52 protein-coding genes (2 of these 52 running past the window's edge) are annotated in these 57,671 nt (G+C 68.9%); 34 read left to right on the top strand and 18 right to left on the bottom strand.

What is annotated here, in order from left to right; translation table 11 throughout:
* A protein-coding gene (locus GV790_RS00560; protein WP_163809311.1) for a DEAD/DEAH box helicase crosses the window boundary here: on the top strand, positions 1 to 97 show its final stretch. The gene continues 1,706 nt to the left of window position 1, outside the view; 97 of the gene's 1,803 nt are visible here — the last part of the coding sequence; its start codon lies beyond the left edge, outside the window; the stop codon is at positions 95 to 97.
* Positions 98 to 218: 121 nt separating this feature from the next.
* Positions 219 to 3,977: an AAA domain-containing protein gene (locus GV790_RS00555; protein ID WP_280212704.1), complete on the top strand. Its 3,759-nt coding sequence runs from the start codon at positions 219 to 221 to the stop codon at positions 3,975 to 3,977.
* A 219-nt stretch (positions 3,978 to 4,196) separates the two neighbouring features.
* On the opposite strand, the gene GV790_RS00550 is transcribed toward GV790_RS00555, so the two are convergent.
* Entirely contained in the window at positions 4,197 to 5,384 is a 1,188-nt protein-coding gene (locus tag GV790_RS00550) for an alanine racemase (RefSeq protein WP_163809309.1), read from the bottom strand.
* Between the two features lie 45 nt (positions 5,385 to 5,429).
* A complete protein-coding gene (locus tag GV790_RS00545; RefSeq protein ID WP_228806688.1) occupies positions 5,430 to 5,906 on the bottom strand; it encodes a TetR family transcriptional regulator in 477 nt (158 codons plus the stop codon).
* A 384-nt stretch (positions 5,907 to 6,290) separates the two neighbouring features.
* On the opposite strand from GV790_RS00545, the gene GV790_RS00540 reads away from it, so the two are divergent.
* Positions 6,291 to 7,037, top strand: a complete 747-nt coding sequence (locus GV790_RS00540) for a tyrosine-protein phosphatase (RefSeq protein ID WP_163809307.1) — start codon at positions 6,291 to 6,293, stop codon at positions 7,035 to 7,037.
* Positions 7,038 to 7,046: 9 nt separating this feature from the next.
* Here the strand turns inward: GV790_RS00540 and GV790_RS00535 are convergent, their stop codons facing one another.
* Positions 7,047 to 8,351, bottom strand: coding sequence for a class I adenylate-forming enzyme family protein (locus tag GV790_RS00535; protein WP_228806687.1), 1,305 nt, complete (start codon positions 8,349 to 8,351; stop codon positions 7,047 to 7,049).
* Positions 8,352 to 8,473: 122 nt separating this feature from the next.
* Positions 8,474 to 9,268, bottom strand: a complete 795-nt coding sequence (locus GV790_RS00530; protein WP_163809305.1) for an enoyl-CoA hydratase/isomerase family protein — start codon at positions 9,266 to 9,268, stop codon at positions 8,474 to 8,476.
* A gap of 50 nt (positions 9,269 to 9,318) precedes the next feature.
* On the opposite strand from GV790_RS00530, the gene GV790_RS00525 reads away from it, so the two are divergent.
* The 7 genes from GV790_RS00525 (at position 9,319) to GV790_RS00495 (ending at position 22,212) form a co-directional block, all read left to right on the top strand.
* Positions 9,319 to 10,344 carry a glutathione S-transferase family protein gene (locus GV790_RS00525; RefSeq protein WP_163809303.1) on the top strand — a complete coding sequence of 342 codons (1,026 nt, stop codon included), beginning with the start codon at positions 9,319 to 9,321 and terminating at the stop codon, positions 10,342 to 10,344.
* A 161-nt stretch (positions 10,345 to 10,505) separates the two neighbouring features.
* Positions 10,506 to 11,252 (top strand): hypothetical protein, encoded by a 747-nt coding sequence (locus GV790_RS00520; RefSeq protein ID WP_163809301.1) that lies wholly within the window; start codon positions 10,506 to 10,508, stop codon positions 11,250 to 11,252.
* Positions 11,249 to 12,244, top strand: a complete 996-nt coding sequence (locus tag GV790_RS00515) for an ATP-binding cassette domain-containing protein (protein ID WP_163809299.1) — start codon at positions 11,249 to 11,251, stop codon at positions 12,242 to 12,244. Before GV790_RS00520 ends, GV790_RS00515 begins: the two co-directional genes overlap by 4 nt.
* The gene (locus tag GV790_RS00510) at positions 12,241 to 13,023 is read left to right on the top strand and encodes an ABC transporter permease (protein ID WP_163809297.1); all 783 of its coding nucleotides are present in this window, start codon (positions 12,241 to 12,243) and stop codon (positions 13,021 to 13,023) included. Before GV790_RS00515 ends, GV790_RS00510 begins: the two co-directional genes overlap by 4 nt.
* A 226-nt stretch (positions 13,024 to 13,249) precedes the next feature.
* Positions 13,250 to 17,089, top strand: a complete 3,840-nt coding sequence (locus GV790_RS00505; RefSeq protein WP_309138968.1) for an ABC transporter ATP-binding protein — start codon at positions 13,250 to 13,252, stop codon at positions 17,087 to 17,089.
* Between the two features lie 106 nt (positions 17,090 to 17,195).
* On the top strand, positions 17,196 to 21,020 hold the full coding sequence (locus tag GV790_RS00500) for a multifunctional oxoglutarate decarboxylase/oxoglutarate dehydrogenase thiamine pyrophosphate-binding subunit/dihydrolipoyllysine-residue succinyltransferase subunit (protein WP_175585757.1): 3,825 nt from the start codon (positions 17,196 to 17,198) through the stop codon (positions 21,018 to 21,020).
* A 154-nt stretch (positions 21,021 to 21,174) separates the two neighbouring features.
* On the top strand, positions 21,175 to 22,212 hold the full coding sequence (locus GV790_RS00495; protein WP_163809293.1) for a TIGR03617 family F420-dependent LLM class oxidoreductase: 1,038 nt from the start codon (positions 21,175 to 21,177) through the stop codon (positions 22,210 to 22,212).
* A 12-nt stretch (positions 22,213 to 22,224) separates the two neighbouring features.
* Here GV790_RS00495 and GV790_RS00490 read toward each other — a convergent pair whose 3' ends face one another.
* A complete protein-coding gene (locus tag GV790_RS00490) occupies positions 22,225 to 22,461 on the bottom strand; it encodes a hypothetical protein (protein ID WP_163809291.1) in 237 nt (78 codons plus the stop codon).
* A gap of 173 nt (positions 22,462 to 22,634) precedes the next feature.
* Positions 22,635 to 23,267: a TetR/AcrR family transcriptional regulator gene (locus tag GV790_RS00485; protein ID WP_163809289.1), complete on the bottom strand. Its 633-nt coding sequence runs from the start codon at positions 23,265 to 23,267 to the stop codon at positions 22,635 to 22,637.
* A 90-nt stretch (positions 23,268 to 23,357) separates the two neighbouring features.
* Here GV790_RS00485 and GV790_RS00480 point away from each other — a divergent pair, with 90 nt between their 5' ends.
* From GV790_RS00480 to GV790_RS00465, 4 genes are all read left to right on the top strand, one after another.
* Entirely contained in the window at positions 23,358 to 24,902 is a 1,545-nt protein-coding gene (locus GV790_RS00480; protein ID WP_163809287.1) for a flavin-containing monooxygenase, read from the top strand.
* Entirely contained in the window at positions 24,899 to 25,729 is an 831-nt protein-coding gene (locus GV790_RS00475) for an SDR family NAD(P)-dependent oxidoreductase (protein ID WP_163809284.1), read from the top strand. Before GV790_RS00480 ends, GV790_RS00475 begins: the two co-directional genes overlap by 4 nt.
* A 14-nt stretch (positions 25,730 to 25,743) precedes the next feature.
* Positions 25,744 to 26,658, top strand: a complete 915-nt coding sequence (locus GV790_RS00470; RefSeq protein WP_163809282.1) for an alpha/beta hydrolase — start codon at positions 25,744 to 25,746, stop codon at positions 26,656 to 26,658.
* Between the two features lie 124 nt (positions 26,659 to 26,782).
* Positions 26,783 to 28,576: an AMP-dependent synthetase/ligase gene (locus GV790_RS00465; RefSeq protein WP_163809904.1), complete on the top strand. Its 1,794-nt coding sequence runs from the start codon at positions 26,783 to 26,785 to the stop codon at positions 28,574 to 28,576.
* 73 nt (positions 28,577 to 28,649) lie between these two features.
* Here the strand turns inward: GV790_RS00465 and GV790_RS00460 are convergent, their stop codons facing one another.
* The 3 genes from GV790_RS00460 to GV790_RS00450 form a co-directional block, all read right to left on the bottom strand.
* Positions 28,650 to 30,125, bottom strand: a complete 1,476-nt coding sequence (locus tag GV790_RS00460) for a DHA2 family efflux MFS transporter permease subunit (protein ID WP_163809280.1) — start codon at positions 30,123 to 30,125, stop codon at positions 28,650 to 28,652.
* Between the two features lie 63 nt (positions 30,126 to 30,188).
* On the bottom strand, positions 30,189 to 30,857 hold the full coding sequence (locus GV790_RS00455; protein ID WP_163809278.1) for a helix-turn-helix transcriptional regulator: 669 nt from the start codon (positions 30,855 to 30,857) through the stop codon (positions 30,189 to 30,191).
* Between the two features lie 388 nt (positions 30,858 to 31,245).
* Positions 31,246 to 32,127: a glycine betaine ABC transporter substrate-binding protein gene (locus GV790_RS00450; RefSeq protein ID WP_163809276.1), complete on the bottom strand. Its 882-nt coding sequence runs from the start codon at positions 32,125 to 32,127 to the stop codon at positions 31,246 to 31,248.
* Between the two features lie 244 nt (positions 32,128 to 32,371).
* On the opposite strand from GV790_RS00450, the gene GV790_RS00445 reads away from it, so the two are divergent.
* Genes GV790_RS00445 through GV790_RS00430 form a run of 4 tightly spaced genes read left to right on the top strand, consistent with a single transcriptional unit; the run spans position 32,372 to position 35,780 of the window.
* Positions 32,372 to 33,256 (top strand): ABC transporter substrate-binding protein, encoded by an 885-nt coding sequence (locus GV790_RS00445; RefSeq protein ID WP_175585772.1) that lies wholly within the window; start codon positions 32,372 to 32,374, stop codon positions 33,254 to 33,256.
* 4 nt (positions 33,257 to 33,260) lie between these two features.
* Positions 33,261 to 34,412: an ABC transporter ATP-binding protein gene (locus GV790_RS00440; protein WP_163809274.1), complete on the top strand. Its 1,152-nt coding sequence runs from the start codon at positions 33,261 to 33,263 to the stop codon at positions 34,410 to 34,412.
* Between the two features lie 13 nt (positions 34,413 to 34,425).
* Positions 34,426 to 35,094, top strand: a complete 669-nt coding sequence (locus GV790_RS00435) for an ABC transporter permease (protein WP_163809272.1) — start codon at positions 34,426 to 34,428, stop codon at positions 35,092 to 35,094.
* Positions 35,091 to 35,780, top strand: coding sequence for an ABC transporter permease (locus GV790_RS00430; protein WP_163809270.1), 690 nt, complete (start codon positions 35,091 to 35,093; stop codon positions 35,778 to 35,780). Before GV790_RS00435 ends, GV790_RS00430 begins: the two co-directional genes overlap by 4 nt.
* Before the next feature lie 12 nt (positions 35,781 to 35,792).
* On the opposite strand, the gene GV790_RS00425 is transcribed toward GV790_RS00430, so the two are convergent.
* Positions 35,793 to 36,869: a magnesium and cobalt transport protein CorA gene (locus tag GV790_RS00425; protein WP_163809268.1), complete on the bottom strand. Its 1,077-nt coding sequence runs from the start codon at positions 36,867 to 36,869 to the stop codon at positions 35,793 to 35,795.
* 91 nt (positions 36,870 to 36,960) lie between these two features.
* Between GV790_RS00425 and GV790_RS00420 the strand changes: the two genes are divergently transcribed.
* The 6 genes from GV790_RS00420 to GV790_RS00395 all read left to right on the top strand — a co-directional run bounded on the left by GV790_RS00420 (position 36,961) and on the right by GV790_RS00395 (position 42,108).
* Positions 36,961 to 37,815 carry a PHP domain-containing protein gene (locus GV790_RS00420; protein WP_163809266.1) on the top strand — a complete coding sequence of 285 codons (855 nt, stop codon included), beginning with the start codon at positions 36,961 to 36,963 and terminating at the stop codon, positions 37,813 to 37,815.
* Entirely contained in the window at positions 37,812 to 38,078 is a 267-nt protein-coding gene (locus GV790_RS00415) for a hypothetical protein (RefSeq protein WP_163809264.1), read from the top strand. Before GV790_RS00420 ends, GV790_RS00415 begins: the two co-directional genes overlap by 4 nt.
* A 51-nt stretch (positions 38,079 to 38,129) precedes the next feature.
* Complete coding sequence (locus tag GV790_RS00410) at positions 38,130 to 39,734, top strand: FAD-binding protein (protein WP_280213651.1); 1,605 nt, start codon at positions 38,130 to 38,132, stop codon at positions 39,732 to 39,734.
* Between the two features lie 488 nt (positions 39,735 to 40,222).
* Positions 40,223 to 41,437, top strand: a complete 1,215-nt coding sequence (locus GV790_RS00405) for an NAD(P)-dependent malic enzyme (protein ID WP_375139354.1) — start codon at positions 40,223 to 40,225, stop codon at positions 41,435 to 41,437.
* Between the two features lie 105 nt (positions 41,438 to 41,542).
* Positions 41,543 to 41,752, top strand: a complete 210-nt coding sequence (locus GV790_RS00400; RefSeq protein WP_163809258.1) for a toxin-antitoxin system HicB family antitoxin — start codon at positions 41,543 to 41,545, stop codon at positions 41,750 to 41,752.
* A complete protein-coding gene (locus GV790_RS00395) occupies positions 41,749 to 42,108 on the top strand; it encodes a type II toxin-antitoxin system death-on-curing family toxin (protein ID WP_339384790.1) in 360 nt (119 codons plus the stop codon). Before GV790_RS00400 ends, GV790_RS00395 begins: the two co-directional genes overlap by 4 nt.
* Positions 42,109 to 42,254: 146 nt before the next feature.
* On the opposite strand, the gene GV790_RS00390 is transcribed toward GV790_RS00395, so the two are convergent.
* From GV790_RS00390 to GV790_RS00370, 5 genes are all read right to left on the bottom strand, one after another.
* On the bottom strand, positions 42,255 to 42,479 hold the full coding sequence (locus GV790_RS00390) for a hypothetical protein (RefSeq protein ID WP_280213648.1): 225 nt from the start codon (positions 42,477 to 42,479) through the stop codon (positions 42,255 to 42,257).
* Entirely contained in the window at positions 42,476 to 42,835 is a 360-nt protein-coding gene (locus GV790_RS00385; protein ID WP_163809253.1) for a hypothetical protein, read from the bottom strand. The genes GV790_RS00390 and GV790_RS00385 overlap by 4 nt, the downstream gene beginning before the upstream one ends.
* A gap of 326 nt (positions 42,836 to 43,161) precedes the next feature.
* On the bottom strand, positions 43,162 to 43,746 hold the full coding sequence (locus tag GV790_RS00380; protein WP_175585756.1) for a suppressor of fused domain protein: 585 nt from the start codon (positions 43,744 to 43,746) through the stop codon (positions 43,162 to 43,164).
* Positions 43,747 to 43,750: 4 nt separating this feature from the next.
* The gene (locus tag GV790_RS00375; RefSeq protein ID WP_014352664.1) at positions 43,751 to 44,242 is read right to left on the bottom strand and encodes a general stress protein; all 492 of its coding nucleotides are present in this window, start codon (positions 44,240 to 44,242) and stop codon (positions 43,751 to 43,753) included.
* A gap of 51 nt (positions 44,243 to 44,293) precedes the next feature.
* A complete protein-coding gene (locus GV790_RS00370; protein WP_163809250.1) occupies positions 44,294 to 45,241 on the bottom strand; it encodes an HpcH/HpaI aldolase/citrate lyase family protein in 948 nt (315 codons plus the stop codon).
* 54 nt (positions 45,242 to 45,295) lie between these two features.
* Between GV790_RS00370 and GV790_RS00365 the strand changes: the two genes are divergently transcribed.
* The 9 genes from GV790_RS00365 (at position 45,296) to GV790_RS00325 (ending at position 53,139) form a co-directional block, all read left to right on the top strand.
* Positions 45,296 to 46,582 carry a magnesium transporter MgtE N-terminal domain-containing protein gene (locus tag GV790_RS00365; protein ID WP_163809248.1) on the top strand — a complete coding sequence of 429 codons (1,287 nt, stop codon included), beginning with the start codon at positions 45,296 to 45,298 and terminating at the stop codon, positions 46,580 to 46,582.
* Entirely contained in the window at positions 46,575 to 47,186 is a 612-nt protein-coding gene (locus GV790_RS00360; RefSeq protein WP_175585755.1) for a DUF1003 domain-containing protein, read from the top strand. Before GV790_RS00365 ends, GV790_RS00360 begins: the two co-directional genes overlap by 8 nt.
* 118 nt (positions 47,187 to 47,304) lie before the next feature.
* Entirely contained in the window at positions 47,305 to 48,642 is a 1,338-nt protein-coding gene (locus GV790_RS00355) for a lytic transglycosylase domain-containing protein (RefSeq protein WP_163809245.1), read from the top strand.
* Positions 48,643 to 48,807: 165 nt separating this feature from the next.
* Positions 48,808 to 49,677, top strand: coding sequence for a lytic transglycosylase domain-containing protein (locus GV790_RS00350; RefSeq protein ID WP_163809892.1), 870 nt, complete (start codon positions 48,808 to 48,810; stop codon positions 49,675 to 49,677).
* Between the two features lie 19 nt (positions 49,678 to 49,696).
* Positions 49,697 to 50,833 carry an Mrp/NBP35 family ATP-binding protein gene (locus GV790_RS00345; RefSeq protein WP_163809243.1) on the top strand — a complete coding sequence of 379 codons (1,137 nt, stop codon included), beginning with the start codon at positions 49,697 to 49,699 and terminating at the stop codon, positions 50,831 to 50,833.
* 191 nt (positions 50,834 to 51,024) lie between these two features.
* A complete protein-coding gene (locus tag GV790_RS00340; protein WP_163809241.1) occupies positions 51,025 to 51,381 on the top strand; it encodes a DivIVA domain-containing protein in 357 nt (118 codons plus the stop codon).
* Positions 51,378 to 51,938 carry a DNA-3-methyladenine glycosylase I gene (locus tag GV790_RS00335; RefSeq protein ID WP_163809239.1) on the top strand — a complete coding sequence of 187 codons (561 nt, stop codon included), beginning with the start codon at positions 51,378 to 51,380 and terminating at the stop codon, positions 51,936 to 51,938. Before GV790_RS00340 ends, GV790_RS00335 begins: the two co-directional genes overlap by 4 nt.
* Before the next feature lie 165 nt (positions 51,939 to 52,103).
* A complete protein-coding gene (locus tag GV790_RS00330; protein ID WP_011211259.1) occupies positions 52,104 to 52,271 on the top strand; it encodes a DUF3117 domain-containing protein in 168 nt (55 codons plus the stop codon).
* A 31-nt stretch (positions 52,272 to 52,302) separates the two neighbouring features.
* A complete protein-coding gene (locus tag GV790_RS00325; protein ID WP_163809236.1) occupies positions 52,303 to 53,139 on the top strand; it encodes a putative RNA methyltransferase in 837 nt (278 codons plus the stop codon).
* A 4-nt stretch (positions 53,140 to 53,143) separates the two neighbouring features.
* Here GV790_RS00325 and glgA read toward each other — a convergent pair whose 3' ends face one another.
* Entirely contained in the window at positions 53,144 to 54,313 is a 1,170-nt protein-coding gene (glgA, locus tag GV790_RS00320) for a glycogen synthase (protein ID WP_163809890.1), read from the bottom strand.
* A gap of 128 nt (positions 54,314 to 54,441) precedes the next feature.
* Between glgA and glgC the strand changes: the two genes are divergently transcribed.
* Entirely contained in the window at positions 54,442 to 55,656 is a 1,215-nt protein-coding gene (gene glgC, locus GV790_RS00315) for a glucose-1-phosphate adenylyltransferase (RefSeq protein WP_163809229.1), read from the top strand.
* Positions 55,657 to 55,707: 51 nt separating this feature from the next.
* Here the strand turns inward: glgC and GV790_RS00310 are convergent, their stop codons facing one another.
* Both GV790_RS00310 and GV790_RS00305 read right to left on the bottom strand, forming a co-directional pair.
* Complete coding sequence (locus GV790_RS00310; RefSeq protein ID WP_163809227.1) at positions 55,708 to 57,369, bottom strand: ABC transporter permease; 1,662 nt, start codon at positions 57,367 to 57,369, stop codon at positions 55,708 to 55,710.
* On the bottom strand, positions 57,366 to 57,671 hold the final stretch of the coding sequence (locus GV790_RS00305) for an ABC transporter ATP-binding protein (protein WP_163809226.1). 648 nt of this gene lie beyond the right edge of the window; only the last 306 of its 954 coding nucleotides appear in the window; its start codon lies off the right edge, out of view; it ends in the stop codon at positions 57,366 to 57,368. The genes GV790_RS00310 and GV790_RS00305 overlap by 4 nt, the downstream gene beginning before the upstream one ends.

The following is a 57,671-nucleotide window of genomic DNA, read 5'->3' as shown; positions in this document are numbered from 1 at the left end:
CGATCAGGGCCCGCCGGGGCAGCGTTCGTTCACCCGTGGCCCGCGCCGGGAGCGCGATTCCGGTAAGCGCTACGAGCGGCGCAAGCCCCGGTCCTGACGCCACGCCGGGCCGGGCAGGCTGCGGCGCGACCGGATCCGCTGGCTAAGGTGTTGCCGTCCGGTGCGCAAGGAAGCGCTGACCGGTGTCCCGTCCGGGCACAGGAGGGCCGCGTTTGTTCGTGTTCGGTGATCGTGTCGTCAGCACCGCCGCAGACCTCGCCCGCGCCGCGCGGTGCGAATTCGCGATGCTGCACGCCCTCGACGCCGATCTGGGCACCGCGAGTGCCGCGCCTGCCGCAACCCCATCGCCGAACTCGACCGAGGAGAACCGGCGGGCCGAACGGGCCGTACTGCTGGCGGAGCTGCGGCGACGGCACGGCGCCGATCTCGTCGAGATCGGCGGCTTCGCCGAGCAGACCGAGCTGGATCGCGCGGACGGCGATGTCGCGGCCGCATTGACCGCCGCCAACGCCGACACCCTCGCCGCACTACGGGCCAAGGCACCGGTGATCGCGGGCGCGATCTTCTTCGACGGCGAATTCGCCTGCCGCGCCGATTTTCTGGTGCGCGCCGCGCATCGCGTCCGGTATCGCGTGCACGGCGTCGGCGAGGACGACGTCGACATCACCTCGGCGCTGGAACTGGCCGGTTGCGCGGCGGCGATCGAGGCGGCCGGGATTCCCGTCGACCCGCTGATCGCGCAGTCCCACCGCGGCCGGACGCATACATTGCCCGTGGCGGAACTGCTTCCGGTGTTTCGCGCGCGCCGCGCACGGGTCCGTCACATCGTGGACGAGAAGCTGGGCGAACTGCTGCCCGCCCAATGGGGCGACCCGCGCTATCTGGCCTGCGGACGATGCGCGGTGTGCGTCGACGCGCTCACCAGCGCCCGCGATCTGCTGCTGGTGGCCGGGATGAACGGCACCGCGCGGGCCCGGCTGCGCGAGTCCGGGATCGGCACCATCGACCGGCTGGGCACGACGGCCGAGCCGCTGCCGCCCGTGCCCGAGCTGGGTCCGCGCACCTTGCTGCGGCTGCGCAGACAAGCCGAGATCCAGCTGCGCCGTGACGATTCCGGCCGTCCCGCCCACACCACGATCGATCCCACCGCGCTCGGCGCACTGCCGGCCCGCACCCCGGGCGATCTCGCCCTCACCATCGACCCGGCACCGGCGGATCAGCTGCGCGTCGAGCTCGCCGACGCCGCCGGTGTGCACGTGTCACTACTGGTTCCGGCGGCACTCGACAATGCCGGCGCCGAGACCCGGACACGGCAGCGCGCGGCGTTCGACCAGGTGCTCGACATCATCGCCCGGCGCAGGCGGATCCACCCAGGACTGCACGTGTTCCATTACACCGCGGCGGTCCGCTCGGCCCTGCTGTGCGCGGGTGGCCGCTTCGGCACCGGCGAGGATCTGATCGACGAATTGCTGCGCGGCGGCGTTTTCGTCGACCTGTATCCGATCGTGCGTAGCGCGCTGCTGATCGGCGTCGACTCGTACGAGCCGGCCCGGCTGCGCGCGCTGTTGCCCGCGCCCGAACCCCGCGCGGATGCCGACCGCGACTGTGTGACGGTGCTGCGGCTGCGCGACTGGCTGCTCGACCGCGCCGCTGAACTACACATCGCACCGGCCGCGCCCGCCGCCGAGCGCCGCGCCGCGAGGCTGGAACCGCTAGGTCGGCCGACTCCACTGGAAGCCGCCCTCGCCGAATTCGCCGAGCGCGTACCGCAGGACGAGCACATAGCCGCGAGCGCGGTGGCAACACCTGCTGTGCCGGCCGCACCGGGCGAGCCCTTCCCCGCGGCGGCTACCACCGCACCCTCACCGACGCGTGCGACGCGGAGAACTCCGCACGAGCCCGATCCGGCCGCGCCGATCGGCGACACCGGTGCGGCAGCGGCCCGGTCCCTCGGCTCCACGCCGGTCGAGAACCCCGATTCCGCATTGGACACGGTGATCGAGCTGCGGTGCGGATCAACCGAATACGAGGCAGTTGCTCCAGGCACGGCCGAATACGAGGCAGCGGCTCCGAGCTCGGCCGGGCACGAGGCGGCGGTTCCGGGCTCGACCGAGTACGGGCCAGCAGCTTCGGGCTCGGCCGAGTATCGACCAGACGCCGAATCCAGTGCCCGCCAGGTTGCTTCGCTGATGTCGGCGGCACTGGGATTCCGGCGCCGGGAACGGCAGCCGCTGTGGTGGGCGCATGCCGATCGGCTCACCCATCCGGTGGACGAATGGCCGGAGGCGCCCGGTGTGCTCGTCGCCGATTGGGGCACCGTCGACACCAAATGGCACATCGGCCCGCGCGGGGATACCGTGCGCCGATTCATCACGCTGACCGGGCGAATGGGCGCGGGCAGCGGGCTGGCGCCGGGCACGTCGGTGCATACCTTCTACGACCGTCCGGTGGCCGAGGGCATGGTCGCGGCGGCCGGGCAGCGTGCGACGGCGACCGCCACGGTGCTCGGATGCTCGGTGGACGCGGAGTTCGACGACACCGTCCGGCTCGAGGAGCGCCTGCCCGCGGGCTGCGCCCCGTTCGACGATCTGCCCACCGCGATCGCACCCGGGCTGCCAGCTCCCGATGACCACGTGCACACCGCGATCGAATACCAGGCCCAGCAGCTGCTGATGACGTTGCCGCAGATCCCGGCCGGCGCGATCTTCGACATCCTCGCCCGCCGCCCACCCCGGCTGCGCGGCGGTGGACCGCTGCCCCGGGTGCACGGTGACCACGCCGCCGCCATCACCGAGGCGGTGCGCTCACTCGACGATTCCTATGTGGCGGTACAGGGCCCGCCCGGCACCGGCAAGACGGCGACCGCGGCGCGGGTGATCGAGCGCATGGTCACCCGCTATCGATGGCGGGTCGGCGTGGTGGCGCCGACGCCGGCGATCGTGGAGAACCTGCTGGACGCCGTGGTCGAGGTCGGCGTGCTGCCGCAGCTGGTGGCCAAGAAGGACGTCACGATCCCGGCGCCCGAATGGGCCGTCATCGAGGCGGGCCGGTATCGGCGCTTCCTGGACAACGCGATCAACGGCTGCGTGATCGGCGGCGCCCCGGCCGATTTCGCCGACCCGGAGCTGGTGCCGTATCGGGATCTGGATCTGCTGGTGATCGCCGACGCCGGGCGATTCCCCCTGGCCGACGCGGTCGCGGCCGCGGTGAGCGCGCGCAACCTGCTGGTCATCGGCGATCCGGTACCCGCACCAGCACTCACCCCGAGCGTCCCGTTCGCGCCCGTCCAGCGCCTCGGCGCCGCCCATCCGGAACCGGTCGGCGCATCAGTGCTCGGCCGGCTCATCGACGACCGTGACACGCTGCCCGCCGAGCGCGGCTATTTCCTGGACCGCACCTGGCGAATGCATCCGCGGGTGGCCGAACCCATTTCGCGGCTCTACTACAGCGGCCGATTGCGCGCCAGCGACACCGTCACCCGGGCCCGCCGCCTCGCCGATACCGAACCCGGCATCGACACCGTGCTGGTGGACCACCACGGCAATGCGAGCGAATCGGTGGCCGAGGCCCGCGAGGTGGTGCGCCGGGTGCGCGCGCTGCTCGGCCTGACGTGGACGATCGGCGCGACGACGCGGCGGCTGCATCCGCACGACATCTTCGTCGTCACCCCGTATCGCGCTCAGGTGGCGCGGATCTCGACGCTGCTGGCCCGCGCCAAGATCGACGATGTGCTGGTGGGCACGCCGGAGTTGTTCCGCGGGCGGGAGGCGGCCGTGGTCATCGTGTCCCTGGCGACGTCGAGCCCGGCCGATGCGCCGCACGGGCTGTCGACGCTGATCTCGCGCACGCTCGTGCAGGGCGCGCTGTGCCGAGCGCTGTGGAAGGCGATCATCATTCGCTCTCCCCTGCTAACCGAGTACCTGCCCAGCACACCGGCGGAACTGACCGAGTTGTCGCGCTTTCTGCGTCTGGGCTGAACCGAGCGCGCGGCCGCCGAATTCGCCGCCGCACATACCGGTTGGGAGTACCCGTATAACGGGCCGACGATTGCGTTCGGCCCGCTCGGTTACGACTCAGCGAAATGGCGGCATGGGGCCCGCAATTATTCAAACCAGTCGGTTTCGTATTTCGGCGTTCTTATTTCCGACTACTACAGCCGGTAATTTTCGACCCCTATTCCGCGGTATACGCCCCGCTCAGCCGAAGCATTTTCCTTCGCCGCGATAGGTCAGCACGGCGGTGCGCTCGCCGTCGCCGTCGACCAGGTGCACACGGTCGAACCGCTCGCACAGCTCCCCGGCCTTGGCGTGGCGCATCCATACCCGATCGCCGATCCGCAGGTGGGCGGCGCCGGTCACCGGGGTCTGCACTTCTCCCGCGCCCTCGGTGCCGATCAGTCGTAAACCGGTGGGCCACACCGGCTTCGGCACCCGCGACGCACCGGCCGGGCCGGAAGCGATATAGCCGCCGCCGAAGAGGGTGGCGATCTTGTCGGCGGGTTTGCGCACCACCGGCAGCGCGAAGAACAGCGACGGCGTGACGCTGAACGCGCGGTAGTCATCGAACAGCGTGGGCGCGTAGAGGCCGGATCCCGCGGTGACCTCCGTGACGACGGCATCGGCCGTGCTGACCTCGATCGATCCAGTTCCGCCGCTGTTGACGATCTGCAACGGCCCGGCCACCGACCGCACCGCATCGACCACCGCACCGCGACGGCGGCCGATCTCGGCGGCCGAGGCCTTCTTCACCAGCCGCACCGCGATATTGCTGTCGGGCAGGCCCGCGATCTGGGCCTCGTAGGTCATCACACCGACTACGTCGAAGCCACGGCGAAGCGCCGCTTCGGCCAAGACGGCGGCCTGTTCGGGACTGCGAATCGGTGAGCGCCGCACCCCCAGATGCAGCGGCCCGATACGCAGCGAGGCATCCACATCCAGGCAGACCCGTGGCCGCACGTTCTCGCTGCCGACCGCCGCCCGGATGAGGTCGAGCTGATCGACATGGTCGATCATCAAGGTGATGGCGTCGCGCAGCACCGGGTCGGCGCCGAGTTCGGCCAGCGCGGCACGGTCGGTGACGGGGTAGCCGAGCAGCACATCACGCGCGCCGAGCCGGACCAGCCAGATGGCCTCGGCCAGCGAATACGACATGATTCCGGCGAATCCGCCGTCGGCGGTCAGCCCGGCACCGAGGACCTCTTCGAGCACGGCGCGGCAGCGCACGGATTTGCTGGCGACGCGAATGGGAACGCCACCGGCGCGGCGCACCAGGTCGGCGGCATTGGCGCGCAGGGCAGCCAGGTCGAGGGCGGCGAGGGGCGGCTCGAGATCGGCGGTGGCGGCGTGCAGCCGCGCGATCGGCGACGTTTCGGTCACCCCACCCACTCAACCATGCAACTGGTCAGGCGTCCAGTACTGCGCGGAGACCGGTTACGCGTCCGCGGCGCGGGTGGCCAGGCTCGATACCAGATCGTCGAGCACCACCAGGATCGTCTCGTCGTCGCGGTCGGCCAGCCAGCGCAGCACCGCGCCCTGCAAGACCGATACGACGTAGGCGGCGATGGCTTCCACCGGCTCGAGCCACTGCGCGCCCGCATGCCGGGCGCACAACTCCAGGAAGACGACGGCCTCGGCATCCATGTCCTGGAACAGGCCCGTCCCGGCGGCAGAATCGGCCTCGGTCTCGCCGTCCCAATGCTCACGCAAGCGCTGGACGGCCTCCTCGTAGGCCTCCAACTGCTTGGCCGGAGTGGCCTTCACCAACGGCCAGTAGGCGCTGAAACCGGCGTGGAGCAGCACTCGCAGCGCGCGCACACCGTGCATATCGAGCGAAGCAGCCGCATTCTCGACTGCCTCGCAGACGGTCGGCCGCAATCGGGCCTCCACCAATTCTCCACGTGCGATCAACGACGACTCCCTCGGCGAACAGATCTCGCGTACCTCGTCGGCCGCGATTCACTACCTGGCGGGCACTTGTCGGGAAAGTGCAGCCCATCCAGGCAGCGTTCATCAATGGTAGAAGGTTTTCAGGGTTTAAGAACTAGTTCCATGGGCAAATTCAGACTAAAAGATTGTTTTGTTACCTAAACGGAACGCTGTCGAACTCTTCCGCACTGCGCTGGAATCGCTTCCGCGAACATCACTCTCGCCCCTCCCCGTGTACGGCACAAAGCATCGATCAGCGTACGACATGATCGACTCCACGGCCCGGGCGCTGTGTCCGATCACACAATTGGACCTCGCAAAACGGACATCTGGCCGTGCCCGTCCGGTGAACGTTAGCCTGAGCAAGTGACTCTCTCGCCCCTGGCCGGCCACCTGCGGATCCCCGGCACCTTCAACTTCCGCGACCTCGGCGGCCTGCCCACCGCGAGCGGCGGCACCATCCGGCCCGGCGTCCTGCTGCGATCGGCACAGCTCAGCAGCCTGGACGAGACCGGCCACGCGGTGCTGCGCGAACTCGGCGTGCGCGCCGTGCACGACCTGCGCGGCCAGCCGGAGATCGCCAAACACGGCGCCGACCGATTGCCCGACGGCATCCGGCTCATGGTCACCCCGTTCGACTCCGATATGGGCGAAGCGCCGCCGCACGATCCGGCGACGGGCGCGGCCAAGGCGCACATGATCGAGGTCTACCGGATGTTCCCGGCACGTCCGGAGGCACACGCGGCCATCCTCGCCCTGGCCGAATCGGTCGTGCGCGGCGACGGCGCGGTGCTCGTGCATTGCGCGGCGGGCAAGGATCGCACCGGCTGGGCCATCGCGACGCTGCTGCGCGCGGTGGGCGTCGACGAGCCGGACGTGCTGGCCGACTACCTGCTCAGCAACTCCGCGGTCCCGGTGCTGAAGGCGATGCTGATCGAGAACCTCGGCCCGGATCACGTCTTCTCCGACGACCTGCTGGGCGTGCGGGAGGAGTACCTGCGCAGCGGGCTGGACTCGGTGCGCGAGCTGCACGGCGATATCGACCGGTACCTGGATGCCGTCGGCCTGACCGCCGAGTTGCGCGCACGCCTGCGTGAACGCCTGGTCGGCTGAGCGGCCCGGTTACGCGCTGCGCCGAACCAGACCGTCGGCGCCGATGGTGACCTGATCGCCGGTATGGAACCAGGTGCCGGTGAAACGAGCCGCGGTGGCCTTCGGGTCGTTCCAATAGCGGCGGGTGACGTTCGGGCCCCGGCACAGCAGTTCGCCGTGACCGTGCCCGGCGCGCGGACCCCACAGCGCCAATTCGGTGCCGCCGAACGGCAATCCGAGCACCGTCGGATCGGCGGGCGAATCATCGACGGCGAGCCCGATGCCGCTGGTCTCGGTGGCACCCCAGACCGCCCACTGGCGCGCGTCGGGGAACACCGCGCGCACTTCGTCCGCGTCGAGTCCGGCCGTCTGGCGCTCGGCGCGATGGCCAGCGGTGCTGATGCGCGCCACACTCTCGGTACGCAGGCCGTCGGCGCGCTCGGCGGCCAGCTCCGGCAGCAGGGCGCCGAGGACGCGCGGGGTCGCGGCGATCATGTCGATGCGTTCGGCGGCAAGGGTTTCGGCGAGCCGTCCGGTATCGGGCGCGAGCACAACGGTGCCGCCGACGGCGAAGGTGGGCAGCAACTGGTCGACGCAGCCGCTGGCGTGCGCCAATGGCAGCAGCACCAAGTTGCGTAATCCGTCGGTGGGCAGATCGAGGGCGCCGACCACCGAACGGATGGCCGAGAGCAGGTTCTCGTTGGTGAGCTCGACGCCCTTGGGGAGCAGCGGGCCCGGGGCGGTGCCGCTGGTGTAACAGAGCAGGGCGAGATCGTCGAGGGCGGCGCCGTCGTCGATGAAGGCAGCACCGTCGGGCAATTCCGCCTCGGCGACGCCACCGGCCCTGGTGGAGCCGCAGCCGCGGCCACCGGAACCGAGGACGAAATCGGCGCCGCTGTCGGCGATCACGCGCTCGGCGACCGCGGCCGGTAGCCCGTCGTGCACCAGCACCGGCACGGCGCCGCTGAGCAAAGCGCCGAGGAACGCCTGCACCCAGCGCGCACCGACCGGCAGGTGCACCGCGACCCGATCGCCGTAGCCGATGCCGTGCTCCTGCAGGCCGCCCGCGATGCGCGAGGCCGAATGCCACAGCTCCCGGTAGGTGAGCCGGGGCCCGCCCACCTCGACCACGGCCTCCCGGTTGGTGAAGGCATGCACCTGGAGGTCGAGCAGTTCGGTGAGCGCGGGGGTGAGATTGCCGTAGCGCAGCACGCCGTCGGCGCCGCGGGCCAGCGGATCGCCTGCCCGCTCCCCGGCCGGGTATTCGACCAGCAGACCGTCCTGAGCATCCTCGTTCGCGCTCGGCCCGATGAGCCTCGTCGTACCGTCTCTCATCGGACCTCCGCGTGCTTCGAACCGTCGGGCACTGTGACTATATGACGCAGATCACAAATTCGCGGTCGGAGTCGGCGAATGTTTCCGTGTCGTCATCCACGGATGCCCGGGAGCAAGGCCGATCAGCGTCCGGTATAGGTCGCCTTACCCGGACCGAGCTCCAGGAAGCTGCGGACCGCGCCACGCAGATCCTCGGTGGCGAACAGCTCGCCGGACACCTCGGGCGTCACCGAATCGGCATGCGCCACACCGCCCGAACGCCAGGCCTCGACGATCTTCTTGGTCGCGGCGTGCGCGCGGGTCGGGCCCTGCGCCAGCCGGTGCACCAGGGCGGTGGCGGCGGCGTCGAGGTCCTCGTGCACCCCGTTCACCACACCCCATTCGGCCATGGTCGCCGCGTCGTAGAGGTCGCCGGTCATGACCAGCTCGCGGGCCCGGCCCGACCCCGCGCGCTCGGCCAGCCGCTGCGGGCCGCCCATCGACGGCGTCAGCCCGACCACGATCTCCACCAGCCCGAACTTCGCCTTGGGCGCGGCCAGGATCAGATCGCAGGCCAGCGCGATCTCGAAGGCCGCGGTGAGGGTGAGGCCGTGCGCCGCGAACACCACCGGGCACGGCAGGGCCTCGAGCGGATGGCAGATCCTGGCGAACAGATCGCGCCAGAGCTCGGCGCCCTGCTCGGCGGTCAGGCCGTCGAAGGTGTGCACATCGACCCCACCGGAGACGACCTTGCCTTCGGCGCGCAACAGCAGCGCGCGCGGCGGACGCGCGGTCAACTCGGCGATATCGGCGACGAGGGCATCGAACATGGCCTGGTCGAACAGATTCAGCGGCGGATTCGCCAGAGTCAATGTCGCGATCTCGGCACCGTCGCCGACGATCTCGCGTTCCAGTCTGGTGGGTTTGGTGTCACTCATTCGGTCAGAGTAAAGCCCTCGCCTCGCCCCGGATCTGCGAGACTGTCGGTGTGACCAAGGCGGAATCGGAGGCAGGCAGCTACGTCGAGCCAGGCGAGTTCAAGCGTGACACCAACTACATCACTACCAGGATCACCGCGGACGGCCGAGACGGCTATCCGGTGGCGCCGGATCGGTACCGGCTGGTCGCCGCCCGCGCCTGCCCCTGGGCCAACCGCACCCTCATCGTGCGTCGCCTGCTCGGGCTCGAACAGGTGATCTCGCTCGGACTGTGCGGACCAACCCACGACAAGCTCAGCTGGACCTTCGATCTCGACCCCGGCGAGGTCGATCCGGTGCTCGGCATCCACCACCTGCGCGATGCCTACCTGGCCCGCTTCCCGGATTACCCGCGCGGTATCACCGTGCCCGCGATGGTCGATGTGCCGACCGGCCAGGTGGTGACCAACGACTACGCCCAGATCACCCTCGATTTCTCCACCGAATGGACCGAGTTCCATCGGCCGGGCGCGCCGCAGCTGTATCCGCCGCCGCTGCGCGCGGAGATCGACGAGGTGAACCGCCGGGTCTTCACCGAGGTCAACAACGGGGTCTACCGCTGCGGCTTCGCCGGCGCTCAGGACGCCTACGACGACGCCTACGACCGGCTCTTCACCGCCCTGGATTGGCTCAGCGACCGGCTGGCCGGGCAGCGCTATCTGGTCGGCGACACCATCACCGAGGCCGACGTGCGGCTGTTCACCACACTGGCCCGGTTCGACGCCGTCTACCACGGGCATTTCAAATGCAACCGCAACAAGCTCGCCGAAATGCCGGTGCTGTGGGCCTACGCGCGCGACCTCTACCAGACGCCCGGATTCGGTGACACCGTCGATTTCGGACAGATCAAGACCCACTACTACGTGGTGCACACCGATATCAACCCCACTCGCATCGTGCCCAAGGGCCCCGATCTGTCGAATTGGCTGACCCCGCACGGGCGCGAGGCGCTGGGTGGCAGGCCCTTCGGCGATGGCACCCCGCCGCCTCCGCCGCCGCTGAGCGAGCGAGTGCCCGCGCTGCGCGAGCCGCGGTAGGCAGCCGTTCTCCCGGCCGCCGGGCCGTGACCCGAACCACCGTGCCGATCGGCGCGCGGTGGGGTCGGAACCTATTGCAGCGGGTAATCCGTTGTCAGAACGAGCTGATGGCGCAGGTGCCCTACAGTTGCGCAGCAGAGGCCGAAGAGGAGGATGAGGCCGTGTTCACCAAGGCGTTCGAGAAAGCGGTGGTCGAGCTACTCGATACCGGATCCCGCCTGCAAGCCCCCGCGGTCGCCAAGTACGTGGCGCGGCTGCGGCGCGCGCATCCGGACGAGAGCCCGGCGCAGATCATCGAGCGGCTGGAAAAGCAGTACCTGCTCGCGGTCACCGGCAGCGGTAGCGCGGTCGGCGCCACGGCCGCGGTGCCTGGCGTGGGCACGGTCGCGGCGCTGGCCGCGGTCAGCGCCGAAACCACCTTCTTCATGGAGGCCTCCGCGGTGTTCACGCTCGCGGTCGCCTCGGTACACGGTGTGCGGCCACAGGACAAGGAGCAGCGGCGAGCGCTGGTGCTCGCGGTCGTGCTCGGCGATACCGGCATGGAGATCGTGCAGAAGAGCATCGGCCATTCCGCCAAGAACTGGGGCACGGCGTTCGCGACCCGCATTCCCGGCGTGGCAGGTATGAACGAGTCGCTGCTCAAACGGTTCATCGTCCGATTCATCACCAAACGCGCCGGCCTGATGGCGGGCAAGGTGCTGCCAGCGGGCATCGGCGCGGTGATCGGCGGGGCCGGCAACCGCGCCCTCGGCAAGGCCACGATCAACAACGCGCGCAAGGCCTTCGGTCCCGCGCCTGCCCACTTCCCGGCCGATCAGCCGCAGATCATCGACGCCGATCCGCTGCCGGCGCTGGAAGCGTCTGCGGTGCCCTCCGCCTACCCGCCGCCCCCGGCCGTCTCGCGGTGAGCGCCGCACGACCGCAGGCCTTCGCCGTCCGCGGACTGACCAAGCGCTACGACCTGACCGAGGCCGTGCGCGACGCGAGTTTCACGGTCGCACCCGGCACCGTCGCGGCGCTGGTCGGCCCGGAGGACGCGGGCAAGACGACGGTGGCCGGTGTGCTGCTCGGGCTGCTCGAACCCACCGCCGGTGCGGTGCAGGCGGGCGGTTTCGATGTCGCTAACCGGCCCGACTACGCACCCGTGGTCGGCGGCGTGCTCGACCCGCGCGGGCTGCACCCCGGCCGCACCATCCGCGACCACCTGCGGATCTACGCCGCCGCAGCTGGACTGCCGGACCGGCGGGTGCGCGAGGTCTTGGAGCTGACCGGACTGACCGACTTCGCCGGCACCAAGCCCGACGGGCTCAGCCCGGGACGTCAGCTGCGCGCCGCGATAGCGACCGCCCTGCTGCCGAACCCGCAATTGCTGGTGCTCGACGACCCCACTCTCGAACTCGACAGCGTCGAACACGCCTGGCTCACCGATTTCCTGCGCGGACACGCGGGCCGCGGCGGGAGCGCGCTGATCACCGGGCGCAGCCTGGCCGCGGTGTTGCCGTTCACCGACACCATCATCGTGCTCAGCGAGGGCTCGGTGGTGTACCAGGGCAGCCCGTCGCGGCTGCGGCGCAATAATCCCGACCGGCTCGTTGTGGCGACATCCTCGGCGATCGCGCTGGCCACGGCGCTGGCAGTGGCCGGATACACCGATGCCGTCATCCGCCAGGACGGCAGGCTCGCCGTCGCCGAGGCGAGCCAGGAGCAGATCCTGGCGGTCGCCGGTACGGCAGGCGTCCGCATCGACAGCATCGTCGCCGACCCCATCCACCCGGACCGCGTGCTGGCCTCGCTCACCGCCGCGGCCCGTCACCTGCCGGTGGTCACCGGCACCGCCGCTCCGCCACACCCCGCTCGACCTCCGCAACCGTCTCCGATGCCGTACGGGATTCCACGATGATCGACGTCCTGCCCGCGGACCTGCTGCCGGCGATCAACTCCGAACTCCGCAAGACCGCGACGCTGCGCTGGCCGCGATTGCTCGCGGCGCTGGTGGTCGCCTGTGCCGTGGTGACCAGTTCGGTCACCGCGATCCTGTCCGGACCCGCCGACCCCGAGGGCGAGCCGGCCACCGGCGCCGCCACCATCGGCCTGTATCTGGCATTGATCGCGGTCGTGCTGGCGGCCGGCGGGTACGGCGCGGCCGCTGCCGGTGCCGAATTCCGGCACGACACGATGGCCATCACGGCCATGTTCACTCCGGACCGCGATCGGCTGGTCGGCGCAAAAATGCTGGTCACGGCGGCTGTTGCGCTGGGTGCGGCGGTGGCGGTCGAGCTCGTCGCGCTCGGCTGCCTTTTCGCCTTCGGCAACGGGAAGTTCGAGATCACCGCGCAGCTGTTCGCCGCGCTCGGCGGCGGGCTGGTCGCGGCGGTGTGCTGGGCGGTCATCGGCTCCGGCGTGGGGCTGTGGCTGCGCTCGCCCGGGACCGGCGTCGCGCTGGTGCTCGGCTGGCTGCTGGTGATCGAGCCGCTGATCTGGCTGGTGACCACCGGCCTCGGCATCGCCGGAGTGGCGACCCTGCTGCCCGGGTCGTCGACGGTGAGCGCCCTGATGCCCGGCTCCTTCGCCACCGCCGACCTGCTGGCGCCGACACCGGCGGCGATCGTGGTGCTGCTGCTGTGGACCATCGGCATCGGTGGCCTGGGCTGGTGGTCGGTGCGCGCCCGCGACCTGTGAGCTGATACCGGGTCGACTCACTCATGTCGATCGTCCGGCGGGAACAACCGTCTGTCGGTGGGTGTCGTTATGGTCGATGCCACCGGAACATCTGATCTCGGATGGGCCGGGTAACTCGTCGGGTACGTCCACAACAGGCCCAGAGACGCACAAACCGCCGGCCGCCGACGCTACCGGTTCGGTACCCGAGTCCGGCCAAGAAACTCGGGGAGGCGGAGGAGCGCGGGTGAGTACAGAAGTCGTCGGGGGGTCGGACAGCGTGGGGCGGGCGCCCGGTTGGATTCGGCGGCTGTGGCTGGAGAGCACGCGCCATCGGCGCACCGTGCTCGGGATCGCTGCCGCGGTGCTGGCGGGAGCGGCTGCCGAGATCGTCGCGCCGCTGCTGACCAAACGGGCCGTCGATGCGGCGGGCATCGGCGATACCGGAGTGATCGGGACCGTCGCCGGGCTGCTCGTGCTGCTCGCCCTCGGCCGGTTCCTCGCTTCCTTCGGGCGGCGGCTACTGGCCGGACGACTGTCGCTGGATGTCCAGCACGCGCTGCGGGTGAAGCTGCTCGGCTCACTGCAACGGCTCGATGGCGCCGGGCAGGACGCCATCCGCACCGGGCAGGTGGTGTCGCGTTCGATCACCGACCTGCAACTGGTGCAGGGGCTGCTGGCGATGGCCCCGCTGTCGGGAATGTCGCTGCTGCAATTCGTGCTCGCCGCGGCGGTGATGATGTGGCTGTCGCCGCTGCTGGCCACGGTCGCGCTGTTGGTGGTACCCGCCGTCGCGGTGGTGGTGTACCGCATCCGGCCCAAGCTGTACGCGGCCACCTGGTCGGCGCAGCAACGCGCGGCCGACCTCGCCCAGCACGTCGAGGAAACGGTCACCGGCGTCCGGGTGGTCAAGGGGTTCGGCCAGGAAGCGCGGATGGTCGACCTGCTCGAACGGCACGGCCGCACGCTGTTCGCCGAGCGCATGCGGGCCGCGACCATCAACTCCCGCTTCGCGCCGACGCTGGCCGCCATCCCCCAGGTGGGCCTGGTCGGTGTGGTCGCCCTCGGCGGGGTGCTGGCCATGGGCGGCAGCATCGGCCTCGGCACGTTTCTCGCCTTCACCGCCTACGTCGCCACCATGACCACCACCGCGCGCACCATGGCCTCGGTGGTGATCATGGCCCAGCTCACCCGGGCTGCCGCCGAACGGGTGTTCCAGGTGATCGACGCCGCGCCCACCGTCGCCGATCCGGAGCATCCACTGGACCTGCCCGATGGACCGCTCGGTGTCGACATCGACGCGCTGACCTTCGGTTTCGATCCGGACCGGCCGGTGCTGCGCGATCTCGACCTCACCGTGCGGCCGGGGGAAACGGTGGCGATCATCGGGCCAGCGGGGTCGGGCAAGACCACCCTGTCCCTGCTGCTTCCCCGGTTCTACGCACCCGACTCCGGCGCGATCCGGCTGTTCACCGCCGCGCCGGACGCGGCGGCGAAGCCCGAAGTCCTGATCGACGCTGCGATCCCGGGGCCGTCGGCGAAGGGCAGTCACGCAGCTCCCACGCCGCCCGCCACCGGCGATCCCGGGCGAGCGGAAACCGGCCGTGACGAGCCCGCTGGCGGCTCACCGTCCCGCGGCGATGGACGAGCGGCCGACCACATCGACATCGCCCAGCTCAGGGCGAGTGACCTGCGCGCCGCCATCGGTGTGGTCTTCGACGACCCGTTCCTGTTCTCCGACACGATCGCCGCGAATATCGCCCTCGGCAGTCCAGAGGCGACCGACGCCGAGATCCGGCAGGCGGCGAAAATGGCCGCGGCCGACGAATTCATCAGCGACCTGCCCGACGGCTACGACACCGTGGTGGGTGAACGCGGACTCACCCTGTCCGGTGGGCAGCGCCAGCGCATCGCCCTGGCGCGGGCGCTGCTGGCCCGGCCGCGCATCCTGGTCCTCGACGACGCCACCTCCGCCGTCGACGCCGTCACCGAGGCCGCCATCTTCGAGGCGCTGCCCGACCGCGGCGAGCGCACCACGATCATCCTGGCCCACCGCGAATCGACGCTCGCGCACGCCGACCGAGTGGTCCGCCTGCCCGCACCCGCCCATGCCCAGCCGGTCACGGCTCCCGTGCTCCCCGAGCCGGCCCGCCGGACACCGCGCGGGGCCGGCCGCGCCGCCGCCGCGGATCTGAGCGAGACGCCGGAACTGCGCCGCACCATCGAGCGGCTGCCCCCGGCCACCGAAGAGCCCCGGCTGGATGCCGCGCGACTACGGCAACCCGATCCCGGCTTCCGGCTGATCCGCTTGCTGTGGCCGGTGCGCGCGCTGGTGCTGACGGTCATGATCTTGCTGGCGGTGGAGGCGTTGATCGGGATCGGGTTCCCGCCGATCGTGCGCTACGCCATCGATGCCGGCGTCGGCGGAGACGATCTGAGCGCACTGGTGCGGGCGGCCGTCCTCGGCGCGGTGCTGGTGCTCGCGGGCTGGATCGTGGCCGCGGCCACCACCACGCTGACCGCCCGCACCGGCGAGCGGGTGCTCTACGGGTTACGCGTGCGCAGCTATGCCCATCTGCAACGACTCGGCCTCGACTACTACGAGCGCGAACTGTCCGGCCGGATCATGACGCGGATGACCACCGACGTGGACGCGTTGTCGACCTTCTTGCAGACCGGCGTCTCGACCGCACTGGTCAGCGCGCTGTCGCTGGTAGCGATCGCGGTGGCACTGCTGGTCATCGACACCCCGCTGGCACTGGTGGTGCTGCTCGGCGTGCTGCCGCCGCTGGTGATCGCGACCGTGATCTTCCGGCGGGTGTCCTCGGCGGCCTACACGATCTCGCGGGAACACGTCTCCACCGTCAACGCGGACTTCCAGGAGAACATCAGCGGCCTGCGCGCGGTGCAGGCCTACCGGCACGAACCGCTCGCGGCCCGCCGTTTCGCCGAATACTCCGAGCGCTACCGGCACAGCCGGATGCGGGCGCAGCGGGCCATCGCGCTGTACTTCGCGTTCATCTCGGCCTGGTCGGACCTGGCACTGGCCATGGTGGTGTTCGTCGGCGCCCGCGAGATCGCCGGCGGCACCACCAGCGCGGGCACCCTCGTCGCCTTCGTGCTCTACCTGGAACTGCTGTTCGGGCCGGTGCAGCACCTGTCCCAGGTCTTCGACGGATATCAGCAGGCCAAGGTGGGTCTGCGCCGGATCGGGGCGCTGCTGCGCACGGAATCCTCGATCGCGCCCGACGCCCCCGACGCCGTCGCCATCACCGACCGGCTCGACGGCGCCGTCCGCCTGGATCAGGTGCGCTTCGGCTATCCGGGCACCGAGAACCTCGCCCTCGACGACGTCTGCCTCGACATCCCGGCCGGCACCACGCTGGCGTTGGTCGGCGCGACCGGCGCGGGTAAATCGACCATCGTCAAGCTGCTGGCCCGCCTCTACGACCTACCGGCCGACGGCGCTGGGTCGGTCCGCGTCGACGACGTCGACCTGCGCGACTACCGGCTCGCCGACTACCGGGCCCGCCTCGGCATCGTCCCGCAAGAACCTCACCTGTTCACCGGCGACGTCGCCAGCAACATTGCATTCGGGAAACCATCGGCGACCGGACAAGAGATCGCGGCGGCCGCCGCGGCGGTGGGCGCGACCGCGATGATCGAGGCTCTCCCGCTCGGCATGGCCCAACCGGTGGGTGAGCGCGGCCGCGGCCTGTCGGCCGGACAGCGCCAGCTGATCGCGCTGGCCAGGGCCGAACTGGTCGACCCCGATCTGCTGCTGCTGGACGAGGCGACGGCCACCCTCGATCCAGATACCGAGCGATCGGTGCTGGTCGCGACGAAATCGCTGGCAAGGAACCGGACCACGGTGGTGGTGGCGCACCGGCTGGCGACGGCCGCGCGCGCCGACCGGATCGCGGTCGTCGACCACGGCCGGATCGTGGAAATCGGCGCACACGACGAACTGCTGGCCGCCCGCGGCGCCTATGCCCGACTCTGGGCAGCGGCCGGAGAACGGGAGGGAATATTCTCAGCGGAAGACAGGTCGTCACCATGGAGGAGCGGCCTGTCCGCCGGTCGGTAGCACCGCCGATTCGGGGCTGGGCCTATCCTCGACAGAGGGCGCATCGGCGCGTATCCGCCGATCCCCGTGCCGGGCACGTCACAAACGTCGCAGCGCGAAGAACGAAATGAGGCGAACACCTGCTGTGAGCAGCTCAACTTCCCAGTTCGGACAGAACCAGTGGCTAGTCGACGAGATGTATCAGAAGTTCAAGAACGATCCGTCATCGGTCGACGAAAGTTGGCACGAGTTCCTCGCCGATTACACCCCCGACGCGTCCGGTGAGTCTCAGGCCGGTCAGCCGACGCCAGCGCAGGCCCCCGCCCCGGCACCCGCGCAGGCAGCGACGACCGCGCCGGTGAACTCGGCTCCGGCGCCCGCGCCCACGGCCGCCGCGCCAAAGGCTGCCGCCGCACCGAAGGCCCCCGCCCCGGCTCCGAAGCCTGCGGCGGCCACGGCTCCGGCCGCCGCGGCCCCCGCGCCCGCTCCGCAGCAGGCGCGCGCCCCCAAGACCACCCCGGCGCCGACGTCCAACGCCGCGCCGACCGGCGGGCCCAAGGCTGCCGCCCCGGCAGCCGACCAGACGAAGGTGCTGCGTGGTGCGGCAGCCGCGGTCGCCAAGAACATGTCCGCCTCGCTCAGCATCCCCACCGCGACCAGCGTCCGGGCCATCCCGGCCAAGCTGATGATCGACAACCGGCTGGTCATCAACAACCACCTGGCCCGCACCCGCGGTGGCAAGATCTCCTTCACCCACCTGCTCGGCTACGCCATCGTGCAGGCGGTCAAGGCCTTCCCGAACATGAATCGGCACTTCGCCGAGATCGACGGGAAGCCCAACTCGGTCACTCCGGCGCACACCAACCTCGGCCTCGCCATCGACCTGCCCGGCAAGGACGGCAACCGTTCGCTGGTCGTTGCCGCGATCAAGGGCTGCGAGGAGATGACCTTCGGGCAGTTCCACACCGCCTACGAAGACATCGTGCGCCGCGCCCGCGAGGGCAAGCTGACCGCCGAGGACTTCAGCGGCGTCACCATCTCGCTCACCAACCCCGGCACCATCGGCACCGTGCACTCGGTGCCGCGGCTGATGTCGGGCCAGGGCGCGATCATCGGTGCGGGTGCCATGGAGTACCCGGCCGAATTCCAGGGCATGAGCGATGAGCGCATCGCCGAGATCGGTGTCGGCAAGCTGATGACGCTGACCTCGACCTACGACCACCGCATCATCCAGGGCGCGGAGTCCGGCGACTTCCTGCGCACCATCCACCAGCTGCTGATCTCCGACGAGTTCTACGACGAGATCTTCCACGGCCTCGGAGTGCCGTACGAGCCGGTGCGCTGGCGCAAGGACGTCAAGGAACGCGGGGTCGACAAGAGCACCCGCGTGCTCGAGATGATCGCCGCCTACCGCAACCGCGGCCACCTGATGGCCGACACCGACCCGCTGCGCCTGGTCAAGGACAAGTTCCGCAGCCACCCCGACCTCGACGTCACCCAGCACGGGCTGACCCTGTGGGACCTCGACCGCGAGTTCAACGTCGGCGGCTTCCACGGCCAGGAGCGGATGAAGCTGCGCGATGTGCTGTCGGTGCTGCGCGACTCCTACTGCCGCCACGTCGGTGTCGAGTACACCCACATCCTGGAAACCGACCAGCTCGAGTGGATCCAGGAACGGGTCGAGCAGAAGCACGTCAAGCCGACCGTCGCCCAGCAGAAGTACATCCTGAACCGGCTGAACGCGGCCGAGGCGTTCGAGACGTTCCTGCAGACCAAGTACGTCGGCCAGAAGCGCTTCTCGCTGGAGGGCGCGGAATCGGTCATCCCGATGATGGACGCGGTGATCGACCAGTGCGCCGAGCACAGCCTCGACGAGGTCGTCATCGGTATGCCGCACCGCGGCCGGCTCAACGTGCTGGCCAATATCGTCGGCAAGCCGTACTCGAAGATCTTCACCGAGTTCGAGGGCAACATGAACCCGGCGGCCACCCACGGCTCCGGCGACGTGAAGTACCACCTCGGTGCGCGCGGCACCTACCTGCAGATGTTCGGCGACAACGAGATCGAGGTCTCGCTCACCGCCAACCCCTCGCACCTCGAGGCGGTCGACCCGGTGCTCGAGGGCCTGGTCCGTGCCAAGCAGGACCTGCTGGACAAGGGCGACGGCCCCGAAGGCTTCTCGGTCATGCCGCTGATGCTGCACGGTGACGCCGCGTTCGCCGGCCAGGGCGTGGTCGCCGAGACGCTGAACCTGTCGGGTCTGCGTGGTTACCGCGTCGGCGGCACCATCCACATCGTGGTGAACAACCAGATCGGCTTCACCACCGCGCCGGAGAACAGCCGCTCCACCGAGTACTCCACCGACATCGCGAAGTTCATCGGCGCGCCGATCTTCCACGTCAACGGCGACGACCCGGAGGCCTGCGACTGGGTCGCGCGCCTGGCGGTCGACTTCCGGCAGAAGTTCCGCAAGGACGTGGTCATCGACCTGATCTGCTACCGCCGTCGCGGCCACAACGAGGGCGACGACCCGTCGATGACCCAGCCGTACATGTACGACGTCATCGACACCAAGCGCTCGGTGCGCAAGAGCTACACCGAGAGCCTGATCGGCCGTGGCGACATCTCCATGAAAGAGGCCGAGGACGCGCTGCGCGATTACCAGGGCCAGCTGGAGCGCGTGTTCAACGAGGTCCGCGAGCTGGAGAAATACTCGCCGGAACCCAGCGAATCGGTCGAGGACGATCAGAAGGTGCCCGCGACGGTGCAGACCGCCGTGGACAAGTCGGTGCTGCAGCGCATCGGCGACGCGTTCCTCAATGTGCCCGAAGGCTTCAACGTGCACCCGCGCGTCAAGCCGGTGCTGGAGAAGCGGCGCGAGATGGCCTACGAGGGCAAGGTCGACTGGGCCTTCGCCGAGCTGCTGGCCTTCGGCACGCTGATCGACGAGGGTCGCGCGGTGCGGTTGACCGGTCAGGACTCCCGCCGTGGCACGTTCACCCAGCGTCACGCGGTGATCATCGACCGCAAGACCGCCGACGAGTACACCCCGCTGCACAACATCGGCTCCACCAACCCGGGCTGGTTCGCCGTGCACGACTCGGCGCTGAGCGAATTCGCGGCCGTCGGCTTCGAATACGGCTACTCGCTGGGCAACCCGGACGCGCTGGTGCTGTGGGAGGCGCAGTTCGGTGACTTCGTCAACGGCGCGCAGTCCATCATCGACGAGTTCATCTCCTCCGGTGAGGCGAAGTGGGGCCAGCTGTCGGAGGTCGTGCTGCTGCTGCCGCACGGTCACGAGGGTCAGGGCCCGGACCACACCTCCGGCCGCATCGAGCGCTTCCTGCAGTTGTGCGCGGAGGGTTCGATGACGGTGGCGGTGCCGTCCACTCCGGCGAACTACTTCCACCTGCTGCGCCGCCACGCCCTCGACGGCATCCGCCGTCCGCTGATCGTCTTCACCCCGAAGTCGATGCTGCGCAACAAGGCCGTGGTCAGCGATCTGAAGGACTTCACCGAGAGCAAGTTCCACTCGGTGTTCGACGAGCCGACCTACGAGCAGGGCATCGGCGATCGCGGCAAGGTCAAGCGGGTGCTGCTGACCAGCGGCAAGCTCTACTACGAGCTGGCCGCCGCCAAGGCCAAGCAGAAGCGCGAAGATGTCGCCATCGTGCGCATCGAGCAGCTCTACCCGATGCCGAAGTTCCGCCTGAACGAGGCGCTGGCCGGTTACCCGAACGCCACCGACATCGCGTGGGTGCAGGAGGAGCCGGCCAACCAGGGTGCCTGGCCGTTCTTCGGCCTGAACCTGCCCGAGCTGCTGCCGGAGCGTTTCGGCAAGCTGCGCCGGATCTCGCGGCGCGCCATGTCGGCGCCGTCCTCGGGTTCGAGCAAGGTGCACGCCGTCGAGCAGGCCGAGATCATCGCCGAGGCCTTCGAGCCGATCGCCTGATCACCCGTTCGACCGACGCCGGGCCCGAATCCACTCTCCCGCAGAGTGTTTCGGGCCCGGCGTCCGGCGTTTGTGGGCGAGTTCGTTGTGCACTTTTACCGACCGGGCTCCGCATTCGCCGGTCCGAACCGCGACCGTACGGTTGGATGAGCTGGTGCTGCTGGATCTTCAATTGGATGCGCGTCCGGACCGCTCGGTCGAACGCGCCCGTGCCCTCGTCGACGCCGGTGCCGCCGGCTTGTTCACCTTCGAGGGTCCGCACGATGTCATGCTTCCGCTGGCCGCGGTGGCCGGGCAGGTCGAGACGGATCTGATGACCAATGTCGCGATCGCCATGCCGCGCAGCCCGATGCATCTGGCGCATGCGGCGTGGGATCTGCAACTGATGTCGGGCGGGCGTTTCCGGCTCGGGCTCGGCTCGCAGATCCGGCCGCATATCGAAAAGCGCTACGGCGCGACCTGGTCGGCTCCGGCGGCGCGGATGCGGGAGATCGTGCTCGCCGTCCGCGCGATCCTGACCTCCTGGCAGGACGGCACGCCACTGGATTTCCGTGGCACATACACTCGGCACACTCTCATGCCGAAAACCTTTGTGCCCGGCCCCAACCCGTACGGACGGCCGCCGGTTCTGCTCGGCGCTCTCGGCCCGCTGATGACCCGCACCGCCGCCGAGGTCGCCGACGGCCTGCTGGTCATGCCGTTCCACACCCACCGTCACTTCCGCGAACGCACCCTCCCGGCGGTGGCCGAAGGCATGGAACGCGCGGGCCGCACCGAATTCCCGATCTACCCGCAGGCCATCGTCGCCATGGGCAGGACGGACGAGGAACTGGCCGCGGCCTCCATCGGAGTCCGCGGCCTGCTGGCCTTCTACGGCTCGACCCCCGCCTACCGGCCCGTCCTCGACATCGAAGGCTGGGGTGAGCGCCAACCCGAGCTCAACGCCCTCTCCAAGTCCGGCGACATCATGCGCATGTTCGACCGCATCTCCGACGACATGCTCGACACCATCGCCGTGCGCGGCACCCCCGAAACCTGCGCCACCGAGATCATCCGCCGCTTCGGCGATGTCGCCGACCGCGTGTGCTGCTACTTCCCGGGCTACGACCCACCCGTCGACCAGATCAGGGCTCTCGCCGAGGCACTGGATCGGGCGGATACGGGGACCGGGAAGCGCGCCGCTCGGCGGTGAGCCGGCCTCGCGTCAGGCCGTCGGCAGATAGCAGGTGGGCGGCGAGGTCTCGTGTGAGCCGGTGACGCCACCTTGGAGCGCACACAGCAGCGCCTTCAGCAGCGGGCCCGCCGAACCCGAGCTCGACCCGGTCGACTCCGACACCGGGCCGGGCCGGTGCGGCGTCTCGGCCGCCGCCTGGCCGGCTGCTCCCATCAGCACGCCCACCGAAACCGCCGCCAGTACAGCCGAGTTCGTAATGCTTCGCATTCGTCAACAGATCCTTTCACCGGAAGCCTCCACTGCCGGCGCCACCCGCCGGACGCCAGTGCTCCCTGCGGAGTACGAGGTCCGACCCAAGCTAATCGCGACCGGGCTGCCGCGAATGCCACAGCTTCTGGTGCCATGGCTTCTGTCGGCCCGGCTTCCCGGGTAGAGACATCTCAGGCGCGCAGTGCCGCCGCCAGCGCCGGATTGACGGCCATCGACAGCGCCAGCAGCGACTCCACCAGGAGGTCGATCAGTTCGTCGCGGGGGATGGTCTCGTTGCGCAACCACGACAGGGTCGATTCCTCGGTGAAGGCGATCCAGCCACGGACGGCCAGCACCAGGCGGGGGTGGTCGCGTTCCTCGGGCGGCATGGGGACCTGGGTGAGGATGATGTCGACGATCGCGTTGCGGGTTTGGTCGACCAGGGCGACGAGGTCTGGGCTGGAGCTGGCAGGGCCGCGCAGCAGCGCCAGGTAGGAGGTGCGGTTCTCGCTGACGTAGTCGATATAGCGGCTGACCGAATCGCGCAGCATGTCGAACAGGCCGAGGCCCGCATCCGGCGCGACCCGCATCAGCAGTTCGGCGTTGGCGTGGCGCACGACCTCGAGCTGGAAGTCCTGCTTGGTGGGGAAATAGTGGAACAGCAGGCCACGCGAAATGCCTGCTGTGGCGGCGATTTCGCTGATCGAGATGTCCTCGATGGCGCGCTCGCCCAGCATCTTGACGCCGAGCTCGATCAATTGTGCGCGCCGCTGGTCCGGGCTCAGCCGGACACGCTTGGCGGTTTCTCCCGGACTCGTGCTCACGCGACCATCCTACTGAACGAGGGTCAATACTATTGACTACGATTCAACAGAGCTGTTGACTGCTACTCAATAGGGCTCTAGTCTGAGTATATGAGTCGCAAGGTTACAGACAAAGCTGTCGCTAACCAGCCCACCCGCCACCTGCGGACGATCATCATCGGCAGCGGTTTCGCCGGCCTCGGCCTGGCCATCCGGCTGAGCCAGCAGGGTCGCCAGGATTTCCTGGTCCTGGAACGCGGCGCCGACGTGGGTGGCACCTGGCGTGACAACACCTATCCGGGCGCTGCGTGCGACGTGCCGTCGCACCTGTACTCGTACTCCTTCGCGCTCAACCCGAACTGGTCGCGCTCGTTCTCCCGGCAGGGCGAGATCCAGGCCTACATCCAGGGCGTGGCCAAGAAGTACGACGTGCTCGACAAGCACATCTTCAACTGCGATGTCACCGGTGCACGCTGGAACAACGACACCGCACGCTGGGAGATCACCTCCTCGCAGGGCAACTTCACCGCCGACACCGTGGTCTCCGCGGTGGGCGCGCTGTGCGAACCGAATCTGCCCGACATCAAGGGCATCAACAGCTTCGAGGGTGAGATCTTCCACTCCGCCCGCTGGAACCACGACGCCGACCTCACCGGCAAGCGCGTCGCCGTGATCGGCACCGGCGCCTCCGCGATCCAGATCGTGCCGGCCATCGCACCGAAGGTCGGCCACCTCGACGTCTACCAGCGCACCGCGCCGTGGCTGCTGCCCCGGCTGGACCGGCCCTACCTGAAGGCCGAACAGCTGGCGTTCAAGTACATCCCCGGCGTACAGCGGCTGTCCCGCGCCGCGATCTACGCCGCGCGTGAGACGCAGGTCGTCGGCCTGGCCAAGTTCCCGGCACTGATGCAGGGCTTCGAGCTGCTGGCCAAGGCCAAGCTGCGCTACGAGATCCGCGATCCCGAGTTGCGCGCCAAGGTCACCCCGAACTTCCGGATCGGCTGCAAGCGCATGCTGATCTCCAACGACTACTACCCGGCGCTGGATCGCGACAACGTCGATGTGGTCACCGACGGCATCGCCGAGGTGCGGCCGAACTCGATCGTCACCAAGGACGGCACCGAACGCGAGATCGATGCGCTGATCGTGGCCACCGGCTTCCACGTGACCGATTCGCCGACCTACGAGACCATCACCGGCAAGGACGGCCGCACCCTCACCGAGGTCTTCGACGAGATCGGCCAGCAGGGCTACAAGGGTTCCTCGATCGCGAACTTCCCGAATATGTTCTTCCTGCTCGGGCCCAATGTCGGCCTCGGCCACACCTCGATGGTGTACATGATCGAATCGCAGATCAACTACATCGCCGACGCGCTGGCCACCATCGACAAGCAGGATCTGCGTACCGTGGAGGTACGCCGCGATGTGCAGGACCGGTACAACGCCGAGTTGCAGAAGAAGCTGGCCAAGAGCGTCTGGCTCAATGGCGGCTGCTCCAGCTGGTACTTGGACAAGCACGGCAACAACACCACGTTGTGGCCCGACTTCACCTTCGAATTCCGTAGGCTGACCAAGCATTTCGATGTCGAGGCCTACGAGACGACCACCGACGACAACTCCACTCGCCCCGAACTGAAAGTGGTGGCAGCCCAGTGAGCAAGGACGCTTACTTCCGTAACAAGGTATGTGTGATCACCGGTGCCGGTTCCGGTATCGGCCGGGCGCTGGCCATTGATCTGGCCCGGCGCGGCGCCAAGCTGGCGCTGTCGGATATCGACACCGACGGCCTTGCCGAGACCGTGCGCCAGTGCGAACAGCTGGGCGCGCAGGTGAAGTCCGACCGGCTCAATGTGGCCGAGCGTGAAGCGGTGCTGCTCTACGCCGACGCGGTCAAGGAGCACTTCGGCGTCGTGCACCAGATCTACAACAACGCCGGTATCGCCCACCATGGTGATGTGGTCAAGACCGAGTTCAAGGACTTCGACCGGGTCATGGACGTCGACTTCTGGGGCGTCGTCAACGGCACCAAGGCGTTCCTGCCGTACCTGATCGAGTCCGGTGAGGGTCACGTGGTGAACGTGTCCAGCCTCTTCGGCCTCATTTCGGTGCCCGGCCAGAGCGCGTACAACTCGGCCAAGTTCGCCGTGCGCGGTTTCACCGAGGCGCTGCGCCAGGAGATGATCGTGGCCAAGACGCCGGTCGAGGTGACCTGCGTGCACCCCGGCGGCATCAAGACCGCGGTGGCCCGCAATGCCACCTACGCCGAGGGCATCGACGGCAAGAACGCCAGCACGATGTTCGACAAGTACCTGGCCATCCACTCCCCGGAGATGGCGGCCAAGACCATCACCGAGGGTGTGCGCCGCAAGCACGGCCGGGTACTGATCGGCTGGGAGGCCAAGTTCCTCGACCTGTACGTGCGGGTTCTGGCCTCCGGCTACCAGCGCATCTCGGCCACGGTCGAGCGCCGGTTCCTGCCCTGAGCCCGGTACGACCGATGCGTGATATCGCCATTCCCCTGCCACTGGCGCGCACGATCCTGAGCCCGGTGTACCGGGCCACGCTCAACGATCGGCTGCCGTGGAAGATGCAGCGCCTCCTGCTGGACGCCGGCTCGCGCTTGCAGCCGGCGCCGCCGGGGACCCGGATCGAACGGATTCGGCTGGCCGGCCGGCCCGCGGACCGATTCACCGCGGCCACCCCCGGCGACGGCGCCGTGCTCTACCTGCACGGCGGCGGCTACGCGGTCGGCTCGCTGGCCACCCACCGGTCGTTGACGGCCCGGCTGGCACACGAAACCGATTGCGCGGTCTACTCGCTGGACTACCGGCTCGCGCCGGAGCATCCGTTCCCCGCCGGACTCGACGACGCCGAGGCCGCGTTCCTGGAACTCGTCGATGCGCACGGCTACTCCCCCGACCAGATCGCCATTTCCGGCGATTCGGCCGGCGGCGGCCTTGCCATGGCCACCGCGCAGCGGCTGATCGCCCGGCACGGCTACACCCCGGCCGCGCTCGGCCTGATCGCACCGTGGACCGATCCGAACGAAATCCCGGACCGGCACCGCGATCTGGTGATCAGCAAGCCGTGGTCGCGCGCATGCGCCGCGGCCTACCTGGGCGGCGGCGACAACAACGATCCGGGTTACGCACCGCTGCTCGGTGAGCTGCGCGGGCTGCCGCCGACCTACGTCCAGGTCGACGTCAGCGAGCTGCTGCATACCCAGTGCGTGCGGTTGGCGGCGGCGCTGCGGGAAGCCGGGGTCGCCGTCACCTTCACCGAGAGCCGCGGCCTCTGGCATGTGGCGCAGTTGCAGGCCGCGTTGGTCGGTCCCGCCTCGGCGGTGCTGCGCGAGATGGCGGAGTTCTTGGCCGAAGCCATACGCCCGGCGCATATCCGCGATCTAGGATGATCCCGCTCAGGTCCGTATCCGCTCGTCAATGAGCGGGTACGGACCTATTTGCGGTGGTCGACGTCACGGCCGCGGTGCAGGTGCCGTAAATTACTGATGAGTTAACCCACGTGGAAGGGCCATGATGCGAGAGTTCGAAGCCCCGGCTTCCTACACCATCCCGGAAGACGCCAATAATTCCGACAACGTGTTCCGCCATGCCGAACAGTCGCCGAACGCCGTGCTGTTCCAGGTGCCGAACGGCAGCGGCGGCCTGCGGGATGTGACCGCGACGGAATTCGCGAAGACGGTGACCGGGGTGGCCAAGGGCATCATCGCCTCCGGCATCGGGCTCGGTGACCGCGTCGCCATCATGTCGGCCACCCGCTACGAGTGGGCCGTGCTCGACTTCGCCATCTGGGCGGCCGGTGGCTGCACCGTGGCGATCTACGACAGCTCGGCCGCCGAGCAGGCCAAGTGGATCCTGCAGGATTCGGCCACCAAGCTGCTGGTCGTCGAGAACGACAAGCACCGCGCCACCATCGACGAGATCGAGTCCGGTTCGCTGCCGGAGCTGAAGGAGATCTCCCAGATCGACAAGGGCGCCATCGACGAGCTGATCAGCCGCGGCGCCGAGCTGGACGATCAGGTTGTGCACGAGCGTCGCGCGCAGGTCGGCGCGTCCTCGCCGGCCACCCTGATCTACACCTCGGGCACCACCGGCCGCCCCAAGGGCGTCATGCTCACCCACGCGAACCTGTGGGCGGAATCGAAGTCCGACCGCATCGCGCTCGGCAAGTTCATCGTCGCGGGCAAGAAGACCCTGCTCTTCCTGCCGCTGGCGCACGTCTTCGCCCGCGCCGTGGCGCTGGCCGCCTTCGACGCCAAGGTGATCGTCGCGCACACCTCGGACTGGACCACCCTGGTCGACCAGTTCGCCGCCTTCAAGCCGCACTTCATCCTCTCGGTGCCGCGCGTGTTCGAGAAGGTGTTCAACAGCGCCAAGCAGAAGGCGCACGACGGCGGGAAGGGCAAGATCTTCGATCTGGCCGCCGAGACCGCCATCGCCTACAGCGAGGGCCTCGACAAGGGTGGCCCCGACCTGGTCACCAAGGTCAAGCACTTCGTCTTCGACAAGCTGGTCTACAGCAAGCTGCGCGCCGCCCTCGGCGGTCAGTGTGAGGCCGCGGTCTCCGGCGGCGGCCCGCTGGGCGCGCGCCTTGGCCACTTCTTCCGCGGCGTCGGCGTCACCATCTACGAGGGCTACGGCCTGACCGAGACCACCGCCGCCATCACGGTGAACACCCCCGAGCACATCCGGGTCGGCTCGGTCGGCCGCCCGATCGAGGGTCATGCGGCCAAGATCGCCGAGGACGGCGAGCTGCTGCTCAAGGGTTCGGTCGTGTTCGACGGCTACTGGGGCAATGCCGAAGCCACCGAGGATGCCTTCGAGGACGGCTGGTTCAAGACCGGCGATCTCGGCGCCATCGACGCCGACGGCTTCGTCACCATCACCGGCCGCAAAAAGGAAATCATCGTCACCGCGGGCGGCAAGAACGTCTCCCCCGCGCTGCTCGAGGATTCGCTGCGGGCGCATCCGCTGATCAGCCAGGTGATGGTGGTCGGTGACGGCCAGCCGTTCGTCGGCGCGCTGATCACCCTCGATCCCGAGGCGCTGCCGGGCTGGAAGGAGCGCAACGGCGTGTCCGCCGACACTCCGATGGAGACGCTGGTGCAGAACCCGGCGTTGGTCGCCGAGATCGACGCGGCGGTCGCCGAGACCAACAAGAAGGTCTCCAAGGCCGAGCAGATCAAGAAGACCCGCATCCTGACCGTCGACTGGACCCAGGAGACCGGCGAGCTCACCCCGAAGATGTCGCTCAAGCGCGCTGTGGTGATGAAGCAGTACGCCTCCGAGGTCGAGAAGATCTACAGCTGATCTCTTCCTGACAGATAAAGGCGCCGGCAGCTTCCGCTGCCGGCGCCTTTATCGTTCGCGCTGGTGAACCGATTCAGGGAGTGAGGGATTCGGCCTTGGCCCGCTCGGTGGGCGGCTTCGGCGGGGCGCTCACCCCCGGGCGCAGGAACAGCACCGAGGCCAGCACACCGATCAGCAGGATCGCGGCGGGCAGATACGTCGAATCCGCCAAGGCCGAGCTGAACGCCTCCTTGACCGGTTCCGGGATCGGGCCGGCGGTGCCTTCGCCCGCGGGTGCCTCACCCAGCCCGTTGGCCGACATGCGCGCGGCGATCAGGGCGCTGATCGCGGCGCTGCCGAGCACCGCGCCCACCTGCCGGGTGGTGTTGTAGATGCCCGCGCCCGCACCGGCCTTCTGAACCGGCAGGTTGTGCGTCGCGGTGGTGGCCAGCGGCGCCCAGATGAACGCGTTCGCGAACCCGGCGAGCCCGGCGGCGACCAGGAACCAGATGATGTCCGAATCCGGCGTCATCAACTGCGCGAACCAGGCCACCGAGATCGCGAACAACGTGAAGCCGATGGTCGGCACGACCCGCGGATGCAGCCGCCCCGCGAACTTGCCGACGAACGGCGCCATCACGCCGGTGATGATCGCCATCGGCGCGAACACCAGCGCGGATTCGGTGGGCGACATCTCCCGCACGGCTTGCAGATAGAAGTAGGACGGCACCATCACCGCGGTCGTGGCCGCGCCCATGGCCGCGATCGCCAGGTTGGACAGCCCGAAGTTGCGGTCGCGGAACAGGCTCAACGGCACCAGCGGTTCACCGGTATTGCGCGACTGGTTGACGATGAACAGTGCGAGCACCACCACACCCGCGCCGATCAGCAGCCAGATCCGCAGCGACCAGTCGTAGGTGTTGCCTTCCTGGATGCCGAACACCAGCAGCGCCATGCCGATACCGCTGAGCAGCACCCCCGGGATGTCGAACTTGTGCGCGTGCGTCTCCAGCGCCGGCACCAGCTTCCAGGCCAGCACGAACGCGACGATGCCGACCGGGACGTTGACGAAGAAGATCCACTCCCAGCCCAGATTGTCGACGAGCACACCGCCGAGAATCGGGCCGACCAGGGTGGCCAGGCCGGCGACGCCGCCCCACAGGCCCATGGCCGCGCCGCGCTTGTCCGGCGGGAAGGTGCGGGTGATGACGGCCATGGTCTGCGGCGTCATCAGCGCCGCGCCCAGACCCTGCACCGCGCGGGCGGCGATCAGCATCTCGATGGTCCCCGACAGCCCGCACCACAGCGAGGCGAGGGTGAACACCGACAGGCCGATCAGATAGATGTTCTTGGGGCCGAACCGATCGCCGAGGCGGCCGGTGATCAACAGCGGCACCGCGTAGGTGAGCAGGTAGGCGCTGGTCACCCAGATCACCTGGGAGATGTCGGCGTGCAGATTGTCGAGGATGGCCGGGTTGGCGACCGCGACGATCGTGACATCCAGCAGGATCATGAAGAACCCGACGACCAGCGCCGAGAGCGCTAACCACGGATTACGTTGAGAGGACATCGGTTTCGTTCCTAACTCGGATGTGGATGACGAGCGACGTCGTTGTCGGTTCGCTGGGAAGGCTCACGAGGCCGCGGGCTCGGCCTCGTCGGCCGCGGGCTCGGGGTGCCAGGGCGGGGCGTCACAGGGCTCGGCACGTCGCCCGGTGGCGGGATCGAATTCCTCCCAGAGCAGTGCGCCGCTGTCGAGTTCGGCCACCAGCTGCTCGACCCATTCGATCTCGGCGCGCACAGTGGCGCGCAGATACGGCAGCACGATCCAGTACCGCCGCGGCACCTGCTTGCGTTCGGCCTTGGCGATCATCGTCTCCAGCTCGGCCGATTCCCCGGCCAGATGGTCGAGGCGTTCCCGCAGCAGCGCCAGCACCTCGGGTTTGGGCAGGTTGTGCGCCTCACCGAGGGCGACCGGAAACAGCGGATACTCCGGCAGCGGTGTGCGCAGCAGCTCCGCGATCCGGGTGCGCAGGGTCTCGCGCCCGGCGGCGGTGATCCGGTAGGTGGTGCGTTCGGGCCGGTTGCCCGCACGGTCGATCCCCTCGGCCCGCACCATGTCCAGCTCGGCCAGCCGGGTGACCACGTGGTACAGCGAGCCGGGCCGCACCTTGACGAGCTTGTCCTCGCGCCGCATCGCCAGCAGTTGGTACATCTCGTACGGATGCATCGGCCGCTCTTCGAGCAGGGCCAGCACAGCGATGGCCAGCGGGGTCACCGTCGCGCCGGTGCGCTGCCCCATAACGTCCTCTTTTCCGGATCTGTATCCACCACTCACGTTGCCGACGAGCGTCACGACAACCTATCGACGACCTACGACATACTCCGCACCAAATATTCCAGCTGGAATATACGGCGCGGAAGTCACGGCCGGCAAGAGGGGTGAACCGTTAGCGAGGCCACACGACGATGTGCGCTGCTGGGTCCTGCTTCCCGGCAGGGTTGCCCGCCACCCCGCCGGAACACACTGCTCAACGGGGGTGTCACCCGTCCTCGGCGATATCGTGCGGTGTATCTGGCGGCGGATAGCGTCACGGAACCTTTGGGACAGCACGGTCGACGCGCCGCCGCCATCGCGTGGCAATCGGGGGTGCGCGCGCAGCTCGGGGCAGAGCGCGTGTGGTGTTCCGTCAGAGACCGTGGTCGTCGAGCCAGGTACGGGCCAGCTCGGCGGGGTTCGCCTGCTCGTCGCGTATCGCCGCCACCATGCCGGTCAATCGATCGGTGGTGAGCTCACCGGCGACGTAGTTCAGCTTCTCCCACTCGCGATCGTCCAATGCGCCCTTGCGCACCAGCGCGACCGGGTTCTCCGAGCGCAGCGCGTTGGCGTCGTCGGACAGCACCCGCAGGCCCTCGGCCGCGGGTGGTGCGAGTTCCACGGGACCGGCCAGCAGGCCGACCTGGATGCGCCCTTCCGCCAGCGCTTTTCGTAGCTCGGCGGGATCGGCGAAGGTCTGCGTCGACGCGAAGTCGCAGCCGTCGATCCGTAGCGCCGGCGGTGGCGCGGTCAGCAGGCCTGGCACCGGCGCGACGCCGGCGGACGACGACGGGCAATCCGGTAGCAGATCCGCGACGGACTCGGCCGGTGCGGCCGAGTTCACGAGCACACGTGCCCGCAGATCGGCCCCGTCGGCGGCGTCGGTGACGACCAGTCCCTGCGGCAGCGAACGGTTCAGCTCGCGGGTCACCTCCTTGGTGCTCCACGCCGTCACGTTGCCGGCCAGCTCGCCCAGCAGCGCCCCGTTGTGCTCGCCGACCAGCGTCACCGTGCCGGCGTCGAGGGCCGCCATCCGGCCCGCGCGGGTGCCGAGCCCCGATTCGACCACGACGGACGCGCCGGTGCGGGCCAGCGCCTGGGCGTAGATCTCGGCCAGCAGCACCGACTCCGCGCTGTCGCCCGAGCCGACCACCAGTGGTTCGGGCGCGGAATCATCGCCGCAGGACACCGCCACTGTGGCCAGCGCGAGGACCACGATCCGGGCCAGCACCCGCAGCGGCGCGGCAAGCACCATCGGCGCGACACCAACTTTCCGAAGCCGAGGACTAACCCGCGCCGACCGGGTCGGGCGGGCACTATGGTCAGTGGAGAATGTACCGGTGGCCACCGGGCACCGGGATCGCGCACTGCCGGCCTGCGGAAGGACCCACGTGACACCGACTCCCGCCCCCGACGGCGCCCGGGTGGGGCGCACCGCCGTGCGGCTGACGTTCACCGCCGCCCGTTTCCTGTTCGCGGCCGCAGCACTGGCCGTCGCGATGATCGTGTCGTCGTGCGGCACTTCCGATCCGCTGGCCGGCCAGGGTAGCTGCGAGGGCGACACGCTCATCGTGGGCTCGGCGAACTTCCCCGAGTCCGAGACCCTGGCGAATGTGTATGCGGAAGCGTTGCGGGTCAACGGATTCAGCGTGGATACGAAACTGAATATCGGCAGCCGCGAGGCCTATATCCCGGCGCTGCGCCAGTGCGCCATCTCGCTCATCCCGGAGTACACCGGAAACCTGCTGCAATACCTGGAACCCGACAGCACAGCCACCCAGCCCGCCGATATCGACCGCGAACTGACCGCCGCCATCGGCACCGATCTGGCCCTCGGCGCACCGGCGCCCGGCGAGAACTCCGACGCCGTGGTGGTCACCAGGGCGACCGCCGACCGCTGGAATCTGCGCACCATCGCCGATCTGGCTCCGCATTCGGCCGAGGCGACATTCGGTGCGCCCGCCGAATTCCAGGAGCGTCCGGTCGGGCTGCCCGGCCTGAAAGAGAACTATGGGCTCGACATCAGCCCCGGCAACTTCGTCCCGATCGCCGACGGCGGCGGCCCGGCCACCGTGCGCGCCCTGGTGGACGGCCAGGTCACCGCGGCCAATATCTTCACCACCTCGCCCGCCATCGCGGCCAACGACCTGGTGGTGCTGGAAGATCCGAAGTCGAATTTCCCGGCGCAGAATGTGATTCCGCTGCTGAATGCGGCAAAGCGCACCGACGCGCTGATCGCCGTGTTGAACGCGGTATCGGCCAAGCTCACCACCGATCAGTTGATCGCGCTCAACGAATCGGTCTCCGGCGATACCAAGACCGAGCCCGCCGCCGCGGCGAAGGAGTGGGTCGCGGCGCAGGGCCTGAACCGGCCGATCGGATAGCCCGGTGTCCGATATCGAGTTCCGCGCCGTCAGCAAGACCTATCCGAACGGCACGCACGCCGTCAGCGATCTCGACCTGCGCATTCCGTCGGGCACGTTCACCGTGTTCGTCGGGCCGTCCGGATGTGGCAAGACCACCTCCATGCGGATGATCAATCGGATGATCACCCCCAGCGCGGGCAGCATCACCATCGACGGGCGCGATATCGCGACGGTCGATCCGGTGAAATTGCGGCTCGGGATCGGGTACGTCATCCAGAGCGGCGGGCTGCTGCCGCACCGCACCGTCATCGACAATGTCGCCACCGTCCCGATGCTGCGCGGCGACTCCCGCAGGGCCGCTCGCGCCGCGGCGCTGGAGGTGCTCGATCGCGTCGGGCTCGATCGCGGGCTGGCGTCCCGGTATCCGGCGCAGCTGTCGGGTGGGCAGCAGCAGCGTGTCGGTGTCGCGCGGGCCTTGGCCGCGGACCCGCCGATTCTGCTGATGGATGAGCCGTTCAGTGCCGTGGACCCGGTGGTGCGCGCCGACCTGCAGGTCGAAATGCAACGGCTGCAAGCGCAACTGCACAAGACCATCGTGTTCGTCACCCACGACATCGACGAGGCCATCACCCTCGGCGATCGGGTCGCGGTGTTCGGTCGCGGCGGTGTGCTCCAGCAGTACGATCCGCCGCAACGGGTGCTGGCGCAGCCTGCCACCGATTTCGTCGCGGACTTCGTCGGCCGGGATCGCGGCTATCGCGGGCTGTCCTTCCGCCCCGCGGATACCGTAGCGCTGCACGAGATCCGGACAGTGACCGAAGCCGAGATCACCGGACTGCGGCTGGCGGCGGGCGAATGGGTGCTGCTCACCGATGCCGACGGACGTCCCGGCGGCTGGATCGACATCACCGGCGTGGAATCCGTACGCGCCGGGAAGCCACCGGCCGACAGCGTGTCGGCGGGCGGTTCGCTGTTCACGCCGTCCGGCGATCTGCGGCAGGCCCTGGATGCGGCGATCTCCTCACCCTCGGGAATCGGCGTGGCCGTGGACGATTCGGGGGCCGTGCGCGGCGGCATCCTCGCCACCGAAGTGCTGGCCCGACTTGCCGAGCAGCGCGCCGCCGAAGACGCCGCCCGCAATCGCGCGTTCCTCGACGAGGAGCCGGTGCCGTGAGGCGAGCCCGCCGATGAACTACCTCGTCGACAACTTCGGTGAGATCATGGGTTTCACCAGGACCCACCTGTATCTCGCGCTGCTGCCACTGCTGATCGGGCTGGTCATCGCGATCCCGGTCGGCGCGCTGGTGCGGCGGGTGCGATGGTTGCGTCGCGTGACGGTGACCGTGGCGGGGCTGGCGTACACGGTGCCATCGCTGGCACTGTTCGTGATCATCCCGCCGCTGGTGGGGATTTCGACGATCGATCCGCTCAATGTCGTCATCGCACTGGCCCTGTATTCGACGGCCCTGCTGGTGATCGCGGTGCCCGCGGCGCTGGATTCGGTGCCGGCCGATGTCGTCGATGCGGCCGAGGCGGTCGGGTTCAGCCCGCTGCGGCGCACGCTGACCGTCGAGATGCCGCTGGCCGTCCCGGTGTTCCTGTCCAGCCTGCGGGTCGTGGTGGTCACCAATATCGCGATGGTGTCGGTGGGGGCGCTGATCGGGGCCGGTGGTCTCGGCAAGCTGTTCACCCAGGGCTACCAGCGTGACTATCCGGACGAGATCGTCGCGGGCATCATCGTGACGCTGGCGCTCGCGCTGATCTTCGACCGCCTGGTGTACGCGCTCGGCCGCTTGGCCACCCCATGGCTGCGCGCGGACTCCCGGCGCGCACACCGGAAAGGCGCTGCGGCATGAACCTTTTCCTGGACGCCTGGGCCTACTTCACCGATGGCGCGAACTGGGGCGGGCCCACCGGCATCGAACGTCGTCTGGCCGAACATCTCTGGTACAGCTTCCTCACGGTGGCGTTGTCGGCGGTGATCGCGGTGCCGGTGGGGCTGGTCATCGGGCACACCCGGCGGGGTTCGGCAGTGGTGGTCGGGTTCGCCAATGCCATGCGCGCGCTGCCGACGCTCGGCCTGCTCACCTTCATGGTGCTGCTGCTCGGCCTCGGCCTGATCCCGCCGTTGCTCGCGCTGATCACCGTCGGGATCCCGCCGCTGCTGGCCGGCGCTTATGCCGGGGTCGCCAACGTCGCCGACGACGTGGTGGACGCCTCCCGCGCCATGGGGATGACCGAACGGCAGATCCTGCTGCGCGTGGAAGTCCCGAATGCTCTCCCGATCCTGCTGACCGGTCTGCGCGGGGCAACGCTGCAGGTGGTCGCGACCGCCACCATCGCCGCCTACGTCAATCTCGGCGGGCTCGGACGCTACATCTTCGACGGCATCGGCCTCTACCGCTACGACCGCGTGCTGGTGGGCGCGGTGCTGGTCGCGCTGCTGGCCATGGTCCTCGACGGGCTGCTGGCCTTCGCGACCTGGGCCACCATGCCCGGCACCCACCGCTTACGGCGCGGCGACGAACTCCGCACGCCGTGAAGCGGGCGGTTCTCACAACCAGTGGTTGCGGTGGAACACCACATACAAGCTGCCGCACACGGACAGGATCAGCACCCACACCGCCGGATAACCCCAGACCGTCTTCAATTCCGGCATGTGCTCGAAATTCATGCCGTAGATACCGGCGATCATGGTCGGCACCGCCGCGATCGCGACCCACGCGGAAATCTTGCGCATATCGGTGTTCTGCTGCACCGCGATCTTGGCCAGCGCCGCATTGATCAGCGAACCGAGCGATTCGTCGAAATCGACGATGCGGTCGGCGACGGTGGTGTGATGGTCGGCGACATCGCGGAAATACCGCCGGATCTCCTTCGGCAGTGGTAGATCGGTGTTCTGGCTGAGGATCTGCAACGGAACACCGAGCGGGTTGACCGCCCGCCGCAGTTCCACCACCTCACGTTTGAGCTGGTAGATGGATTCCACGCCGACCCGGCTGCGCGGAGTGAAGACCTCTTCCTCCATCTCGTCGATATCGTCCTCGATGGATTGCACCACCTCGAGATAGTTGTCGACGACGTAATCGGCGATGGCGTGCAGAACCGCGCCGGGCCCCAACCGCAGCCGCTCGGGATCGGCCTCCAGGCCCCGGCGCAGCGCGGCCAGCCCGGAATGCTCGCCGTGGCGCACCGCGACAACGAAATCGGGTCCGGTGAAGATCATCAGCTCACCGGTCTCGACGATCTCGCTGACCGAATTCATATCGTGTTCGTGATAGGCGACCGGACGCAGCACCAGCACCAGAGTGTCGTCGTAGCGTTCGAGTTTGGGTCGCTGGTGGGCGTGCACCGCGTCCTCGACGGCGAGGGCGTGCAATCCGAAGGTCTGCGCGACATCGGTCATCTGCGCCTCGTCGGGATCGTGCACACCGAGCCAGACGAAACCCTCGCCTCTGTCGCGCACCTCCCGCAACGCCGCGTCATGAGTGTAATGCCCGGGCAGCCGCACACCGTCGACGTACACGGCGCAGTCCACGATCGCCCGTGCCGTCGGCACCGGGATGCGTGGCAGCGGAGTCGGCGTCTTCGCCGGACCCCGGAAGTACGGCAGCGGCGGAATCGATGGCACCGGTCGATGCTACGTCCGCGGCGGGCCGGGCACGGCGCACCGGCCGGACATGGGCACCGCCCGCCGATCGCGCACTGACACACTGGAGGGCGTGCGCATCGACCTGCATACCCATTCGACCGCGTCCGACGGCACCGACACCCCGGCCGAGCTGGTGCGGAACGCGGCGGCGGCCGGCCTCGACGTCGTCGCGATCACCGATCACGATACGACCGCGGGCTGGGCCGAGGCCGTGGCCGCACGGCCCGACGGCCTGACCCTGATCCGCGGCATGGAGATGTCGTGCGTCGGTCTCGGTGAGGACGGCTGGCCCGTGCCGGTCCACCTGCTCGCCTACTTGTTCGACCCGTCCGACCGGGGTTTCGCCGATGAGCGTGAGCGGCTGCGGGCTGAGCGGGTCGAGCGGCTGCGCGCGATGGCCGAGCGGATGGCCGCCGACGGGCTGCCCGTCGACCCCGACGAGGTGCTGGCCTCGGCCGGCCCCTCGGCGGGTCGGCCGCATCTGGCCAGGGCGCTGGTCGCCGCCGGCGTCGTGCCCACCGTCGATGCCGCCTTCGCCGATCTGCTGGCACCGCACGGGCGCTACTACGCCGAAAAGGCCGATACACCGCTGCGCCGGGCGGTGGAGATGATCGCCGCCGCCGGCGGGGTCAGCGTGCTCGCGCACACCCGGGCACGCAAGCGGGGCAGGCTGCTGGCGATCGACGACATCCGCGAACTGGCCGAACTCGGCCTCGGTGGCCTCGAGGTCGATCATCCCGATCACAGCGAGGCCGACCGCGCCCTGCTGACCGAACTGTCCGCCGAACTGGGCCTGCTCACCACCGGTTCGTCGGATTACCACGGCAGCAACAAGACCATCCGGCTCGGTGAGTTCACCACCGATCCCGCTCAGCTCGAGGTTCTGGTCGGGAAGGCGACCGGGGTGCCGGTGATCGGCTCGTGAGACTCGCGCGCGGAATCAGCGGCCTGATCGCCGCGGGCATCTTCGCGCTCGCCGCCGTGGTGGTGGCCGCGGCGATCATCGGTGCGCGACGCGGCTTTCCGGGACCGGGCGGTGAATCGGTGACCTGGCATGTGGTGTCGGCGGCGATCGTCGTTGCGGCGCAGGTGTATTCGGATCGACATAAGGGTTTGGCGGCGTTTTCCGGATCGCTGGTCGTTTTCGCCACGGCCGGTGTGTTGCTGTGGACACAGTGGTGGAGCTGATAGTGCGGAATCGGTTGCGGGCGGGTGAAATGTGGCCGAATATTTGATCTCGTGAGTGAGTGGGAAACCGACGTTCTGATTCTCGGCGGTGGTCCCGCCGGAATCTGGGCGGCCCTCTCCGCCGCCGCCACCGGTGCGCGCGTGATCCTCACCGACAAGGCGCGCTGTGGCGCCGCCGGTCCGAGCGCCATCGGCACCACCTCGCTGTGGAACATCGCGCCGGGCCCGGCCCGCGCCGAAACCGTGCGGCGGGCGCTCGGCCACGGCGGCTGGCTCGGCGATCCGGAGACCATTCACCGGGTGCTCGCCGAAACGCACGAGCGCATCACCCAACTGGCCGACCGGGGACATCGATTCTCCGGCGGGCAACTCGCGGGACGGATCTGGCTCGATGGCGCCGCGTATCTGCGCCGCCTGCGCCGGGTCGCGCTCGAAGCCGGAGTGCGCGTACTCGATCATCACCCGGCCACCCAGCTCCTGGTGGACAGCGAGGGAATCGTCTCCGGTGCGGCGGGGATGCAGCGGCACAACAAGTTCCGGCCCTGGACGGTCCGCGCGTCGGCGGTGGTGGTCGCCACCGGCGGATGCGCGTTCGGGTCCGGACGCGCGGGCACCGACGTCGACACCGGTGACGGACTGCTGTTCGCCGTCGAGGCCGGGGCCGAGCTGTCGGGAATGGAATTCTCGAGCGCGTACGGTCTCGCACCGGCCACGTCGGTGAGCGCCGCCGATCGCGGGTTGATCTTCGCCGAATTGCACGACGAAACCGGGACCGTCATCGAAGGCCATCGCGGCGCCGCCTTCGCCGCGCTCGCCGAGGGACGCAGGATCTACGGGATCCCGGCGGCACTCTCGCCCGGTCAACGCCGTCGCCTGCGCCGGCACGGCACCGTCGACCCCGAGAAGGGCATCGCCCTGCGCGCGGTTCTCGAAGGCACCGTGCGCGGTACCGGGGGCCTGCATCTCACCGGCCCGGACTGCGCCACCAGCATCCCCGGGCTGTTCGCGGCAGGCGATGTCACCACCCGCGAGGCCGTCACCGGTGCGGTGAGCGGATTCGGCGGCAGCTGGGCACTCGCCTCGGGCACCTGGTCCGGCGCCGGTGCCGCTCGATTCGCCCGCGGGCGGCCGGTGCCGGACCGGCCCGCGCTCGCACCCGCCGGACCGGGAGCCGGCCTGAGTCCCGTCGCCCGGATCGATCCCCGCGCGGTGATCGGCCTGGTACAGGAACACACCCTGCCGTTGCGGCGCAGCTACCGGCGCAGCGCGGGCAGCCTGCGCGACAGCATCGCCGAACTCGACGCCATGTGGCCGGGCGCGCTCTTCGACCTCGGCGGCACCGGCGCCGAACGGCTGCGCGCCAGGGAAGCCGCGGCCATGCTCGCGGTCGCGCGCTGGACCAAATACAGTGCGCTGGCCAGGACCGAGAGCCGCGGCATCCACCGGCGCACCGACTTCCCCGAGACCGACGCCGGATGGCGGATGCGGTTGCGTTCGGGTGGGCTCGATACCGTCTGGGTGCGCACGACGGCCCGCAACCCGATCGAACCGCCGACCGCATCCCTGCACCCCGATGGGCCGACGCGATCGGTTCGGCCCATCCGCCCGCGCCGACGGGTGTCCGGCTTCGATCCGGCCGCACCCGGTTCCAGCTGACGGCGGTCGCCGAGGCGTTCACAGCCCGGCCCGACGGTATTTCTCACCGCGAGACCGGCCGAGACATAGGACAGCTCACGGCATCGGTACCGGCTGAGGCGAGTTTCCGCTTACGTCGGGGTAATTCCGGCGGCTTACCCTCGGATGATGGCGCACGATCACGACCGGACCCACCGGTTTGGCAAGTGGTCGGGCAGGCTGGCAGAATGTTGCGGATCCCCGACCCACGCCACCGCCGGGTACGGGAACCACGGTGATCACCGCCTCACGACGCACCGTCGTGTCCGGAGGATCGAACCGCATGATCTGTCCGGACCCACCCGTCCGGCTTCCGCTCCACGGATCAGTGCCGCGCCACGTCGACAGGGCTGTCGAGAAGTCGAAACGTACCGGTCAGCGCACCCGATGAGCGATACGAAGCACCTAGTACCAAAAAACCCGACGGTAACCGTCCCCCGGTTGTGACCGATCCCAGCAGGAGTGAAATCGTGTCATCTGTGACTGACGCACCGAACGCCACTGCCAGCAAGAATGCCGCCGCCGACCTCGCGGCGATCACCCACGAGGAGATCTTCGCGGGCCACCTCGGCGGCAAGCTCTCGGTAGAGCTGAGTGCGCCACTGGAAACCCAGCGCGACCTGTCGATCGCTTACACCCCCGGTGTCGCGCAGGTCAGCCGCGCCATCGCAGAGGACGAATCGCTCGCCAAGCGCTACACCTGGACCGACCGGCTGGTCGTGGTCGTCAGCGACGGCACCGCGGTGCTCGGCCTCGGTGACATCGGCCCGCGTGCGTCGCTGCCGGTGATGGAGGGCAAGGCCGCGCTGTTCAAGAAGTTCGCCGGGCTCGACTCCATTCCGATCGTGCTGGACACCAAGGACGTCGACGAGATCGTCGAGACCCTGATCCGGCTGCGCCCGAGCTTCGGCGCGGTCAACCTGGAAGACATCTCCGCCCCGCGCTGCTTCGAGATCGAAAAGCGCGTCATCGAGGCGCTGGACTGCCCCGTCATGCACGACGACCAGCACGGCACCGCCATCGTGGTGCTTGCCGCCCTCAACGGCGCGGCCAAGGTCCAGGGTCGCAGCACCTCGGGCCTGAAGGTCGTGGTGTCCGGCGCCGGCGCCGCGGGCGTGGCCTGCACCAACATCCTGCTCGCCGCGGGCGTCGCCGACGTCACCGTGCTCGACTCCAAGGGCATCGTCAGCCGGGACCGCACCGATCTCAATGACGTGAAGGCCGATCTGGCCCAGCGCACCAACCCGCGCGGCCTGACCGGCACCGCCGCCGACGCCCTCGCCGGCGCCGACGTCTTCCTCGGCCTGTCCGCGGGCAAGATCGGCGAGGACCTCATCGCCTCGATGGCCCCTGAGTCCATCGTGTTCGCCATGTCCAACCCGGACCCGGAGATCCACCCCGAGGTCGCCGCCAAGTACGCCGCCATCGTGGCCACCGGCCGCAGCGACTTCCCGAATCAGATCAACAACGTGCTCGCCTTCCCCGGCGTCTTCAAGGGCGCCCTCGACGCGGGCGCGCGCCGGATCACCGAGGGCATGAAGATCGCCGCCGCCGACGCCATCCTCGCTGTCGTCTCCGACGAGCTGGCCGTCGACAAGATCGTGCCGAGCCCCCTGGACCCGCGCGTCGCCCCGGCCGTCGCCGAGGCCGTGGCGGCTGCCGCCCGCGCGGAGGGCGTGGCGTAAAGGGCCGGCAACACCGCAGTACGAGGGCGCCGATCCAGCCGGATCGGCGCCCTCGCCATTTCCCGAAGGACGCCGCCACGGTGATCGCGTTGGTATCATTTTGGTATGACGACCATCAGCGTGCGGCTACCCGACGAGATTCACCAGAAGCTCAGCGCCGCCGCGGAGGCAGACCACATCTCGATCAATTCGGCTCTCGTCCAAGCGGCGCAAGCGTGGGTCGAGGCGCAGGCACAACGGGCTCGTAGCCGAGTTCTGGTTCAGGAAATCATGGCCGAGGACACGGAACTGCTCGCCATGCTGGGGGACGAGTGACGCCGAATGTCCTCATCATGATCAATTCGGTGGTGCTGGGCGGTTCGGCCGAGATTCGCGACGCGGGACTGCTGGCTGCCGCGGCTACTCGGTCGGAAGCGGTGCTCGCCGGCCGCGACGTCTATCCCACAATCGAGGAGAAAGCAGCCGCCGTGCTGCATTCGGTCGTGCGAACACGTCCATTTGTCCGCGGCAACAAGGCGACTGGCTGGATCGCATGCCGAATGATGCTGCGCTGCCAGGGTAAACGTCCCAGCTTGCCGGCAGCTGAGGCATTCGACCTCATCGACGAACTGGTGAGCGTCGACCTGACGGTCGCGGAATTGGTCGCCTCGTTGAAGGTCACGGAGGAGTGATCGGTGGACGGCGATCAACGGCCAGTCACTCAGCAACACGGCCGCATTCCCCTGCTCCGCGCGTCTCGTCTTGGTCTGCGAGATAAGCGAATGGCCCAGGAGATCCATGGGCCATTCGCGCGTTCTGCGGATTCGACAGGCGGTGCCTAGGCCGTTCCCCGGTCCTGGTAGTAGACGGTGATCGACGGCCACTCACCCTCGGCTGTCATCTCGGAGTGGAGCACCAGATCGGAAACCGACACATCGCCCAGCTCCTCAACGGTGTCGGCGACGGCCCGCAACAATGCGGCGACATCACCTTGCCCCTCCCCCTTCGGGTTGGCCTGCGAGAAATGAAATGCCTGATATCTGGCCACCATCGCAACGATCACTTTCTACGCTTTTGCTTGTTCCGGGACCCGCAGTACTTTTCTGACTGCTTAATCTTCTGCTGCGCACGGTTGTAGGCGTCTCTGTCATACGGACGACCGGCATTCTTGTTATCGACCGCGTCCTGCTCTTCCTTCGACAAGGTTGGACACTGCGGCTTCCCGGTACGGAACCCTGCCGAAGCCTCCTCGAACCGAACTACGGGCGAATCCGTTCCCAAAGCCCCTGCACCGATCGAAACTCCCGCGGAGCTCATTGCCGACCCCGCCAATGCTCCCGCATAGGCAGGAACACCCATGACCAGTGGTACAACCACCGACCCAGCAATAATTGCACCAGCAAATGCTTTTCGAATCACCCTCAGACCCCCTCCTGAATTTAAAGGCCCGACGACTGCGATTCGGAATCAGTGATGACGAATACTGAATCCATTTCAAGGTTCAGAACCATGCAAGGCAGGTCGACACACAATCCCCCCTCGTAGACTCGAGCCAGCCGAATTTGATCATGAAACCACCGAGCGCGTCAAGTCGCCGCATGCTGAATGCGTTGACAGGCACAGACATTCAGCTCTGAGTCACACGACTTTGTCGTCGTCACCGTGCGCACGGGCTCGGCACCGCGCCGAGTGCCGAGCCCTCCTGTCACGGCACGCTCATCGCCGGTCCAGCTCACACTGCTGCGCTACAGCGACGCAGCTCCGCGGTTGGGGTCGCGGACGTCGATTCCGGCTTCGGCCCACGCGTCTCGTAGTGCCTGGGCGCCGCGTACTCGGACCCAGGCCGCCTCGGTGGCGGTGACGGGGACGACGTCGAGGTAATGGACCGGCTCGGCGGGTTCGGGCAGCGCCACGTCCGGAATGTCGCTGGGGCCGAGCAAGACCGCGGTGAACGGCGAATTGGTCCACATCGGCTCACCCAGGTCCAGCAGCGCATCCTCTTGCAGCACAACGCCTTCCACGGCCGGTGCGGCGGCGAGCACGCCGAGGGTGCGAGCGAGGCCGGATGCCGCGCCGAGCCCGGCGTGCAGGGTGAGAATCAGTTCGGCGCGCGGGCCTTTCACCGGGTCGGCCAGCAGCTCGGACGGATCGCCCATCGGATGACGGGAACCACCCAGCGTGGCGTAGTGCACGAAATCGTCGCCGGGAGCGATGCGCAGGATCTCGATCGGTTCGAGCCCGAGGAAGGTCACCGAGGCCGCGTCCACCGCGGATGCGTCGACGCCGAAATGTCGCAGCACGCCGGCGCGCACCGTATTCACCACATCCATGCGGTCAGATCGCCAGTCGCGCGAGCATGTCCCTGGCCTGCTCGGCCGTCTTGGGATCGCACAGCACGTCGTAACGGCCCGCGACCAACTGCATGGTGGACGCGAAATCGCGCTGGCCCTTGGTCGCCGCATACGGGATGGAGGTGGAGATGACGCCGAAGATGATGCCGCCGACCAGGCCCACCAGCAGCGGGCCCAGCGCCCCGCCGGTGGTGAACAGGCTCAAGAGCAAACCGAGGAACAGGCCGAGCCACGCACCCGAGACCACACCCCCGCCGATCACCTTGCCCCAGTTCAACCGGTAGAGCACCCGCTCGACCTGCATGAGATCGACGCCGACGATCGTCACGTCCTGCACCGGGAACTGGTTGTCGGCCAGGTAGTCGACGGCGCGCTGCGCCTCGGCGTAGGTCGGATACGACCCCACCGGCCAGCCCGACGGCGGCGTCGGCAGACCTTGCCTGCCGCGATTCGCGTTCCCCAAGGGATTCGTCATAGGTCCATTCTGCTATTCCATCGAGCGCCGTGCCGTGCTATATACCGCGCGTCACTTTTCCGGTGGGGTGAAACGGGTGGTGCGCGACATGCCCGCGGCCCGGCCCTTGTCGGCGATCACCTGCGCCATCTTGGCGCTGGCCTCGTCGATCATCTCGTCGCCGAGCATCACCGCACCGCGTGCCCCGCCCTCGGTGGAGGTGTGGAAGGCGTAGGCCTCCAGGATCAATTCGGCGCGGTCGTAATCGGCCTGGCGCGGGCTGAAGATCTCGTTGCAGGCCTCCACCTGGCTCGGATGCAGCACCCATTTGCCGTCGAAGCCGAGCGCCGCGGTGCGGGCGGCGGCGCGGCGGAATCCGTCGACGTCACGCACCTGCAGGTAGGGACCGTCGATAGCCTGCAGGCCGTGCGCCCGTGCGGTGAGCAGGATCGTCATCAGGATGTGGTGGTAGGCATCGCCGGTGTCGTAGCCCTCCGGCTGCTCGCCCACCACAAGGGTGCGCATATTGATGCTGGCCATGAAATCGGCCGGACCGAACACCAGCGCCTGCACGCGCGGGCTGGCGGTGGCGATCTCGTCGATATTGCGCAATCCGAGCGCGTTCTCCAGCTGCGGTTCGATGCCGATCCGGCCCGGCTCGAGGCCGTTGGTCTGCTCCAGTTGGCTCAGCAGCAGATCCAGTGCCCGCACCTGGCCCGCGTCGGTCACCTTGGGCAGCAGGATCGCATCGATCGCGGTGCCCGCACCGTCGATCACGCTGATCACATCCTGGTAGGTCCACGGCGTGGTCCAGTCGTTGACCCGCACCACCCGCAGCTGCGAACCCCACCCGGAATCATTGAGCGCGGCAATGATGTTGGCGCGGGCGGTGGCCTTGGCGGGCGGGGCGACGGCGTCTTCCAGATCGAGGAACACCTCGTCGACCGGCAGGCCCTTGGCCTTCTCGATCATCTTCGGGTTGCTGCCCGGCACAGCCAGAACGGAACGGCGTGGCTTCATCAACACTCCTGTCGTCGGCCGAAATCGGCCCGCAGTGTCATTAGTCTGGCAGTCATGGCAGCTACCAGGGTCTACGTCGCCAGGCTGGCCGGCCTGGCGGTGCTGGGACCGGACGGCGAGTCTATCGGCCGCATCCGCGACGTGGTCGTGGCAGTCCGCTACGACCGTCAACAGCCGCGGGTACACGGCTTGGTCGTCGAATTGCCGACCAGGCGGCGGATCTTCGTGCCGATGCTGCGGGTGACCTCGATCGAACCGGGCAACGTCACCCTCAATACCGGCACCGTCAGCCTGCGCCGCTTCGCCCAGCGGCCCGGCGAACTGCTGGCCCTGGCACAGATCGTGGATTCGGCGGTGCGCGTGCACGACCCGGACCTGTCCGACCTGGCGGGGGTGGATGTGTTCGTGGTCGATCTCGGCCTGGAGCAGACCAGGACACGGGATTGGCGGGTGTCGCGGGTCGCGGTGCGCGGGCACCGGAGGCTCGGACGCAGGCGCACGGTGCACGTGGTGGACTGGCAGCACGTCACCGGGCTGACACCGTACGAGATCGGCAGGCCGGGTCAGGAGGTCACCAGTCTGCTCGAACAGTTCGAGGGCCTGCGCGCCGCCGACGTGGCGCATCTGCTGCGGGAACTGCCGGAGAAACGCCGCCTCGAGGTGGCGATCGCACTCGACGACGAACGCCTCGCCGACGTCGTCCAGGAGCTGCCCGATGACGATCAGGTCGATCTGCTCGGCCATCTCGAGGTGCGCCGGGCCGCCGACGTGCTCGAGGCGATGGACCCCGACGATGCCGCCGACCTGCTGGGCGAGCTGCCCGAGAACGAGGCCGAATCGCTGCTGGCGCTGATGGACCCGGAGGAATCGGAGCCGGTGCGCAGGCTGCTCGCCCACTCCCCGGATACCGCGGGTGGCCTGATGACGCCGCGCCCGGTGGTGCTGACCCCGGCCACAACGGTGGCCGAGGCGCTGGCCCGGGTGCGCAACCCGGATCTGACCCCGGCCCTGGCCTCGATGGTGTTCGTGGTGCGGCCGCCGACCTCCACCCCGACCGGACGCTATATGGGCTGCGTCCATCTGCAACAGCTGCTGCGCGAGCCGCCTGCGCATCTGGTCGGCGGGCTGCTCGACACGGATCTGGCCACCTTGCGGCCGGAGGCGCCGCTGGCCGCCGTCACCCGCTACTTCGCCACCTACAACCTGGTCTGCGGGCCGGTGGTGGACGAGGAGAACCACCTGCTCGGCGCCGTCAGCGTCGACGACGTGCTCGATCATCTGCTGCCCGAGGACTGGCGCGAGGACGAGGAGCTACACGAAGGGGTGACCGGCCGTGACTGACAAGACTCCCCTCGGACGGGCCGTGAACCCGGCACGGCAGCGGCTGGAAACGCCGGTCGAGTCGCGTTTCCGGTTCGATTGGGACGCCGAGGCGCTGGCGCGCACCAGTGAGCGCATCGCGCGGTTCCTCGGCACCGGCCGCTATCTCGCCATCCAGACGGTGATCGTGGTCGTCTGGATCCTGCTGAACGTCTTCGTGGTGACGCTGCGCTGGGACCCGTACCCGTTCATCCTGCTCAATCTGGCCTTCTCCACCCAGGCCGCCTATGCCGCGCCGCTGATCCTGCTGGCGCAGAACCGGCAGGACAACCGCGACCGCGTCTCGCTCGAAGAAGACCGGATGCGGGCCGCGCAGACCAAGGCCGATACCGAATTCCTGGCCCGCGAACTGGCCGCGCTGCGCCTGGCCGTCGGCGAGGTGGCCACCCGTGACTACTTGCGCCGCGAACTCGACGAGATGCGTGAGGTGCTCGACCGACTCGCCGAGGCGACACTGCCGGAGCACGAGCCTCGCTCAGACAAGACCGGAAAGGTCACACGCAAGAAAAGCTCCGGTCGAAAGCAGGGCACAGCCCCGGTTTCACCACCCGCCGCCGATGATTGACCGGAAATACACAACAGTCTTCTGACCGATGGGTAACCTGGATCACGTTGTCCAGAGCGACCCGGCCCGGATGTCCGGGACGGTCGCCTCCCGCGACGTAGAGGATTGGTGCGGCCGAATGCGAATATCTGCCCCGATAACCGTCTCGGCACTCGTCGTCGCCGGCTTGGTCGCTACCGGATCCGCCACCCACACCACCACCTCCACCACCCCGCCGAAAGCACCGGAAGCCCTGCTCGCGGCGTCCTCACGCAGTACCGACACCGCCGACGACGACACGTCCTCGAAGCTGTCCCAGACGATCGGCCTGCTTCCCGTGGCCCCCGAGCCGCCGCGCAAACTGCGCGCGATGACCCCACCCGCCGACGGCGCGCCACCGCCGTTCGGTGGCACGGTGCCGCTGCAGAGCATTTCGCTGCCCACCGGTGGCGGCACCCTCGGCATTCCCGAGGTGGTGCTCGCCGCCTACCGCAACGCCGAACTGGCCCTCGAGTCCTCGATGCCCGGCTGCGGGCTGTCCTGGAATCTGCTCGCGGGCATCGGCCGGATCGAATCCGGCCACGCGGGCAACGGCCGCACCGATGCCGCGGGCACTTCGGTGACCCCCATCTTCGGCCCGGCGCTCGACGGCACCCTGCCGGGCAACGAGATCATCAAGGCCGCCGACGGCGGCTACGTGCGCGCCATCGGCCCGATGCAGTTCCTGCCCGGCACCTGGAACCTGTATGCCGCCGACGGCAACGGCGACGGCGTATCCGATCCGCACAACGTCTTCGACGCCACCCTGGCCGCGGGCAAATATCTCTGCTCCGGCGGGCTGAACCTGCGCGATCCGGCCCAGGAACTGCGCGCGGTACTGCGCTACAACAATTCGATGTCCTACGCGGCCAACGTGCTGAGCTGGTCGGCGGCCTATCGCACCGGCGGCACCCCCGCCCCGGTCACCATCTCCCCCGAACTGATCCCGCCGGGCAGCGCGCCGATCGAAATGGGCCCGGACATGACCGCGGTGGACACCACGACCGCGACCACCACACCCGAAGCTCCGCCACCGGGAACCCAGACCGTGCCGCCCACCACACCGCAGGGCGAGCCGATGATCATCATTCCCGGTCTGCCGCCCATCCCGTGCGGCATCTTCTGTCCGCCGCCTCCGCCGCCGGCCCCCGGCCAGGTGGTTCCCGCGCCGATGCCGAAGCCCGGAGCACCCGCCGAACCGGCGCCGGCCGCACCGCCCGCCGATCCGGGCGGGCCCGGTCAGCCCGCGCCCGGCCAGCAGGCGCACGGTGATCCGGCTCAGCCCGCGCCGGCCGATCCGAACGCACAGCCGCCCGCGGAACCGTCCACGACCCCGGAGGCGGGTCCCCCGCCCGCACCCGCCGCCACGCCGGCGCCGCAGCCGGCGGTGACGCTGCCGTTCGGCATCGTTGTCCCACTTCCCGCTCCCCCGCAGTGATTTCAAACGGGAACACAGATCACGAAGCAGTAACAAAAAGATCTCGGATGCGGTAGCCTTCCTTCGTAGGTCACGAAGGGCTCACGGCTGAGACAACGGCTCGTAACGGAGTCGGCGCCTCGTCGGCGAGCTCGGCTCATTGAGTCGATGGAGGGTCACAGCACCGTGGGGCGTCACCGCAAACAACCGCCGCCTACCGTTCGGCGGAGCTCCGTACTCGCATTGACCGGGCTCGTTCCCGCCGGATTGGTCGCCGTCAACACCGCATCGGCGGTCGGCACCGACCCCACCGCGGCCTCGATCCAGGCCCACCTGCCCGGCGACGAGGGCATCGACGCCACCGCGAGCTTCGCCGCCGACGCGCAGACCGTCGTCGACCTGGAAAGCCTCAACCACGCGATGGCCAAGCAGTCGCGCGCGGTCCCGCCGACGGTGAAAACCGTTGCGCTGCCCGAAGATCGGGTGCCCGCCGACCTGCCTGCCGCGCAGATGGGCATCCCAGGCATCGCACACGCCGCCTATGTGGCCGCCGAACAGGCCCTCGCCGTCGAAAACCCCACCTGCCACATGCCGTGGACGGTGCTCGCCGGCATCGGCCGGGTCGAATCGACCCACATCTACAACGGCAAGGCCGACGCCGACGGCAACGCCCTCGACCCGGTCTACGGCCCGGTACTCGACGGCAGCCTCGCCGGCAACAACGTCATCCACGATTCCGACGGCGGCGCCCTCGACGGCCTGGCCGGCTACGACCGCGCCGTCGGCCCGATGCAGTTCCTGCCCGAAACCTGGTCGCACTACGCCGCCGACGGCAACGGCGACGGCATCGCCGACCCGCAGAACTACTACGACGCCACCCTGACGGCGGGCAAATACCTCTGCGACGGCGGCCTGGACATGCGCGATCTCGCCCAGCAGTCCAAGGCGATCCTGCGCTACAACAACTCCATGGCCTACGTCGCCAACGTCATGGCGTGGGCCAATTCGTACGGCACCGGCATCGCACCACAGCCCGCACAGCTGCCCCGTATCTGAGACGCCTAAAATCGGCGGCATGCCAGTGGTAACGGAAGCGGACGTGCGGGGCGCCCTCGCAAAGGTCGACGACCCGGAAATTCGCAAACCGATCACCGAACTGGGCATGGTGAAAAGCGTCAGCATCGGCGCCGACAGCGATGTCCATATCGAGGTCTACCTGACGACGGCGGGCTGCCCGCTGCGCACCGAGATCACCCAGCGGGTGACCAAGGCGGTCGCCGACGTCCCCGGCGTCGGCGCGGTCAGCGTCGACCTGGACGTGATGAACGATGAGCAGCGCACCGAGCTGCGTAAGCAGTTGCGTGGCGACTCCGCCGAACCGGTCATCCCCTTCGCCCAGCCCGGCTCGCTGACCAGGGTGTACGCGGTGGCCTCGGGTAAGGGTGGCGTCGGAAAGTCCAGCGTCACCGTCAATCTCGCCGCCGCCATGGCCGCGCGCGGACTCTCGGTCGGCGTGCTCGACGCCGACATCTACGGCCACTCCGTCCCGCGCATGCTCGGCACCGACGCCCGGCCCACCCAGGTCGAGCGGATGATCATGCCGCCCATCGCGCACGACGTGAAGATGATCTCCATCGCCCAGTTCACCCAGGGCAATACGCCGGTGGTGTGGCGCGGCCCGATGCTGCACCGCGCGCTGCAACAGTTCCTGGCCGATGTGTTCTGGGGCGATCTGGACGTGCTGCTGCTCGACCTGCCGCCCGGCACCGGCGATGTGGCGATCTCCATCGCCCAGCTGATCCCGAACGCGGAGATCCTGGTCGTCACCACCCCCCAGCCGGCCGCCGCCGAGGTGGCCGAGCGCGCGGGCGCCATCGCCTTGCAGACCCGTCAGCGGATCGCGGGCGTGGTGGAGAACATGTCCTGGCTGGACCTGCCCGACGGCACCAGGATGGACCTCTACGGTTCGGGTGGCGGCCAGGCGGTGGCCGAGCGCCTCACCCGCGCCGTCGGCGCCGATGTCCCGCTGCTCGGCCAGATCCCGATCGAGCAGTCGCTGCGCGAGGCGGGCGACGAAGGCACCCCGATCGTGCTGCGCGATCCGGAGAACCCGGCCGCGGTGGCGCTGCGCGAGGTCGCCGACAAGCTGGCGGTGCGCCGGCGTGGCTTGGCGGGTATGTCTTTGGGTATCGACACGACACGTCATCTCTGAGCGGCGGCGTAACCGGGTCTCTTCACCGCCAGACCACATCACCGGGTCGGACCCGGCTCTGCCCGGCGTGCCGACGCGCGAGTGGTCGCCGGCGGGCTGCCGCACCCGGCGCGCTCCGGACGCCCGCGTCGCCGGCCGCCGCCACGGTTGCCGCGCGTGAGCCTGTCGGTGCCAACCCATAAGCTCAGCTCATGCTCACGCTGCTGTTGTATGTGCTGATCGTCGGATTGGTGGCCGCGGTGCTGTTCCTGCTCGCGGGGGCGGTGTTCGGGCGGTCGGAGGAGCTGGGGCCGCTACCGGAGGGCACCACCGCGACGGTGCTGCCGGTCGAGGGGATCTCCGGTGCCGATGTGCGCTCGCTGCGGTTCCAGCAGGTGTTGCGCGGCTACAAGGCCGGTGAGGTGGATTGGGCGCTGGCCCGGCTCGCCGCGCGCATCGACGAGCTACAGGGCCAGCTGGCCCAGGCCCGCGCCGAGGCGGGTGCACAATCGGCCGCGTCCGTCCAGCCCGGGCCGACGCAGCCGCCGGTGGGCCCGGATCCGCGATGACGGTCGTCGAGCCGGTCCGCTGCCCGTGGTCGCTGCCTTCGCAGCTCTACCGCGATTACCACGACACCGAGTGGGGCCGCCCGCTGCACGGCGACGACGCGATGTTCGAACGACTGTGCCTCGAGGCCTTCCAATCGGGTCTTGCGTGGATCACCATCCTGCGCAAACGCCCGGCGTTCCGGGCCGCCTTCGCTGGGTTCGCCATCGAGAAGGTGGCCCGCTTCGACGACACCGACCGTGCACGCCTGCTCGCCGACCCCGGCATCGTGCGCAATCGCGCCAAGATCGATGCGGCCATCGCCAATGCCAAGGTCGCCCGCGACCTCGATACCAGCCTCGACGAGCTGATCTGGTCGTTTGCTCCGCCCCCGCGCCCACGTCCGCGCACCCTGGCCGACGTGCCCGCCGTCACACCCGAATCCACCGCTCTGGCAAAGGAATTGAAGCGGCGCGGATTCAGATTCGTGGGCCCGACCACGGCGTACGCGCTGATGCAGGCGACCGGCCTCGTGAACGATCACCTGGCCGATTGCTGGGTCGGCGGCGACCCGCCCTAGACCTACCGAGCGGTCACATTTCGAACTCAGGTATCCGTCCACTCCGGCGATAAGGAAGAATAGACCGAGTGCAGCTCGCCACATGCCGGCGAGCTGCCCAGTTGGCGACAACTGGAGTTCCAAGCAAGTGCGCAGCACACCGCGCAGATCTGGAGGGAGCAGAGGATGGCGGCCATGAAGCCCCGCACCGGGGACGGTCCCCTCGAGGCAACCAAGGAAGGGCGTGGGATCGTCATGCGGGTTCCACTCGAGGGTGGCGGGCGTCTGGTCGTAGAGCTCACGCCGGATGAAGCCGCAGCGCTCGGTGACGAACTGAAGAGTGTCACCAGCTAGTCACCCGACTACGCACTCGGCACTGACGCAGGTGACGAGTGCGCTGGCCTGCCCGGAATGCCAGGCCGGATTGGCGATGTCGGAGCGGTCGCTGCGCTGCGGCGCGGGGCACAGCTTCGATATCGCCAAGCAGGGGTACATCACCCTGCTGACCGGTGCCTCGACCAAGATGACCGGCGATACCGCGGACATGCTCGACGCCAGAGCGGCTTTTCAGGGCGGCGGGCATTTCGCGCCGATCGCCGACGCCACCGTCGCGGCCGTCGCCGGGGCCCCACACCTCGGCCCCGGCGCGTCCGCGCTCGTGCTGGAGATCGGCGCGGGTACCGGCTACTACCTGGCCCGGGTGCTGGACGCGGTGCCGCATGCGCTGGGCATCGCACTGGATGTGGCCAAACCCGCCGGACGACGCAGCGCCCGAGCCCATCCGCGGGCCGCGGCGGTGGTCGCCGACGCCTGGCGCGGACTGCCGCTGCGCGAGGGCGCCGTCGACGCGGCGCTGTCGGTATTCGCACCGCGCAATCCCGGCGAGGTGGCGCGGGTTTTGCACCCGGACGGCAGATTCGTCGTCGTCACTCCCACCGACCGGCATCTGGCCGAGCTGATCGAACCGCTCGGCATGGTGAGCGTCGACCCGGACAAGCAGGATCGGCTGACGGCCACCATGTCCGGACATTTCGAACTGTGCGGGCGCGACGCCGTCGAGTACCCGATGAAACTCTCGCGCACCGACATCGCCAACGTTGTCGCCATGGGGCCGTCGGCCCATCACACGGACGCCGGGGCGTCACGCATCGCGGCCCTGCCGGACACCATGGAGGTCACCGCCTCGGTGCTGGTCAGCACCTACCGGCTCAGCGGAACCTGACCGCTCAGGGTTTGCGCACATGGTCGTAGACCTCGAGGGTCTGGGCGGCGATCCGCGACCAATCGAATTCGGCCACCGCCCTGGCCCGGCCCGCGGCACCGTATTCGGCCGCGAGCACCTGATCGGCGGCCAGCTCGTTCACCGCCTCGGCCAGGCCGCGCTCGTATTCGCCCGGCGCCGCCGGGTCGTAATGCACCAGCCGCCCGGTGGTGCGGTCGGCGACCACCTCGGGGATGCCGCCGACATCGGAGGCGACGACGGCGGTGCCGCAGGCCATCGCTTCCAGGTTCACGATGCCGAGCGGCTCGTACACCGACGGGCAGACGAAGACGGTCGCGGCGGCGAGCACCTGCCGGATCCGCTCGGTGGGCAGCATGTCCTGCACCCAGAACACATTGCCGCGGCGACGGCTCAACTCGTCCACCGCGGCGGCCACCTCGGCGGCCAGCTCCGGCGTATCGGCCGCGCCCGCGCACAACACCAGCTGGATCTCCGGATCGAAATCGCGGGCGGCGGCCAGCAGGTGCCCGACCCCCTTCTGCCGGGTGATCCGCCCGACGAAGGCCGCGATCGGCCGGTCCGTGCGCACCCCCAGCTCCCACAGGAAGGGTTCGGCGCCGGATTCGGGTGGGCCGGGATGCCAGACCGAGGCGTCGATGCCGTTGTGCACCACATGCACCCGTGCGGGATCCACCGCCGGGTAGGCGTCGAGCACATCCCGGCGCATCCCCGCGCTGACGGCGATGATGGCGTCGGCGTGTTCGACGGCATTGCGTTCCGACCATGACGACAGCCGATAGCCGCCGCCGAGCTGCTCGGCCTTCCACGGCCGCCGCGGTTCCAGCGAATGCGCGGTCAGCACATGCGGAATGCCGTAGAGGGTGGACGACAGATGCCCGGCCAGGCCCGTGTACCAGGTGTGCGAATGCACCACGTCGACCTCGCCGGTCGCATCGGCCATCCGGAGCTGGGCCGACATCATCTGGATCGCGGGATTGGCGGCGTAGAGGTGGGTGTCGGGTTGGTGGACCACGGCGTCGTCGCGCGGGGCACCCATACAGTGCACGGTGACCTCGGCGAGGGCACGCAGCTCGGCCACCAGCTCGGTGACGTGCACGCCCGCACCGCCATAGACCTCCGGCGGGTATTCGCGGGTCAGCATGGCGACCCGCAGCCGATCCGCCGGCTCCGTCATCGCCGTCGGGTGCGCGAAACTCACGGATTCAACGTAGACGCTCGACCGGGCCCGGGCCACTCGCACGCCGCCCCACCTCCTGGCGTGAGGTTCGGTAGTTTGACAGTGTGAGGAGCCAGCCGCACGTACTCGGAATCGTGCTCGCCGGTGGCGAGGGCAAGCGACTCTTTCCACTCACCGCCGACCGCGCCAAGCCGGCGGTCCCGTTCGGCGGTGCCTACCGCCTCATCGACTTCGTCCTCAGCAACCTCGTCAACGCCGGATATCTGCGGCTGTGCGTGCTCACCCAGTACAAATCGCATTCGCTGGACCGGCATATCTCGCAGACCTGGCGACTGTCGGGTTTCGCGGGCGAATACATCACGCCGGTGCCCGCGCAGCAGCGACTCGGGCCGCGCTGGTACACCGGCAGCGCCGACGCGATCATGCAGTCGCTGAATCTGATCTACGACGAGGACCCCGACTACATCGTGGTGTTCGGCGCCGACCACGTCTACCGGATGGACCCCGAGCAGATGGTGGCCCACCACATCGCGTCCGGCGCCGGGGTCACCGTGGCCGGTATCCGGGTGCCGCGCAGCCAGGCCAGTGCGTTCGGTTGCATCGACTCCGACGAATCCGGGCGCATCACCCAGTTCCTGGAGAAGCCGGCGCATCCGCCCGGCACCCCGGACGATCCGAATTCGACCTTCGCGTCCATGGGCAATTACGTGTTCACCACCAGGGTGCTGGTCGATTCGATCCGCGCCGACGCCGACAATTCCGATTCCGACCACGATATGGGCGGCGACATCATCCCGAAGCTGGTCGCCGCCGGTCAGGCCGCCGTCTACGACTTCGCCGACAACGACGTCCCGGGTGCCACCGACCGCGACCGCGGCTACTGGCGCGATGTCGGCACCATCGACGCCTTCTACGAGGCGCATATGGACCTGGTGTCGGTGCATCCGGTGTTCAACCTCTACAACAAGCACTGGCCGATCCGCGGCGCCGCGGAGAATCTGCCGCCCGCCAAGTTCGCTCAGGGCGGGCTGGCGCAGGAATCCATCGTCGGCGCGGGCTCGATTTTGTCCGCCGCCACCGTGCGCAATTCGGTGCTCAGCGCCAATGTGGTGGTCGACGACGGCGCCACCGTCGAGGGCAGCGTGCTGATGCCGGGCGTGCGCATCGGTAAGGGCGCGGTGGTGCGGCGCGCCATCCTGGACAAGAACGTGGTGGTCTCCGAGGGCGAGATCATCGGCGTCGACCTCGAGCGCGACCGCGACCGGTTCGCCATCAGCAACGGCGGCGTCGTCACCGTCGGTAAGGGCACCTGGGTGTGAGGCCGGGCAGCGCCCCCGACCGCGTCGTCGAGGGGCGCTGCCCGCCTCGGTTCAGCGCAGGTCCCGCCCGCGCCAACCGACCAGGCCGACGGCCAGCAGGGCCGCCGCCAGCAGGGTGACCACCAGCACCGGGGTCGCGGTGAACTCCGATCCCGGCACCTTCGGGGCATGACTGAACGGTTCGAGATTGCGCAGCCACTGCGGCGCCCCCGACACCGAGCCGAGCAGGAAGACCGCGATCGCAGCTGTCAGCACACCCCACGCCACCGGCGTCCAACGCGGCGCGAGCCCGAACAGGGCCACGGTGACCGCGACGAACAACCAGATCGCGGGCAGCTGGACCAGTGCGGCGGCCAGCACACCGGGCAGCTTGCCGCCGATATCGTCGGCCGCCAGGCCGTACACCAGCCCACCGAGCAGGCCTGCGGTCAGCATGGCCAGCACCGGGCCACCCAGCGCGAACAGCAGATGCGACAGCGCCCACCGCACCCGGCCGACGGCCCCGGTGACGACGGTCTCGGCGTGACCGCTGCTCTCCTCACCGAACATGCGCAGGGTGGCCGAGATGGCGTAGGCCGAACCCGCGACACCGAGCATGGTGAACGCGTAGGTGACCATCGAGTCCTCCAGCGATTCGGTGCCGCCCATCCGAGTGATGAGATCGCGAATGGTCTGGTTGGAGCCGAGTTCGTCACCGATACCGTGCACCACGCTGCCGATCAGCAGGCCGTACAGGCCGAGACCGATCGTCCAGGCCAGCAGGGTGCCCCGTTGCAGCCGCCAGGCCAGCCCCAGCGGGCCGGACAGCCCGGCACCGGCCGCAGGCGCGCCGAGTCGTTCGGCGATCAGGCCCGCTCCGACGTCGCGGCGCATCAGCAGCAGATAGGCAGCGCAGACGCACACCGCCACCGTCACCAGATGCAGCGCCAGGACCCACCAGCGGTCCCCGGCGAAGGCCCGCACCTGCAGCGACCAGCCCGACGGCGACAACCAGGTCAGCGGGCTCACCGGACCGTTACCGGCCTGGGCGTCGCCCACCGCGCGCAGCGTGTAGGTCAGCGCGAGCACGCCGAACGCGATTCCGCGCGCCAGCCGGGCGCCGGTGGTGAGCTGCGCGGCGACCGCGGCCACCGCCGCGAACACCATGCCGGAGCCGGCCAGCGCCGCACCGAATGCCAGCGATCCGTCGGCCGGAACGCCCGTCGCCGCCAGGCTCAACGCGCCGATCAGACCGGTGGCCAGCGCACCGCCGAGGCCCAGCACCAGCGCCGCGGTGAGCCCGGCGAAGCGGCCTACCGAGGTGGAGGCCACCAGCTCGGTGCGGCCGGTCTCCTCCTCGGCCCTGGTGTGCCGGATGACGGTGAGAATGGTCGCCACCGCTACCAGGGTGAAGAACATCCCCGCTTTCCATACCCCGACAGCGCCGATACTGGTGTTGTAGATCGGCCCGTACATGGCCAGCTGCGATGGACTCGCCAGGATCGAATCGGCAAAGGAGGCCCGGTCGGCCTCGGTCGGATAGACCGTCTCGATGCTCGAGACGTACACGCTGCCCAAGGGCACCGACAGCAGTAATACCCAGGCGGGCAAGATGATTCGGTCGCGGCGCAGCGCCAGGCCGAGCATCCGGGCGGTGCCGGCGAATCCGGAGACCGTGCCGTAGCGCGCGGCCGCGCGGTGCTCACCGGGCCTCGACAGCGTTGCGGTGGTCATTTCTGCACCTTCAGCAGCTCGGAGTCGGAATCGCTCGACGCATCGCCTGAATCGGGAAGCGCGTCGCCGTTGGTCGAATAGTGGCGCATGAACAGCTCTTCCAGCGTCGGCGGCTGGCTCACCAGACTGCGCACTCCGGTATCGCCGAGAATGCGGATCAGCTCACCCAGGTGCTCACTGTCGACCTGGCACCGCAGCGTGTGATCGTCGAGGCGCACATCGGCCACCCCGGGCAGCGCACCGAGATCGCCCGGGTCACCGGTCAATTCGGCGGTGATCGAGGTGCGGCTGAGGTGACGCAT

The sequence above is a fragment of the Nocardia cyriacigeorgica genome, from assembly GCF_010858045.1.
In the GTDB taxonomy this organism is placed as follows: Bacteria; Actinomycetota; Actinomycetes; order Mycobacteriales; family Mycobacteriaceae; genus Nocardia; species Nocardia cyriacigeorgica_E.
The sequence above is the reverse complement of the archived record's forward strand: the minus strand, read 5'-3'. Positions and strand labels throughout refer to the sequence as shown.

Excerpts from the sequence above, each read along its gene's own strand:
- GV790_RS00345 (WP_163809243.1), top strand. The coding sequence starts at position 49,697 with ATGCCAGTGGTAACGGAAGCGGACGTGCGGGGCGCCCTCGCAAAGGTC.
- GV790_RS00445 (WP_175585772.1), top strand. The coding sequence starts at position 32,372 with ATGATCGTGTCGTCGTGCGGCACTTCCGATCCGCTGGCCGGCCAGGGT.
- GV790_RS00500 (WP_175585757.1), top strand. The coding sequence starts at position 17,196 with ATGAGGCGAACACCTGCTGTGAGCAGCTCAACTTCCCAGTTCGGACAG.
- GV790_RS00340 (WP_163809241.1), top strand. The coding sequence starts at position 51,025 with ATGCTCACGCTGCTGTTGTATGTGCTGATCGTCGGATTGGTGGCCGCG.
- GV790_RS00510 (WP_163809297.1), top strand. The coding sequence starts at position 12,241 with ATGATCGACGTCCTGCCCGCGGACCTGCTGCCGGCGATCAACTCCGAA.
- GV790_RS00490 (WP_163809291.1), bottom strand. The coding sequence starts at position 22,461 with ATGCGAAGCATTACGAACTCGGCTGTACTGGCGGCGGTTTCGGTGGGC.
- GV790_RS00310 (WP_163809227.1), bottom strand. The coding sequence starts at position 57,369 with ATGACCACCGCAACGCTGTCGAGGCCCGGTGAGCACCGCGCGGCCGCG.
- GV790_RS00335 (WP_163809239.1), top strand. The coding sequence starts at position 51,378 with ATGACGGTCGTCGAGCCGGTCCGCTGCCCGTGGTCGCTGCCTTCGCAG.
- GV790_RS00380 (WP_175585756.1), bottom strand. The coding sequence starts at position 43,746 with ATGGATGTGGTGAATACGGTGCGCGCCGGCGTGCTGCGACATTTCGGC.
- GV790_RS00535 (WP_228806687.1), bottom strand. The coding sequence starts at position 8,351 with ATGAGAGACGGTACGACGAGGCTCATCGGGCCGAGCGCGAACGAGGAT.
- GV790_RS00435 (WP_163809272.1), top strand. The coding sequence starts at position 34,426 with ATGAACTACCTCGTCGACAACTTCGGTGAGATCATGGGTTTCACCAGG.
- GV790_RS00450 (WP_163809276.1), bottom strand. The coding sequence starts at position 32,127 with ATGGTGCTTGCCGCGCCGCTGCGGGTGCTGGCCCGGATCGTGGTCCTC.
- GV790_RS00530 (WP_163809305.1), bottom strand. The coding sequence starts at position 9,268 with ATGAGTGACACCAAACCCACCAGACTGGAACGCGAGATCGTCGGCGAC.
- GV790_RS00370 (WP_163809250.1), bottom strand. The coding sequence starts at position 45,241 with ATGAAGCCACGCCGTTCCGTTCTGGCTGTGCCGGGCAGCAACCCGAAG.
- GV790_RS00455 (WP_163809278.1), bottom strand. The coding sequence starts at position 30,857 with ATGGGGCAGCGCACCGGCGCGACGGTGACCCCGCTGGCCATCGCTGTG.
- GV790_RS00480 (WP_163809287.1), top strand. The coding sequence starts at position 23,358 with ATGAGTCGCAAGGTTACAGACAAAGCTGTCGCTAACCAGCCCACCCGC.
- GV790_RS00470 (WP_163809282.1), top strand. The coding sequence starts at position 25,744 with ATGCGTGATATCGCCATTCCCCTGCCACTGGCGCGCACGATCCTGAGC.
- GV790_RS00460 (WP_163809280.1), bottom strand. The coding sequence starts at position 30,125 with ATGTCCTCTCAACGTAATCCGTGGTTAGCGCTCTCGGCGCTGGTCGTC.
- GV790_RS00465 (WP_163809904.1), top strand. The coding sequence starts at position 26,783 with ATGCGAGAGTTCGAAGCCCCGGCTTCCTACACCATCCCGGAAGACGCC.
- GV790_RS00355 (WP_163809245.1), top strand. The coding sequence starts at position 47,305 with ATGCGAATATCTGCCCCGATAACCGTCTCGGCACTCGTCGTCGCCGGC.
- GV790_RS00430 (WP_163809270.1), top strand. The coding sequence starts at position 35,091 with ATGAACCTTTTCCTGGACGCCTGGGCCTACTTCACCGATGGCGCGAAC.
- GV790_RS00375 (WP_014352664.1), bottom strand. The coding sequence starts at position 44,242 with ATGACGAATCCCTTGGGGAACGCGAATCGCGGCAGGCAAGGTCTGCCG.
- GV790_RS00330 (WP_011211259.1), top strand. The coding sequence starts at position 52,104 with ATGGCGGCCATGAAGCCCCGCACCGGGGACGGTCCCCTCGAGGCAACC.
- GV790_RS00400 (WP_163809258.1), top strand. The coding sequence starts at position 41,543 with ATGACGACCATCAGCGTGCGGCTACCCGACGAGATTCACCAGAAGCTC.
- GV790_RS00365 (WP_163809248.1), top strand. The coding sequence starts at position 45,296 with ATGGCAGCTACCAGGGTCTACGTCGCCAGGCTGGCCGGCCTGGCGGTG.